The sequence below is a fragment of the Streptomyces sparsogenes subsp. cuspidosporus genome (assembly GCF_039532705.1).
Lineage (GTDB): Bacteria > Actinomycetota > Actinomycetes > Streptomycetales > Streptomycetaceae > Streptomyces > Streptomyces sparsogenes.
The window spans coordinates 1-57,671 of the sequence record NZ_BAAASD010000012.1; the positions used below are offsets into that span (position 1 = coordinate 1).

Annotated in this window: 49 protein-coding genes and 1 pseudogene; 31 read left to right on the forward strand and 19 right to left on the reverse strand. The window is 72.5% G+C overall.

All coding sequences use genetic code 11. The features are described 5' to 3' along the window. The coding region (locus ABFY07_RS16540) for a hypothetical protein (protein ID WP_346175244.1) at positions 1-932 on the forward strand (932 nt) is incomplete at its 5' end. Continuing rightward, positions 929-2,158, forward strand: coding sequence for a type VII secretion-associated serine protease mycosin (mycP, locus tag ABFY07_RS16545; protein ID WP_346175245.1), 1,230 nt, complete (start codon positions 929-931; stop codon positions 2,156-2,158). The genes ABFY07_RS16540 and mycP, both read left to right, overlap by 4 nt. A 98-nt stretch (positions 2,159-2,256) precedes the next feature. Here mycP and ABFY07_RS16550 read toward each other — a convergent pair whose 3' ends face one another. Further along, positions 2,257-3,084, reverse strand: a complete 828-nt coding sequence (locus ABFY07_RS16550; RefSeq protein WP_346175246.1) for a serine hydrolase — start codon at positions 3,082-3,084, stop codon at positions 2,257-2,259. Between the two features lie 63 nt (positions 3,085-3,147). Here ABFY07_RS16550 and ABFY07_RS16555 point away from each other — a divergent pair, with 63 nt between their 5' ends. Together ABFY07_RS16555 and ABFY07_RS16560 are read left to right on the forward strand one after the other, a co-directional pair. Continuing rightward, entirely contained in the window at positions 3,148-3,882 is a 735-nt protein-coding gene (locus ABFY07_RS16555; protein ID WP_065965955.1) for an SseB family protein, read from the forward strand. Between the two features lie 145 nt (positions 3,883-4,027). After that, positions 4,028-4,891 (forward strand): aquaporin, encoded by an 864-nt coding sequence (locus ABFY07_RS16560; RefSeq protein WP_346175247.1) that lies wholly within the window; start codon positions 4,028-4,030, stop codon positions 4,889-4,891. A 91-nt stretch (positions 4,892-4,982) separates the two neighbouring features. Here the strand turns inward: ABFY07_RS16560 and ABFY07_RS16565 are convergent, their stop codons facing one another. Further along, on the reverse strand, positions 4,983-5,351 hold the full coding sequence (locus ABFY07_RS16565; RefSeq protein ID WP_065965957.1) for a DUF1844 domain-containing protein: 369 nt from the start codon (positions 5,349-5,351) through the stop codon (positions 4,983-4,985). 334 nt (positions 5,352-5,685) lie between these two features. Here ABFY07_RS16565 and infC point away from each other — a divergent pair, with 334 nt between their 5' ends. The 10 genes from infC (at position 5,686) to ABFY07_RS16615 (ending at position 16,617) form a co-directional block, all read left to right on the forward strand. Next, the gene (gene infC, locus ABFY07_RS16570; protein WP_346175248.1) at positions 5,686-6,339 is read left to right on the forward strand and encodes a translation initiation factor IF-3; all 654 of its coding nucleotides are present in this window, start codon (positions 5,686-5,688) and stop codon (positions 6,337-6,339) included. Positions 6,340-6,457: 118 nt separating this feature from the next. Then, on the forward strand, positions 6,458-6,652 hold the full coding sequence (gene rpmI, locus ABFY07_RS16575) for a 50S ribosomal protein L35 (protein ID WP_014175142.1): 195 nt from the start codon (positions 6,458-6,460) through the stop codon (positions 6,650-6,652). Between the two features lie 101 nt (positions 6,653-6,753). Continuing rightward, positions 6,754-7,137, forward strand: a complete 384-nt coding sequence (gene rplT, locus ABFY07_RS16580) for a 50S ribosomal protein L20 (RefSeq protein ID WP_014175141.1) — start codon at positions 6,754-6,756, stop codon at positions 7,135-7,137. A 104-nt stretch (positions 7,138-7,241) separates the two neighbouring features. Beyond that, positions 7,242-8,075, forward strand: coding sequence for a TrmH family RNA methyltransferase (locus ABFY07_RS16585; RefSeq protein ID WP_065965959.1), 834 nt, complete (start codon positions 7,242-7,244; stop codon positions 8,073-8,075). 87 nt (positions 8,076-8,162) lie between these two features. Then, positions 8,163-9,338: a sensor histidine kinase gene (locus tag ABFY07_RS16590; RefSeq protein ID WP_346175249.1), complete on the forward strand. Its 1,176-nt coding sequence runs from the start codon at positions 8,163-8,165 to the stop codon at positions 9,336-9,338. A 148-nt stretch (positions 9,339-9,486) separates the two neighbouring features. After that, positions 9,487-10,614 (forward strand): phenylalanine--tRNA ligase subunit alpha, encoded by a 1,128-nt coding sequence (pheS, locus tag ABFY07_RS16595; RefSeq protein ID WP_346175250.1) that lies wholly within the window; start codon positions 9,487-9,489, stop codon positions 10,612-10,614. Further along, positions 10,614-13,139, forward strand: a complete 2,526-nt coding sequence (pheT, locus tag ABFY07_RS16600) for a phenylalanine--tRNA ligase subunit beta (protein ID WP_346175251.1) — start codon at positions 10,614-10,616, stop codon at positions 13,137-13,139. Before pheS ends, pheT begins: the two co-directional genes overlap by 1 nt. 278 nt (positions 13,140-13,417) lie before the next feature. Then, a complete protein-coding gene (locus ABFY07_RS16605) occupies positions 13,418-14,632 on the forward strand; it encodes a PP2C family protein-serine/threonine phosphatase (RefSeq protein ID WP_346175252.1) in 1,215 nt (404 codons plus the stop codon). Positions 14,633-14,690: 58 nt separating this feature from the next. Next, a complete protein-coding gene (locus ABFY07_RS16610) occupies positions 14,691-16,028 on the forward strand; it encodes an NsdA family TPR-like regulatory protein (RefSeq protein ID WP_346175253.1) in 1,338 nt (445 codons plus the stop codon). Between the two features lie 58 nt (positions 16,029-16,086). Beyond that, positions 16,087-16,617 (forward strand): NUDIX domain-containing protein, encoded by a 531-nt coding sequence (locus ABFY07_RS16615; RefSeq protein WP_346175254.1) that lies wholly within the window; start codon positions 16,087-16,089, stop codon positions 16,615-16,617. Between the two features lie 107 nt (positions 16,618-16,724). Here ABFY07_RS16615 and ABFY07_RS16620 read toward each other — a convergent pair whose 3' ends face one another. Next, positions 16,725-16,982, reverse strand: a complete 258-nt coding sequence (locus ABFY07_RS16620) for a hypothetical protein (RefSeq protein WP_346175255.1) — start codon at positions 16,980-16,982, stop codon at positions 16,725-16,727. A 184-nt stretch (positions 16,983-17,166) separates the two neighbouring features. On the opposite strand from ABFY07_RS16620, the gene ABFY07_RS16625 reads away from it, so the two are divergent. Further along, a complete protein-coding gene (locus ABFY07_RS16625; protein WP_428836940.1) occupies positions 17,167-18,261 on the forward strand; it encodes a glutathione S-transferase family protein in 1,095 nt (364 codons plus the stop codon). Positions 18,262-18,649: 388 nt separating this feature from the next. Here ABFY07_RS16625 and ABFY07_RS16630 read toward each other — a convergent pair whose 3' ends face one another. The 6 genes from ABFY07_RS16630 to fxlM form a co-directional block, all read right to left on the reverse strand. After that, a complete protein-coding gene (locus tag ABFY07_RS16630; RefSeq protein WP_346175256.1) occupies positions 18,650-19,783 on the reverse strand; it encodes a hypothetical protein in 1,134 nt (377 codons plus the stop codon). Beyond that, the gene (locus ABFY07_RS16635; protein ID WP_346175257.1) at positions 19,780-20,781 is read right to left on the reverse strand and encodes a thiopeptide-type bacteriocin biosynthesis protein; all 1,002 of its coding nucleotides are present in this window, start codon (positions 20,779-20,781) and stop codon (positions 19,780-19,782) included. Before ABFY07_RS16635 ends, ABFY07_RS16630 begins: the two co-directional genes overlap by 4 nt. Then, positions 20,763-21,989 (reverse strand): lanthionine synthetase C family protein, encoded by a 1,227-nt coding sequence (locus tag ABFY07_RS16640; protein WP_346175258.1) that lies wholly within the window; start codon positions 21,987-21,989, stop codon positions 20,763-20,765. The genes ABFY07_RS16635 and ABFY07_RS16640 overlap by 19 nt, the downstream gene beginning before the upstream one ends. After that, positions 21,986-25,051 (reverse strand): lantibiotic dehydratase, encoded by a 3,066-nt coding sequence (locus tag ABFY07_RS16645; RefSeq protein WP_346175259.1) that lies wholly within the window; start codon positions 25,049-25,051, stop codon positions 21,986-21,988. The genes ABFY07_RS16640 and ABFY07_RS16645 overlap by 4 nt, the downstream gene beginning before the upstream one ends. 89 nt (positions 25,052-25,140) lie before the next feature. Further along, positions 25,141-25,350, reverse strand: coding sequence for an FxLD family lanthipeptide (fxlA, locus tag ABFY07_RS16650; RefSeq protein ID WP_346175260.1), 210 nt, complete (start codon positions 25,348-25,350; stop codon positions 25,141-25,143). A gap of 59 nt (positions 25,351-25,409) precedes the next feature. Continuing rightward, entirely contained in the window at positions 25,410-26,624 is a 1,215-nt protein-coding gene (fxlM, locus tag ABFY07_RS16655) for a methyltransferase, FxLD system (RefSeq protein ID WP_346175261.1), read from the reverse strand. A 629-nt stretch (positions 26,625-27,253) separates the two neighbouring features. Between fxlM and ABFY07_RS16660 the strand changes: the two genes are divergently transcribed. The 3 genes from ABFY07_RS16660 (at position 27,254) to ABFY07_RS16670 (ending at position 30,051) form a co-directional block, all read left to right on the forward strand. Next, entirely contained in the window at positions 27,254-27,433 is a 180-nt protein-coding gene (locus ABFY07_RS16660) for a hypothetical protein (RefSeq protein WP_346175262.1), read from the forward strand. 718 nt (positions 27,434-28,151) lie between these two features. Continuing rightward, positions 28,152-29,543, forward strand: coding sequence for an NsdA family TPR-like regulatory protein (locus ABFY07_RS16665; RefSeq protein WP_346175263.1), 1,392 nt, complete (start codon positions 28,152-28,154; stop codon positions 29,541-29,543). Positions 29,544-29,577: 34 nt separating this feature from the next. After that, positions 29,578-30,051, forward strand: a complete 474-nt coding sequence (locus tag ABFY07_RS16670; RefSeq protein WP_346175264.1) for a TrmO family methyltransferase domain-containing protein — start codon at positions 29,578-29,580, stop codon at positions 30,049-30,051. A gap of 226 nt (positions 30,052-30,277) precedes the next feature. Here the strand turns inward: ABFY07_RS16670 and ABFY07_RS16675 are convergent, their stop codons facing one another. Together ABFY07_RS16675 and ABFY07_RS16680 are read right to left on the reverse strand one after the other, a co-directional pair. Next, positions 30,278-31,138: a 3-hydroxybutyryl-CoA dehydrogenase gene (locus tag ABFY07_RS16675; protein WP_346175265.1), complete on the reverse strand. Its 861-nt coding sequence runs from the start codon at positions 31,136-31,138 to the stop codon at positions 30,278-30,280. A 155-nt stretch (positions 31,139-31,293) separates the two neighbouring features. Next, positions 31,294-33,621: a xyloglucanase gene (locus ABFY07_RS16680; protein WP_346175266.1), complete on the reverse strand. Its 2,328-nt coding sequence runs from the start codon at positions 33,619-33,621 to the stop codon at positions 31,294-31,296. Positions 33,622-33,997: 376 nt separating this feature from the next. Between ABFY07_RS16680 and ABFY07_RS16685 the strand changes: the two genes are divergently transcribed. Then, positions 33,998-35,257, forward strand: coding sequence for a glycoside hydrolase family 10-like protein (locus ABFY07_RS16685; protein ID WP_346175267.1), 1,260 nt, complete (start codon positions 33,998-34,000; stop codon positions 35,255-35,257). Between the two features lie 16 nt (positions 35,258-35,273). Here the strand turns inward: ABFY07_RS16685 and ABFY07_RS16690 are convergent, their stop codons facing one another. Further along, positions 35,274-35,480, reverse strand: a complete 207-nt coding sequence (locus ABFY07_RS16690; RefSeq protein ID WP_065965979.1) for a DUF1918 domain-containing protein — start codon at positions 35,478-35,480, stop codon at positions 35,274-35,276. 54 nt (positions 35,481-35,534) lie between these two features. Further along, the gene (locus ABFY07_RS16695; RefSeq protein WP_428836941.1) at positions 35,535-36,548 is read right to left on the reverse strand and encodes a DMT family transporter; all 1,014 of its coding nucleotides are present in this window, start codon (positions 36,546-36,548) and stop codon (positions 35,535-35,537) included. Here ABFY07_RS16695 and ABFY07_RS16700 point away from each other — a divergent pair. Together ABFY07_RS16700 and ABFY07_RS16705 are read left to right on the forward strand one after the other, a co-directional pair. Further along, entirely contained in the window at positions 36,436-38,043 is a 1,608-nt protein-coding gene (locus ABFY07_RS16700) for an aminotransferase-like domain-containing protein (RefSeq protein ID WP_428836942.1), read from the forward strand. The genes ABFY07_RS16695 and ABFY07_RS16700 overlap by 113 nt on opposite strands. A 115-nt stretch (positions 38,044-38,158) precedes the next feature. Continuing rightward, entirely contained in the window at positions 38,159-38,623 is a 465-nt protein-coding gene (locus tag ABFY07_RS16705; protein WP_346175270.1) for a GNAT family N-acetyltransferase, read from the forward strand. A 31-nt stretch (positions 38,624-38,654) separates the two neighbouring features. Here ABFY07_RS16705 and ABFY07_RS16710 read toward each other — a convergent pair whose 3' ends face one another. Next, a complete protein-coding gene (locus tag ABFY07_RS16710) occupies positions 38,655-39,920 on the reverse strand; it encodes a cation:proton antiporter (protein ID WP_346175271.1) in 1,266 nt (421 codons plus the stop codon). A gap of 3 nt (positions 39,921-39,923) precedes the next feature. Beyond that, positions 39,924-40,394 (reverse strand): cation:proton antiporter regulatory subunit, encoded by a 471-nt coding sequence (locus ABFY07_RS16715; RefSeq protein WP_470068226.1) that lies wholly within the window; start codon positions 40,392-40,394, stop codon positions 39,924-39,926. Positions 40,395-40,796: 402 nt separating this feature from the next. Between ABFY07_RS16715 and ABFY07_RS16720 the strand changes: the two genes are divergently transcribed. From ABFY07_RS16720 to ABFY07_RS16740, 5 genes are all read left to right on the forward strand, one after another. Beyond that, on the forward strand, positions 40,797-41,849 hold the full coding sequence (locus ABFY07_RS16720) for an ABC transporter substrate-binding protein (protein ID WP_346175273.1): 1,053 nt from the start codon (positions 40,797-40,799) through the stop codon (positions 41,847-41,849). Further along, complete coding sequence (locus tag ABFY07_RS16725; RefSeq protein ID WP_470068013.1) at positions 41,846-42,877, forward strand: FecCD family ABC transporter permease; 1,032 nt, start codon at positions 41,846-41,848, stop codon at positions 42,875-42,877. Before ABFY07_RS16720 ends, ABFY07_RS16725 begins: the two co-directional genes overlap by 4 nt. A 3-nt stretch (positions 42,878-42,880) precedes the next feature. Next, complete coding sequence (locus tag ABFY07_RS16730; protein WP_346175274.1) at positions 42,881-43,660, forward strand: ABC transporter ATP-binding protein; 780 nt, start codon at positions 42,881-42,883, stop codon at positions 43,658-43,660. Between the two features lie 147 nt (positions 43,661-43,807). Beyond that, entirely contained in the window at positions 43,808-44,389 is a 582-nt protein-coding gene (locus ABFY07_RS16735; protein WP_065965986.1) for a histidine phosphatase family protein, read from the forward strand. A 157-nt stretch (positions 44,390-44,546) separates the two neighbouring features. Continuing rightward, the gene (locus ABFY07_RS16740) at positions 44,547-46,676 is read left to right on the forward strand and encodes an FUSC family protein (RefSeq protein WP_346175275.1); all 2,130 of its coding nucleotides are present in this window, start codon (positions 44,547-44,549) and stop codon (positions 46,674-46,676) included. A 50-nt stretch (positions 46,677-46,726) separates the two neighbouring features. On the opposite strand, the pseudogene ABFY07_RS16745 reads toward ABFY07_RS16740, so the two are convergent. Both ABFY07_RS16745 and ABFY07_RS16755 read right to left on the reverse strand, forming a co-directional pair. After that, positions 46,727-48,060: pseudogene (locus tag ABFY07_RS16745) on the reverse strand (pyridoxal-phosphate dependent enzyme). Between the two features lie 285 nt (positions 48,061-48,345). Then, a complete protein-coding gene (locus tag ABFY07_RS16755) occupies positions 48,346-50,565 on the reverse strand; it encodes an NADP-dependent isocitrate dehydrogenase (RefSeq protein WP_346175277.1) in 2,220 nt (739 codons plus the stop codon). Between the two features lie 262 nt (positions 50,566-50,827). On the opposite strand from ABFY07_RS16755, the gene argC reads away from it, so the two are divergent. From argC to ABFY07_RS16780, 5 genes are all read left to right on the forward strand, one after another. Continuing rightward, positions 50,828-51,856 (forward strand): N-acetyl-gamma-glutamyl-phosphate reductase, encoded by a 1,029-nt coding sequence (argC, locus tag ABFY07_RS16760; RefSeq protein ID WP_065966015.1) that lies wholly within the window; start codon positions 50,828-50,830, stop codon positions 51,854-51,856. Positions 51,857-51,917: 61 nt separating this feature from the next. Beyond that, on the forward strand, positions 51,918-53,072 hold the full coding sequence (gene argJ / locus ABFY07_RS16765) for a bifunctional glutamate N-acetyltransferase/amino-acid acetyltransferase ArgJ (protein WP_346175278.1): 1,155 nt from the start codon (positions 51,918-51,920) through the stop codon (positions 53,070-53,072). Then, positions 53,069-54,001: an acetylglutamate kinase gene (argB, locus tag ABFY07_RS16770; RefSeq protein WP_346175279.1), complete on the forward strand. Its 933-nt coding sequence runs from the start codon at positions 53,069-53,071 to the stop codon at positions 53,999-54,001. The genes argJ and argB overlap by 4 nt, the downstream gene beginning before the upstream one ends. Beyond that, positions 53,998-55,197, forward strand: coding sequence for an acetylornithine transaminase (locus ABFY07_RS16775; protein WP_346175280.1), 1,200 nt, complete (start codon positions 53,998-54,000; stop codon positions 55,195-55,197). Before argB ends, ABFY07_RS16775 begins: the two co-directional genes overlap by 4 nt. A gap of 23 nt (positions 55,198-55,220) precedes the next feature. Further along, entirely contained in the window at positions 55,221-55,781 is a 561-nt protein-coding gene (locus tag ABFY07_RS16780; protein WP_065966022.1) for an arginine repressor, read from the forward strand. 97 nt (positions 55,782-55,878) lie between these two features. Here ABFY07_RS16780 and ABFY07_RS16785 read toward each other — a convergent pair whose 3' ends face one another. Both ABFY07_RS16785 and ABFY07_RS16790 read right to left on the reverse strand, forming a co-directional pair. After that, positions 55,879-56,874, reverse strand: coding sequence for a bile acid:sodium symporter family protein (locus ABFY07_RS16785; RefSeq protein ID WP_346175281.1), 996 nt, complete (start codon positions 56,872-56,874; stop codon positions 55,879-55,881). Positions 56,875-56,966: 92 nt separating this feature from the next. Then, a complete protein-coding gene (locus ABFY07_RS16790) occupies positions 56,967-57,551 on the reverse strand; it encodes a pyridoxamine 5'-phosphate oxidase family protein (RefSeq protein ID WP_346175282.1) in 585 nt (194 codons plus the stop codon). Positions 57,552-57,671 lie beyond the last annotated feature (120 nt).

Consider the following 57,671-nt stretch of genomic DNA (forward strand, 5'->3'; position numbering starts at 1 on the left):
CCGCGCCGCCCGCCGCCCCCCGTTCCCGCACCCCGCCGCCCGCCGCCCCGGCGCCGCGCGGCCACCAGCCCGCCGGATTCGGCCCCTGGCGCCGCCCCGACCCGGCCCCGGCTTACGACCCGTACGACCCGTACGACAGCACGGGCCCGCGAGACAGCACCGGCTCCCGGGGGACGGCCGGCCGCCGCGGCCCCGGCCGGGTCGCGGCCGCCGCCGCGTGCCTGGTCCTCGGCCTCGGACTGCTCGGCGGCGCGGCGGCCGGATCCTGGCTGACCGGCGACTCCGGCTCCCGCCCGGCGGCCGGGGACGGCTACGCACGGGCCCGCGCCGCCTGGCACAGCGTTCCCGTCGACGACCTCTTCCCGCGCACCCTGCGCGGCCACGGCCCCGGCGGCGCCGACCGCACCTGGACCCGGATCGCGGTCGCCCCGGACAGCAGCTGCGGCGGCGCCTTCGACCCGCTGCTCGCCAAGGCCCTGTCCCCGGTGGGCTGCAAACGACTGCTGCGTGCCACCTACACGGACGCGACCAGCACCAGCGTGACCACCGTCGGCCTGCTGGTGGCCAAGGCGGGGCCCGGGACCATGCGCGGGCTCAGCGAGCGGTTCGACTCCGAGGGGCTCGGCGAACGCGCCGACCTGATGCCCCGCCCGTACGCGGCGAAGGGCACCGCCGCCGCCGACTTCGGCGACGCCCAGCGCGCCAGCTGGCGGATCAAGGTCCTGACCGACGCCCCGGCCGTCGTGTACACCGTGACCGGCTTCGCCGACGGCCGGAAGGTCACCGCCCCGCAGCCGGCCGGCGAGGCCACCCGCCGCGGCGCCACGACGGCCCCGGCCCAGGCGGGCCTCGGCCACGACGCGCGCGGCATCGCCGACGAGATCGAACGCGCCTTCCATCGCGCGCTGGCCAAGACGGAGGCCCCGCGATGACCCGGTGCCGGCGGCTGCGGCGCACCCTGGGGGCCGGGCTCGCCGCGGCGGGGCTGGCCCTGCTGCCCGCCGTACCCGCCCAGGCGGACGGCATACAGGCGCAGGAGTGGGCGCTGGACGCCATCCACGCCCCGACCGCCTGGCGGATGACCAAGGGCGCGGGCGTCACGGTCGCCGTGCTCGACACGGGGGTGGACGACCGCCACCCCGACCTCGCGGGCCAGGTGCTCCCGGGCAAGGACCTGATCGGCTTCGGCGCCGGGCGCGGCGACGCCGCCTGGGCCGGACACGGCACCGCGATGGCCGGGATCATCGCGGGCCACGGCCACGGCGCCGCCGGCGGCGACGGGGTGATGGGCGTGGCCCCCGAGGCCAGGATCCTGCCGGTGCGGGTGATCCTCGAAGAGGACGACCCGGCTCGCAGGAAGGCCCGCAAGGAACGCGGCGGCGCGCTGGCGAACGGGATCCGCTGGGCGGCCGACCACGGCGCCGACGTGATCAACATGTCGCTGGGCGACGACAGCGAGTCCGCGCACCCCGAGCCCGCCGAGGACGCCGCCGTGCAGTACGCGCTGCGCAAGGGCGTGGTCGTGGTGGCCTCGGCGGGCAACGGCGGCAAGGAAGGCGACCGGGCCTCCTACCCGGCCGCCTACCCCGGGGTGATCGCCGTGACCGCCGTGGACCGCTACGGCTCACGCGCCTCCTTCTCCACCCGCCGCTGGTACGCCACGGTCTGCGCGCCCGGCGTCGATGTCGTCATCGCCGACCCCGACCGGCGCTACTACGCGGGCTGGGGGACCAGCGCCGCCGCCGCGTTCGTCTCGGGGGCGGCCGCGCTCGTCCGCGCCGCCCACCCCGAGCTGAGCCCCCTCCAGATCCGGCAGCTGCTCACCGAGACCGCCCAGGACCGCCCGAAGGGCGGCCGCAGCGACGAGCTCGGCGCGGGCCTGGTGGACCCGGCGGCGGCGATCAAGGCGGGGGAGAAGCTGAAGCCCCGGGCGCAGCGGCCCGCCGTGGGCGCCTCCCCGCAGCGCTACTTCGGCCCGGGCCCGCAGCGCGCCTCCGCGGCCGGCGGCGACGACGGCGGCCCCAACCGCCTGGCCCTCACCGCCGCCTTCGCCGGCGCCGGCCTGCTGGCCGCCGCGGTGACGCTGTGGCGCGGCGCGGGGCCGCTCCGCGCGCCGGCGTTCCTCCGGCCCCGGCGCGGCCGCCCGTTCGGCGACTGACCCGATCCCCAAGAAGCGCCCGGGCCTCAGGAAGCACCTGGGCCTCAGGAAGCGCCCGGGCGTCAGGAGGTGCCCGGGCGTCAGGAACTGCCCGGGACTCAGGAAAGGGCAACCCCTAGGGCGGCGCGTGCGGCGCGCTCCACCACCGCGACGCCGCTGTCCTTGTCCGGGTGACCATCGGAGAGCACGGCCACGAGATACGTGCGACCCTTCGCCGTGACCTGGCCGATGCTGTTGACGTCCCACAGGCCGGTGGCGGTGCGCGGCAGCCAGCCGTTCTTGAGCCGGGTGAGCGCCGGGTCGTCGGCGGCGGCCGAGACGCCCCACGCCTGCTCCGGCACCACCTGCCCCATGAGCCGCCGTATGTAAGCCCGCGACCGTTCGCCGAGCGCCGCCTCGCCGCCCGCTTGTCCGTCGGTGAAGACATGTGGTCCCTCGGTGAAGATCTGACGCAGCAACGTGAGCTGATCGGCGGCGGTGGTCCGGGTGAGCCCCCATCTCCCCGAGGCGCCGCCGTACGTGTCCGTCAGCCCGAGCCGCTCGTTCGCGGCGTCGAGACCCTCCGCGCCGCCGATCTCCCGCCACAGCGCGGTCGCCGCGTCGTTGTCGCTCCGCTCGATCATCACCGCGGCGTGCGAGCGTTCCTGGGCAGTGAGCTCCCGCCCGGCGTCCTGCGCCCGCAGCAGCAGCGCGGCGAGGATGTCCACCTTGACGATGCTCGCGGTGTCGTACGCGTCGGCGCCGTACACCGCGCGCGCCGCGGAGCCGGTGTCGAGGACCGCGACCGAGAACCGGGCGTCGGTGCCGTCCGCGACGGCGCTCAGCGCGTCGGCCTGCGCCGCGTCCAGCGCCGCGTCCAGCGCGGCGGCCGACGGTGCCGGCCGCGCCTCCGCCGGCGCGCCGTCCCTCCTGCTCACCCGTTCCATGCCGCTCCCTCCCTCGGCCCCCCGCCGCAGTTGTCCTCTCCCCGCCACCGATACCCTCGTCGGGTGGCGCTCAAGAACATCCCCGACCCCGGCTTCTCCGGCGACGACGGCTCAGCCGACCCCCGCCTGACCGCGGCGCTCGCCGCCTGGGCCGACGACCCCGCGACCGAGCCCGAGGTGCTCGGCGCGCTCAGCGGAGCACGGCTGCTGGTGCCGGTGGTCGCGCTCCTCGGCGAGGTCGAGGAGGGCCCCGGGGGACTGCGCCGGGAGAAGACCAGCGACATGGCGGTGCCCACGCTGCAGGCCCCCGACGGCCGGCGCGCCCTGCCCGCCTTCACCTCCCTGGAGACCCTGGCCCGCTGGCGCCCGGACGCCCGGCCGGTGGCCGTACCGCTGCGCCAGGCGCTCGAGGCCGCCGCGCACGAGAAGGCGGACACCGTGGTGCTCGACCTGGCCGGGCCGGTGCCGTACCAGCTGACCGGGCCCGCCCTGCTCGCCCTCGCCGAGGGCCGGACCAGCGCCGACCCGCTCGCCGACCCGGCGGTCGCCACGGCGCTGCGCACCGTGCTGGCCGCCGAGCCCGGGGTGCTCCGCGCCCATCTGACGCCCGCCGCGGACGCGGACGGGATGCTGGCGCTCACCCTGGAGTCCGGCGCCCCCGCGCCCGAGACCGTGCGGCGGGTCGCCGAGGCCCTGGCCGCCGACGAGACGCTGCGGGCCCGGCTGGTGCGCGGCCTCGACCTGGCGCTGCTGCCGCCCGGGACGCCGGTGCCCGGGGAGCCGCTCTTCAGCCGCTGAGCGTACGGGGGACCCTGAGCCCGCGCGAGCCGCAGGGCCCGCGTTTCCCCGATCTTCTGCACGATCTCCGACAGGCGAAATCTCCCCATTCGTCCCACAATGCTAGGACGACAACTGGCGATCGATCCGATCGAGGAGAGCGCCAATGGATACGAGTACGACGGAGACGAGAGCCACGGAGACGAGGACGGTCGTAGCCGAATTCGTCGGAACCGCGATGCTGGTCTTCTTCGGGGTCGGTTCCCTGGTCCTCGCGGGCGACTACATCAACGCGGTCGGCATCTCGTTCGCCTTCGGCTTCACCCTGATCGTGGTCGCCTTCGCCTTCGGCCGGATCTCCGGCTGTCACATCAACCCGGCGGTCACCCTGGGGATGCTGCTGGCCAGGCGGATGGACATTCGTGCGGCCATCGAGTACTGGGTGGCCCAGCTGGTCGGCGGGATCGTCGGCGCGGCCCTGCTCTTCCTGCTGGCCAAGCAGGTCCCGAGGCTGGTGACGGACGACGCCTTCGGCAGCAACGGCTACGGGGGCCGGTCGCCGGTGGGCATCGGCGGCGGCGGGGCCTTCCTCGCCGAGGTGCTGCTCACCCTGCTGCTGGTCTTCATCTACCTCACGGTGACCGGCAAGGTCACGATGGTCGCCGCCGAGCCGGTGCCGGTGGGCCTCGCCCTCACGGCGGTCAACCTGGTCGGCATCCCGCTGACGTGGACCTCGGTGAACCCGGCGCGCAGCCTGGGCCCGGCGCTGTTCGCGGGCGGCGGCGCGCTCTCGCAGCTGTGGCTGTTCCTGGTCGCGCCGATGATCGGCGGGGTGCTGGCGGCGGGCCTGCACATGCTCACCCACCCGGGGCATCCGGTCGCCGAGGAGGAGCGGGAGCAGGTCACCGGCCCCCGGCCGCACATGCCCTGGGGCAGACGGCTGGGCGGCAGGCGCCCCGGGGCGGGCCGTCCGGAGGCCGGAGGACCCGAGCCGGGCGGACCGGAGACCAAGCCGCCGGAGGCCGCGTGAGCCGGGCCCCGCGGCCCCTCCGAAGCCCCGGCGGAAGCCCCCTGAGGCCTTCAGCCGAAGCCCCTTCAGTCCAAGCCTTCGGGCGAGGCGCTCAGCGTCCGAAGACCGGCCCGGTGAACTTCTCGCCCGGACCCTGGCCCGGCTCGTCCGGCACCACCGACGCCTCGCGGAAGGCGAGCTGCAGCGACTTGAGCCCGTCGCGCAGCGGCGCCGCGTGGAAGGAGCTGATCTCCGTGGCGCTGGCGGTGACCAGCCCGGCCAGGGCGTTGATCAGCTTCCGCGCCTCGTCCAGGTCCTTGTGCTGGGGGCCCTCCTCGGCCAGCCCCAGATTGACCGCCGCCGCGCTCATCAGGTGCACCGCGACCGTCGTGATCACCTCGACCGCGGGCACGTCCGCGATGTCGCGGGTCATCTGTTCGAAGTCGGGCGCCTGCTGCTGCCCGGCGTTGGCGTCACTCATGGTGCTGGAGGCTCACTTCCTGATGGGTGGTGCGACCCAGCCTAGGCGGGGTCGCGGCGGGCCTTCGCCAGGGGGCGCGTGGCGGGCCGGTGAGCGTACGCCGCGGGTCCTGGTATCGTAGAGAAACGACCGGCCGGTCACTCGCGTGTCCGGCCCGCAAGTGGAGGCTCCGAACTCCCACCTGACCGACCCCCGGGTCGGCAGGTCATCGGTCAGGCTGCGCCCCGCGGTGATATCGCGGCGGTGCTCCCGGTCAATGAGGAGCCCCGCCTGTGTACCGTCCGGGGCGTTTTCCACGTCACGGTGCGGTGGTCCCACAAAGAACAGACGTTACGTGGCTGCCCGCCAGGCGGTCGCGTGGTGCAACCGAGGAGGCCCCATCAGCGCCGAGCCCCGCATCAACGACCGGATTCGCGTCCCCGAGGTGCGACTCGTCGGTCCCAGTGGCGAGCAGGTCGGCATCGTGCCGCTTGCCAAGGCCCTGGAGCTTGCGCAGGAGTACGACCTCGACCTCGTCGAGGTGGCGGCGAACGCACGCCCGCCGGTCTGCAAGCTCATGGACTACGGAAAGTTCAAGTACGAGTCGGCCATGAAGGCCCGTGAGGCGCGCAAGAACCAGGCGCACACGGTCATCAAGGAGATGAAGCTCCGGCCGAAGATCGACCCGCACGACTATGACACCAAGAAGGGTCACGTCGTCCGGTTCCTCAAGCAGGGCGACAAGGTCAAGATCACGATCATGTTCCGCGGCCGTGAGCAGTCCCGGCCCGAGCTCGGCTACCGGCTGCTCCAGCGGCTGGCCGAGGACGTCCAGGAGCTCGGCTTCGTGGAGTCCAACCCGAAGCAGGACGGCCGAAACATGATCATGGTCCTCGGTCCGCACAAGAAGAAGACCGAGGCGATGGCCGAAGCCCGCGAGGCGCAGGCCGCCCGCAAGGCGGAGCGCCAGCAGGGCACCAGCCCCGCGGAGGAGCCCGCCGAGGCGTGATGTCGAGGCGCGAGCCTCGCCCCGGGGCCGCGCGCCCCGGACACAACCAGAAACATCCCGACGCTTGAGCCTGCCCTTGTGCGGCCGGACGGCGTCCCGACGAGGAGAGAACGGCGACATGCCGAAGAACAAGACGCACAGTGGTGCCAGCAAGCGCTTCAAGCTCACCGGCTCCGGCAAGGTGATGCGCCAGCGCGCCGGTCGCCGCCACCTTCTCGAGCACAAGCCGTCCACGTTGACGCGCCGCCTGGCCGGCAAGACCGAGATGGCCCCGGCCGACGCCAAGAAGATCAAGAAGCTTCTCGGCAAGTGACGCCCCGCCCCGCTGCGGCGGGGCGAGCGCCGAGCCGACCGGGACCTATTCGTTTCCGGGCCGCGTGAGTCAGCCGCGGCCCCGTACAAGGAGTTAAACAAGTGGCACGCGTCAAGCGGGCAGTCAACGCCCACAAGAAGCGCCGGGCGATCCTCGAGCAGGCCAGCGGCTACCGGGGCCAGCGCTCCCGCCTGTACCGCAAGGCCAAGGAGCAGGTCACCCACTCCCTGGTCTACAACTACAACGACCGCAAGAAGCGCAAGGGCGACTTCCGCCAGCTGTGGATCCAGCGGATCAACGCCGCTGCCCGCGCCAACGGCATCACGTACAACCGCTTCATCCAGGGTCTGAAGGCCGCCAACATCGAGGTGGACCGCAAGATCCTGGCCGACCTCGCGGTCAACGACGCGAACGCCTTCGCCGCGCTGGTCGAGGCGGCCCAGAAGGCGCTGCCGAGCGACGTCAACGCCCCGAAGGCTGCCTGACCGCGGCGCTGAGCCCGACCTGGCAACGGACCCGCAGGTGACCTGTCACCTGCGGGTCCGCGCGTGTCGGCGGGCACCGGACAACAGAAGCGAGAGCACACCCGATGGCGACCCCCGAGCTGACCTCCCTGAAATCGCCGCGCGTCACCGCGGCGAGACGGCTCGCCAAGCGCAGCTTCCGCGGCAGGGAGCGCCGATTCCTCGTCGAGGGCCCCCAGGCCGTCCGTGAGGCGGTGGCGCACCTGGTGGAGGTGTACGTGACCGTGGAGGCCGCCGCGCGCCACGCGGACATCGTCGCCGCCGCCCGCGCCGCGGGCGCCCCCGTGCTCACCGCGACCGACGAGGTCGTCGCCGCGATGTCGGACACCGTCACCCCGCAGGGCATCGTCGGGCTGTGCCGCTTCCTGGACGTGCCGTTCGAGGAGATACTCGCGGCCCGCCCCCGGCTGGTCGCGGTCCTGGCGCACGTCCGCGACCCGGGCAACGCCGGCACCGTGCTGCGCTGCGCGGACGCCGCCGGGGCGGACGCGGTCGTGCTCACCGACGCCTCCGTCGACCTGTACAACCCCAAGTCCGTGCGGGCCTCCGTCGGCTCCCTCTTCCATCTGCCCGTCGCCGTCGGCGTGCCCGTCGAACGGGCCGTGAGCGGGCTGCGGCAGGCCGGGGCGCGGGTGGTGGCCGCCGACGGGGCGGGGGAGCGGGACCTTGACACCGAGCTCGACGAGGGGGTTCTGGGCGCGCCCACGGCCTGGATCTTCGGCAATGAGGCGTGGGGGCTGCCGGAGGCGACCCGCGCACTCGCGGACGAGGTGGTGCGCGTTCCGATCCACGGCAGAGCCGAAAGCCTCAACCTCGCCACGGCCGCCGCCGTGTGCCTCTATGCCTCCGCTCGTGCGCAGCGCGCTCCCGGAGGGTGCCGCTCCGTCACATCGACCTAGTAGGGTTGCCCCCTCTGGGGGCCCAGGGTCTGTCGTCAAAGGGGGCGTCCGGCCGCGAGCCGACAGGCTTGAAGAGGGGGTGCGGGGATGGACGTCAGGACCTCCGGCGCCAGGTCGAGTGACGCCTGTGCGCCCGGGACGCGCCTGGGAGCGCCGGGCCAGGGATATGCGCGATGGGAGCCGGACGAGGCCGCGGGCCTCGGCGTGCACCCGGACGACCTGCCCGACGGCCTGGTCATCGCCGATGAGACCGGCCGCGTGACCTGCTTCAACGCCGCGGCGGCCCGGATCACCGCGACCCGCCAGGCCGACGCGCTCGGGCGCAAGCTGGAGCGCGCGCTCCCGTTAGAGGACCTGGAGGGGCGCCGCTGGTGGGCGCTGACCGACCCGTACGGGGGCCTGGCCACCCGCGTCGGCCAGCCCGAGCGGAACCTCCTGCTCCCCGGCGGCCGTGAGGTGCTGGTCTCCGCCCGCTATGTGCGCGAGCGGCCGACGGGCCCGGTGCGCCGGGTCGTGGTCTCGCTGCGCGGCACCGAGGCCCGCCGCCGCACCGAGCGCAGCCACGCCGAGCTGATCGCCACCGTCGCCCATGAGCTGCGCTCCCCGCTCACCTCCGTGAAGGGGTTCACGGCGACGCTGCTGGCGAAATGGGAGCGCTTCACCGACGACCAGAAGCGGCTGATGCTGGAGACCGTCGACGCCGACGCCAACCGGGTCACCCGCCTGATCGCCGAGCTGCTCGACATATCGCGGATCGACTCGGGCCGCCTGGAGGTGCGGCGCCAGCCGGTCGACATCGCGGCCGCGGTGCGGCGCCACGTCCAGGCGCTGACCGCCGCCGGTCACTCGTCCGAGCGCTTCCTGATCAAGGTCAGGGAACCGCTGCCTGGCCTGTGGGCCGACCCGGACAAGATCGACCAGGTGCTGGGGAACCTCCTGGAAAACGCGGTGCGCCACGGCGAGGGAACCGTCACCATTGAGGTGGCACCCGAGCAGGCCAGGCCTGCCGCGGAAGGCCCCGCCGTCGAAAGGACCGCCGTCACCGTGAGCGATGAGGGCCCCGGTATCCCCGAGGAGTCGATGAGCCGCGTCTTCACCCGCTTCTGGCGGGGCAGCAAGCGCGGCGGCACCGGCCTGGGCCTGTACATCGTCAAGGGCATCGTCGAGGCACACGGCGGGACGATCACCGTCGGCCGGGCCCACGGCGGCGGCGCGGAGTTCCGATTTACCCTGCCCGTGGGTACCCCGGCCTACCTGGCCTGAGGAGCCCGCGGGCCACACCAGCCACCCGGGGCCCGGGGCGTCCCCCGGAACAGCGCGGACCAGCGCCCTCTAGACTCGGCTTTTGGCACCTTTGGCGCGCCAGTGGTCGAGGCAGGCCGCGCACAGCCAATCGGAAGCACGGGAAGAGATGTCGGCACCGAATAAGTCGTACGACCCTGTCGAGGTCGAGGCACTGAAACCAGAAGAGGTCGCCCGGATGCGGGACGAGGCGCTCGCCGCCGTCGCCGCCGCCGGGGATCTCGAGGCGCTGCGCGAGGTGAAGGTCGCGCACACCGGCGACCGCTCGCCGCTGGCGCTGGCCAACCGCGAGATCGGCGCGCTGCCGCCGCACGCCAAGGCCGACGCGGGCAAGCGCGTCGGTCAGGCGCGCGGCGCGGTGAGCAAGGCGCTGGCGGCCCGGCAGGCGGAGCTGGAGGCGGAGCGGGACGCCCGGGTGCTGGTCGAGGAGGCGGTGGACGTCACGCTGCCGTACGACCGGGTCCCGGCCGGCGCCCGCCACCCCATCACCACGCTCTCCGAGCGCATCGAGGACGTCTTCGTGGCCATGGGCTACGAGGTCGCCGAGGGGCCGGAGGTCGAGGCGGAGTGGTTCAACTTCGACGCGCTCAACTTCCCGCCGGACCACCCGGCCCGCGAGATGCAGGACACCTTCTTCGTGCAGGGCGCGAAGGGGCGGGACGGCGCAGGGTCCGGGGTGGTGCTGCGCACCCACACCTCGCCCGTGCAGGTCCGCTCGATGCTCGAGCGGAAGCCGCCCATCTATGTGATCTGCCCCGGCCGGACGTACCGCACCGACGAGCTGGACGCCACCCACACCCCCGTCTTCAGCCAGGTCGAGCTGCTGGCCATCGACGAGGGCCTGACCATGGCCGACCTCAAGGGCACCCTGGACCACATGGTCACGGCGCTGTTCGGGGAGGGCATGTCCACCCGGCTGCGGCCGAACTTCTTCCCGTTCACCGAGCCGTCCGCCGAGATGGACATGCAGTGCTACGTGTGTCGCGGCGCCTCGGTCGGCAACCCCGACCGGCCCTGCCGCACCTGCTCCAGCGAGGGCTGGATCGAGCTGGGCGGCTGCGGAATGGTCAACCCCCGGGTGCTGATCGCCTGCGGCGTGGACCCGGAGAAGTACAGCGGGTTCGCCTTCGGCTTCGGCATCGAGCGGATGCTGATGTTCCGGCACAACGTGGAAGACATGCGAGACATGGTCGAGGGTGACGTGCGCTTCACCCGGCCCTTCGGGATGGAGATCTGATGCGGATCCCGCTTTCTTGGCTGCGGGAGTACGTCGACCTGCCGGCCGGTGAGACCGGCCGCGACGTGCAGGCCAAACTCGTCTCGGCCGGGCTGGAGGTCGAGACCGTCGAGCAGCTCGGCGCCGGCCTCAAGGGCCCCCTGGTGGTCGGCCGGGTGCTGGCCATCGAGACGCTGGAGGGCTTCAAGAAGCCCATCCGCTACTGCCAGGTCGACGTCGGGCAGGCGAACGGCAGCGGCGAGCCGCAGAACATCATCTGCGGCGCGACCAACTTCGCGGTCGGCGACAAGGTCGTCGTCTCCCTGCCCGGCGCGGTGCTGCCCGGCGGCTTCGCGATCTCGGCCCGCAAGACGTACGGCAAGGTCTCCGAGGGCATGATCTGCTCGGCCGCCGAGCTCGACATGGCCGACGACCACTCGGGCATCATCGTGCTGCCCCCCGAGTACGAGGTGGGCACCGACGCGATCGAGCTGCTGGAGCTCGTCGACGAGGTCCTGGACATCGCCGTCACCCCGGACCGCGGCTACTGCCTGTCGCTGCGCGGCGTGGCCCGCGAGGTCGCGACCGCCTACGGGCTGCCGCTGCGCGACCCGGCCCTGCTGGACGTGCCCACGCCCAACGCCCACGGCTACCCGGTCACGGTCTCCGACCGGATCGGCTGCGACCGCTTCACCGCGCGCACCGTCACCGGCCTCGACCCCGAGGCGCACTCCCCGATCTGGCTGCAGCGCAGGCTCCAGAAGGCCGGGATGCGGCCGGTCTCGCTCGCCGTCGACGTCACCAACTACGTGATGCTCGAGCTCGGGCAGCCGCTGCACGCCTACGACCGGTCCCGGCTCAGCGGGTCCATCGGGGTGCGCCGCGCCGAGCCGGGCGAGAAGCTCACCACCCTCGACGGCACCAAGCGGGTCCTGGACGCCGAGGACCTGGTGATCACCGACGACAACGGCCCGATCGGGCTCGCCGGGGTCATGGGCGGCGCCAACACCGAGATCGCCGACGCCCAGGCCGACCCGGAGACCGGCGCCGTCCGCGGCACCACCGACGTGGTCATCGAGGCCGCGCACTTCGACCCGGTCTCCATCGCCCGCACCGCGCGCCGCCACAAGCTGTCCTCGGAGGCGTCCCGGCGGTTCGAGCGCGGCGTCGACCCCGAGGCCGCCTCGGCGGCCGCCCAGCGCACCGTCGACCTGCTGGTGCTGCTGGCGGGCGGCACCGCGGAGGCGGGCGTCACCGAGATCGTGGCGCCCAGCGCGCCCCACACGATCACGCTCGCCGCCGACCACCCGGACCGGGTCGCGGGCCTCGCCTACGGCCGCGAGACGGTGGTGCGCCGGCTCCAGCAGGTCGGCTGCGACGTCTACGGCGCCGACACCCTCACCGTCACCGTCCCCAGCTGGCGGCCCGACCTCAGGGACCCCAACGACCTCGCCGAGGAGGTCATCCGGCTCGAGGGGTACGAGAACCTCCCCTCGACCCTGCCCCAGCCGCCCGCCGGCCGCGGGCTGACCGAGCGGCAGCGGCTGCACCGCCGGGTCGGCCGGGCGCTGGCCGGCGCCGGCTACACCGAGGTCCTGAACTACCCGTTCATCGGCGACGAGGTGCTCGACCAGCTGGGCCTGGCCGCGGACGACCCGCGGCGCGACGCGGTCCGCCTGGTCAACCCGCTCTCCGACGCCGAGCCGGCGCTGCGCACCACCCTGCTGCCGGGGCTGCTCGCCGCGCTGCGGCGCAACGACGGCCGCGGGGCGCACGACCTCGCGCTCTTCGAGACCGGTCTGGTCTTCCGCGCCACCGGCGACGAGCCGGCGGCGCTCAGCCTGCCCGTCGACCGCCGCCCCTCCGACGAGGAGATCGCCGCACTCGACGCCGCGCTGCCCAGCCAGCCGCGACGCGCCGCCGTCGTCCTGACGGGCGCCCGCGAGCAGGCCGGCTGGTGGGGCAAGGGCACCCCGGCGAGCTGGGCCGACGCCGTCGAGGCCGGCCGGACCGTGGCGCGGGCGGCCGGTGTGGAGCTGATCGTCCGCCAGGACCAGCAGGACCCCTGGCACCCGGGCCGCTGCGCCGCGCTGCTGGCCCTCGTCGACGGCCAGGAGATCCTCGTCGGCAACGCGGGCGAGCTGCACCCCCGGGTCACCAAGGCGCTCGGCCTGCCCGAGCGCACCTGCGCGATGGAGATCGAGCTGGACCGCCTGGAGCAGGCGGCCCCGGGCCCGGTCCAGGCCCCGCACGTGTCCGCCTTCCCGGTGGCCACCCAGGACGTCGCGCTCGTCGTCGACGCCTCGGTCGCGGCGGCCGACGTCGAGGCGGCACTGCGGTCCGGCGCGGGTGAACTCCTCGAGTCGCTGCGGCTGTTCGACGTCTTCACCGGCGAACAGCTCGGCGAGGGCAAGAAGTCCCTGGCCTACTCGCTCCGCTTCCGCGCCCCCGACCGCACGCTGACCGCCGAGGAGGCCTCGGCGGCCCGCGAGGCCGCGGTCGCGGCGGCGGTGACCCGCACCGGCGCCGTACTGCGCGGCGCCTGAGGACCGGTGGAGCCCTGAGGCGTGCTCTGAGAAAAGGTGGGGCGCATCCCGTCGCGCGGGATGCGCCCCACCGCGTTCGGGGGAACGCTTTCCGCCGCCTCGGCGCGTCGTTCGACAACGAGACCGAGCCACGCTCACCCGATCAGGTGAGAATCGGAGTCCGACTACTCATTTTGACAGGAGCTGTCGCCAGAATCGTCCCGGTCGCACGGCCCACGCAGCACCGACCGTCCAGGGGCCCGGCCGACCGCCTCATTGGCCGGCGTTGGGGGCGACACATGATCGGGACCTGGGTAGTCGGCGGCGCGTTCGTACAAGGAGCACGGGGCCTGAAGGCCGTCAACCGCGCGGTCCCCTGCCTGTGGGTGCTCGGCGTGATCTGCTGGGAGCTGCTGACCCCGCACGAGACCGAAGTGGTCCCGCTCCTCGCCGCCGCCCCCGCCATCGCCTGTGCCAGCAGCGGCCGCCGCAGATGCATCCTGCTGCTCGGCGGCGCGAGCCTGCTGTTCGCCCTCGCCCCGCCCACCGCCCTGGAACCCGACGGCGACGCGGAGGAACCGCACGCCGGCCTGGTCAGCTGCGGCGCCATCCTCGCGGTCGCCGTCGCCAGCTACCTCACAGGCGGCCGCAGGCTGCGCCTGGTGCGCGAACTGGAGCAGATGCGGGCGGTGGCGACCGCCGCGCAGGACGCGGTGCTGCGACCGCTGCCCGCCCGCCTGGAGGGCATCGAGGTGGCGGGCGGCTATCTGTCGGCCAGCCGCGGCGCCGTGGTCGGCGGCGACCTGTACGAGGCGCTGGCCACCCCCCACGGCGTGCGCGTGATCATCGGCGATGCGCGCGGCCACGGCCTCGCCGCCATCAGCACCGTCGCCGCCGTGCTCGGCAGCTTCCGCGAGGCCGCCCACGACGAACCCGAACTCGCCGGCGTACTGCGCCGCCTGGACCGCGCCCTCCAGCGGCATCTGCGCGAGCGTGCCCTGGGCGATCCCCCGGCCGGCGAGGAGGCCGGCACCCCGGTCGCGGAGGAGTTCGTGACCGTACTGCTCCTCGAGGTCGGGCCGGACGGCGAGACGACCGCGCTCAACTGCGGCCACCCCTGGCCGTATCTGCTGTCCGAGGAGGCCACCGGCGCGCCGCGGATCCGCCGACCCGCCGTCGGTGAGGTGCTGCCCCCGCTCGGCCCCTTCCCGCTCCCCGCCGACCTGCCCGCCGCCCGGTGCGCCCCGCTGCACCCCGGCGACACCCTGTTCCTCCACACCGACGGCGCCGAGGACGCACGCGACGCCCAGGGCAGGTTCTTCCCCCTCGGCACCGCCCTGGCCGAGGCCGCCGGCCCCGGCCCGATCGTCCCCGCGGCCCTCGTCACCCAGGTTCGCGAGGCGGTGCTGCGGCACACCGGCGGCAGGCTCGCCGACGACATCGCCCTGCTGGCGCTGAGCCAGGAATCCAAGCCCGGGCACCCGCCCGGTCACTTCACACCCCGTGCGAACTGACCTCCACTACGCTGGCCACACCGGGGGCACGCGGCTGGGGGCGCACCAGGAGGGGGCCATGGAGCCCAACACACTGCTCGACTCCGTACTCGACGAGGCCGGGATCTCCCACGCCGGGCTCGCCGCGCACATCAACGAGGCGGGCCGGGCCCGCGGCATGAAGCTGCGGTACGAACACACCGCCGTCGCCCGCTGGCTGAAGGGCCAGCGCCCCCGCGGCCAGGTGCCCGACCTCATCTGCGAGGTGCTCGGCGAGCGGCTGCACCGCGCGCTCACCCTCGACGACATCGGCCTCGGCACCCCCGGCAGCCCCCGCGCCCCCGCCACCCCGCTGTCCGGCTTCGTCGAGCGCGCCACCGCGCTGTGGCGCTCCGACGAACAGCAGCGGCCGCACGTCGTCGCCGCGCCCGCCGTCACCGGCACCCCCGCCGTCATCCCGGTGTGGGAGTGGGAGAACCCGCCCGAGGACTCCGATGTCTCCCGCCGCGGCCTCACCCGCGTCAGCATGGCCGACATCGACATGCTGCGCGCCGCCCGCGCCCACTACGAGCAGCTGTACCGCAAGGCCGGCGGCGTGGCCACCAGAGCCCGCGTCGTGGGCTTCCTGAACGCCGAGACCGCGCCGCTGCTGCGCGGCAGCTACCCCGACGCCACCGGCCGCCAGCTGCACCGGGCGACCGGCGGCCTGGTGGCCATCGCCGGCATCTGCGCGTACGACTCGGATGCCCACGGCCTGGCCCAGCGCTACTTCCACCAGGCGCTGCGGCTGGCCAAGGCGAGCGGGGACCGCGGACTGGGCGCGTACGTCATCGCGCTGCTGGTCAACCAGTCCCTCTTCATGAAGGAGTACCGGCAGGCGGTCGCGTTCGCCGAGTCGGCGCTGCGCGCGTCCGGCTCCCACATCACCCCCGCGCTCGCCGCCGACCTGTACGCCATGCAGGCCAAGGCGTACGCGCGGCTGGGCGACGGGGCCGGGGCGCTGTCCTGCATCCGGCGCGCCGAGACCGCGGCCGACCGCATCCGCCCCGGCCAGGAGCCCGACGAGACCGGCTACGTCCAGCCCGGGCTGGTCAACGTCCAGGTCGCGGAGGCGCTGCTGAGCCTCGGCGACCTCGGCGGCGCCCGGGAGCACGCCACCGCCGCGGTCGGCACCCCGGCGCACGACCGGGGCCGGGTGCACCGGCTGGCGATGCTCACCCACATCGCCCTGCGACAGGGCGACGCGGACCGGGCGGGGGCCACGGCGGTGGAAATGACCGAGCGGGCCCGCGGCATGGAGTCCCGGCGTTTACGCGACCGGCTCCGCGCCGTACGGGAACACCTCGCCGAGAGCGGGAGCGCGGCGACTGCCGAAGCCGCCGAACTCATCGACGGGGCGCTGCGCGTGCCCCTCTGAGTCCGGTCCGCGCCCTCGTCGACAGCCTTGCCAACTGTGCGGCGGAAGGTGGCTGACAGTGCGCTGGAAGAATCTCAAGGAGCGGACCGTGTACGAGAACCGGTGGTTCCGGGTGAACCTCGCCGACGTCAGACTCCCCGACGGCCGCCACCTCGACCACTATCTGATCCGGCTGCGCCCCGTGGCCGTGGCCACCGTGGTCAACGCGGCGAACGAGGTGCTGCTGCTGTGGCGGCACCGCTTCATCACCGACAACTGGGGCTGGGAGCTGGCGGCCGGCGTGGTGGAGGACGGCGAGGACATCGTGGCCGCGGCGGCCCGGGAGATGGAGGAGGAGACCGGCTGGCGCCCCGGCCCGCTGCGCCATCTGCTGTCCGTCGAGCCGTCCAACGGCCTCACCGACGCCCGGCACCACATCTACTGGGCCGAGGAGGCCGCGTACGTCGGACCCCCGGAGGACGAGTTCGAGTCCGACCGGCGCGCGTGGGTGCCGCTCAAGCTCGTCCCCGACATGGTGGCGCGGGGCGAGGTGCCCGCCGCGAACATGGCGGCCGCGCTGCTGCTGCTCCACCACATCCGCCTCGGCTGACCACCGGCACCGGCCCCTCCCCGGCGGTCGGCCGACCGTGCCCCGACCGTTTCCCCCCAGCCGTGCCCCCCGGCCGGGCAGGCCACACGGCCCTTCGACGGCGGGTCTCAGCGGCCCGCGGCCTGCCACAGCGCGAGCGCCAGCGCGCACACCCCGGTCAGCGCGGCGATGGACCTCAGCGGCCAGCGCCCGTGCTCCAGATGGCGTACGCGTGCCGTCAGCTGCGCCACGTCCTCCTCGGCCTGGTCCCCACGGTGGTCCAGCAGGGCGAGCTGGCCGTCGACGCGGGCGAGACCGACATCGACCCTGCGGCGGATTTCCGCGAGCTCCACGGCTAACGCGGCTTGCTCGGGCTCGGTGGTCACGGGCTGTTCCCCTTCCGGAATGTGCTTCCGTGCGCTTCTCACAACCCGAGTGAAGCGCGTGGCGAGGTGGGGCGGGAGAGTGTGCGCAGGACGGACGCGGGTCAGCACCGCACACCCCGTGTGAAAACGGGGTGAGTGAATTGTGTGGACGGGTACATCGAGAGCTGGAGAAGGCTCACGGTCCGTGAGCACCCACCGCCGCAAGCCCCACCGCCGCAAGGAGATGGTCACCTTGTCCCCCGCCGACACCCCCGGCCCCGGCCAGGACACCCCCGCCGACGAGAACAGCCCCTGGGAAGAGTTCAGCCGCTCCGCCCCGCACTTCGCGGACCGGATCACCGCCGACGGCCGGGACGGCTGGCCGGTGGAGGCCGGGCGCTACCGGCTCGTGGTCAGCCGGGCCTGCCCCTGGGCGAGCCGCTCGCTGATCTCCCGGCGGCTGCTCGGCCTGGAGCCCGCCCTCTCGCTGGCGGTCACCGACCCCATCCAGGACGAGCGCAGCTGGCGGTTCACCCTGGACCCGGGGGAGCGGGACCCGGTGCTGGGCATCGCCTTCCTCAGCGAGGCGTACGACGCCCGCGAGACCGGATACCCGGGCGGGGTGAGCGTGCCCGCGCTCGTGGACGTGCCCAGCGGCGCCCTGGTCACCAACGACTACCACCGGATCACCCTGGACCTGGCCACCGAGTGGACCGCCCTGCACCGCGAGGGCGCCCCGGACCTGTATCCCGAGGCGCACCGCGACGAGATCGACGAGGTGGCGGAGGCCGTCTACCGCGATGTGAACAACGGCGTGTACCGGGCGGGCTTCGCCGAACACCAGCGGACGTACGAGGACGCGTACCGCCGGCTCTTCGCCCGCCTGGACCAGCTCTCCGAGCGGCTGTCCACCCGGCGCTACCTGGTCGGCGACACCATCACCGAGGCCGACATCCGTCTGTTCACCACGCTGGTGCGGTTCGACGCCGTCTACCACGGCCACTTCAAGTGCAACCGCAACAAGCTCAGCGAGGACCCGGTGCTGTGGGCGTACGCCCGGGACCTCTTCCAGACCCCCGGCTTCGGCGACACGGTCGACTTCGACCACATCAAGCGCCACTACTACCAGGTCCACACCGACATCAACCCGCGGCGCATCGTCCCGCTCGGCCCCGACCTCTCCGGCTGGCTGACCCCGCACCACCGCGAGCAACTGGGCGGCCGCCCCTTCGGCGACGGCACCCCGCCGGGCCCGGTGCCCGACGCCGAGACGATCCCGGCGGCGGGCCGGGCCGGGTGAGCGCGTCCGGCCGTGAAGGACCATGCCATATGCCCGCGACTGACGCCGAGGCGGCGGTATTGATCGCCGGTGGTGGGCCGGGCGGCCTCACCGCCTGGGCGCTTCTGCCCCGCTCTACCCCGAAGGGGGTGGGTCTGGTTCGTTCCCACACTCGAGGAGCCGCGCGCGCCGACTGGCCCGAGCTCGTCTTGTGCCCCGGGCCCCGCGCCGACGCACGAGCCAGCTCATGCTTGACGTGCAGAACCGACGCCGCGACCAGCTCCGAACGGCCTCAACCCATGCGGGGTACTGCTCATCCGGTCGGATGGTCATATCGGCACCCGCTGGGACGATCGCCCACCCAGCGGCTCCACCTCCAACACGCCCTCAGCACCATCACCCGCTCGATTCAAGGGGAGACGGCGAGGCAGTGAACGAGGCTCGCTCCCGCCGTGATGACGGCCTGCGTGATCGTGGACAGCACCGACTCCGGCAAGGCTCCCTGACCGAGGCCGCCGTCGCGGACGATCGCTTCCAGCTCACGGCGTGACCGTTCACTAGCCGATAGGGCGGGGTGGCGCAGGATCTCGCGCGCAGCGTATGCGTCGTTTGCCTGTGTGGTGTCGCTGACGATCGCGTTGTGCAGGGGTTGTGTCTGGGCTTCGCAGTCTTCTGGTGCCAGGTCGGTCGCTGCCAGTACCAGCTTCACTCGGAACATTCGCAGGTGCGGCGGGGTGGGCTCCAGGGCATCCCGCACGGCGCGGGCCACAGTAGTGAACGCTTTTGCCGTGGCGTATCCCGCAAGGTGGTCGGCGTAGTGGCGCAGGATCTGTGCGACGGCTTTCTCCCACGGTTCGGTGATCGTAGCCTTGTCGATCAGGGAGTTAGCTGCCTCCAGGCCGGCCGTGTGCAGGCGTGCCACGACCTGCGCTTGCCTGCCGTCGTGCAGCCGCTCAGGGGCCTTGTCGTAGGCGGTCGCATGCTCTGCCGCTTGGGGCCATTGACCGGTGGCGACAAGGAGCCGGGTGCCATCTTCGAGCAGGAGGGTACGAAGCCAGGGCTGGATGTGGTCCCGGGTTGCGTCGGTGGTGAAGTCGGTGAGGTCGATGGGCTGGCCGTAGACGGTGACGGTGCCGCCATCGTGTACGGCGCGGTGCACGCTCATCAGCTGCTGGTAGGCGGAGCTCGGGTCTCCGGCTCGGGCGGCAAGTCGTACGAGGTTAACGATCGGCTGGAGGCTGTTGATGGCAGCGTCCCCGGTAATGGGCCATGCCGTCTGGAAGAGGCGGAGCTGGCGCAGGCACAGGTCAGTCGCCAGGTCGGTCAGGCCGCAGTCAGAGGCGATCAGCGCGGACAGGTTCCAGGTCGCGCACGCGAGGTCGATTCGATCGAGGAGGGGGCCATCCTGCGTCGACTTCTCCGCACAGGTGCGCACCTCTTCGATCCGGGTGGCGAAGTTGGGGTAGACGAGGTGGGACCGGCTGACCAGCGGGAACCGCTTGGCGAGCCGTCGGAACTTTGCCTGCGGGGGCGTCGCGGTCACGGCGTCGGCCTTTCCACGGAGTCAATGGGGTGCAGGATCGCGGTGCGGGCCGCGTGAGCGAGGATGCTCTGGGTGCGGGAAGGCAGGCCGATGCGGTTCCAGTGGAAGATCACGTGGTAGGAGATGACCTCACGCAGGCCGCGGTCGAGGGTTCCGGCCCGGGCGGCTGTGCCGAGAGCTGTTCCCGCGTGGCGGAATGCGTGGACCCAGTCGGCGGCGGGCCTGAGCGTGCGGTCGGACTGGAGCATGGGGCCGGTGGGGCTGGTGTCGGCGAGGAGCAGTTGCCGCACGCTTCCGGCCATGGCGTGGACTTTGGCCGCCGGTACGTCCGGGGGCAGGGGCCGTTCCCGGGTGACGCGGTGCCAGACGTCGCCTTGCTCGAACCACTCCAGTCCGGCGGCCCGCATCAAAGTGGCGCACAGTAGCAGCGACAACTCCCGGCGGCCCAGCTCGCCATGGGCTGGGGCGAGGATGGCGCGGCTGTCGGCGTGGAAGAGGGTGTGGGCGATGGTCATGCTGATATCACCGCCGAATGCCGCGGCTTCGGGCTCGTAGATGCCGGGCCACCAGCGGTGGACTCGCCCGTCGGCGGTGAGTTCGTCCAGCGTGTCGGCCAGGGTCGGGGGGAGCTGTGTTCCGGGGGCTGGGAGCAGGCGCATCCGCCAGCACGGGTGCTTCCGAATGAACCACCAGCCCGTGATCAGCTCGTCCTGTTGGGCCAGGTCCAGGACGGGGGCGATGTGGTCGGCGGCGGTCCGCTCGGCCTTGTCCCAGTCGGTGAACTGGACGTAGAGCTGACGCCACGCCGGGGGCCCTGCCTGCTGGGCGAGCGCGTGCTGCCCGGCCTGCTGGTAGACGGCGATGGCGGCGTCCAGGTCGGCGGGGTCGAGTCCGGCATGGGCTGCGGCGGTGTCGGTGCCGGCGCCGGCCAGGACCTCCAGCACGGCGTGCAGGGTCGCTTCCAGGTGGATGGGTTTGTTCAGTCGATCAGTAGACATGCGTCCCATCCCGAGGTCGGCGCTGTGTCGTGGGCTGCGGTGGTCAGGGCGAGGGCGGTGCCCGCGTCGCCTTGCAGGAAGCCGGGGTCGGGTCCGGGGCGGGCGTGCCGGACGAGGGCGGCTGTTAGGTGGGGCAGGGCGGCGCGCAGCGCCGGGGTGGCGGCGTCGTGGGCCGCGCGCCAGGCGGTCTGGTAGATGCCCGCCCAGCCGTGACACAGGCCCGCATCGGCGATCGTCAATAACTGGCCCGGGTCGGTCAGGCAGCGGGCCAAGGCGTCCTCATACATGTGCTGTCGGACGGTGTCGTGGCGGGCGATGGCAGCGAGTTGCCCCGCGCGGGCGATGCCGGGGGTTCCGTAACACCAGCTGGGCCGGGCCGGACCGGTCTGGCTGGGTGCTCCCGCGTGGAGGTCGCCGAGGTGGAGGTGTTCCGGCCACCAAGGTCCGCTGGGGCCGTCCTGCCGCCACTCGTCGAGCCAGCCGAGGACGGTGTCGATGGCGTCCTGGTGGCCGTCCACGGTCACGCCTTCACGCAGGGCGCGGGCGAGCAGCAGCAGCGGGCCCGTGATGCCGTGGGCCGCGCCCAGGTTGGCGTGCCCGCCGGTGAACTGCTCAGACTGGGTGAGGTGCGGGTCGTGGCCGACCCACCAGCCGGGCAACTCCACGTGATCGTTATCGCGCGTAGGCCGCGTCAGCGCCACGAGATAAGAGAGGACACGTTCCATCGCGTTTCCGGCCGGGGCGCGGCGCAAGAGATGGGCGCCGATGCCGGTCATCCCGTGGAAGACGTCGTACTCGTGGAAGGCAGGGCGGCGTCCGCTACGGACGCGGGTGCCGGCGGCATCGGCACGGCGGTGGACGAGATCGGTAACATGCCGGTCCATCGTGGCCAGGACGTCGTGGTAGCGGCCGGAGTCGGTGGTGGTGGCACAGCTGAGCATGAAGGCGACGGCGGGCACGCCCAGGTAGAGGCCGCTGGTGTCGGCGGCGCTGATGTCGTTGGCGACGGCGCTCTTGATCCAGGTGTGTGCCTGCTGCCAGGTGCCGTTGCCAGTGTGGGCTCGCTCGATGTGAAACAGGGCGGTGCCGGCTGCGCCGACGGCCAGGGACTGTGCTGTCCAGGGCTGGCCTTCGGCTGGGGATGTGGGGGTGGTCAGGTGCCGGGCGAAGGAGTCGGCGGCGGTGGCCGGGCTGGTTGTGGTGGTCACGGTCGGCTCTCCCGGTGGCGCAGGGCGCAGGCTCGGACGAGTCGGCCAGTGAGGCGTTCGCGGTCGGGGTCGACGGGCAACGCGCGGATGTAGTGCTGGTGGAGGAGGGACAACAGCACGGTGTGGGGGTCGCGCTGCGCGGCCAGTCGGTCGCGGTACATGTGCAGGGCGGCGGCGCGGTCCTGCCAGGCGGCGGCCACGTTGGGGCCGCCGGGGATGGACCGGAGTGCTGTCTCGTCGGGGTGGGTCAGGGCGAGGGCCTGACGCAGCAGCGCCCGGTCCAGCGGGCCTTGTTCGCGGGGCAGGTGGCGGGTCAGCCAGTCGGCTGCCTGGTCCGCGTCGCCGGTGAACTGTGTCGCCAGGTCGTACATGCTCGCGGCGGTGAGGGCGTGGCCGGTGTCGGTGTTGCCGGACGTGAGGTGTATTTGTGCCTGGCAGGCGGCCGAGTCTGCGGCAAATACGGCGTGGGCTGCATCAAGGGCGGGGCCACGACCGTAGCGGCCGGTCTGTGGCTGGTAGGTGGCCAGCTCCAGGCGGGAGGCCAAGCGCTGGTCGTGTAGGGCGTCGGCCCAGTTGTGAAGGATGGCGGAGACTGCGCCGTAGTCGTCCGGAGTCGGCAGGTGGAGGTATAGCGCCAGGTGCTGGTCGGAGTCGGGCCGTGTGGTGTCGCGGTGACGGCGGAACCACCACCGTGGCGGATCAGTGAACTGGGCGAGCAGGCCGGGCAGGTGTCCGGTCAGGATCTCGTCGGAGCGTTGTGGGTGGGCGTGGAGTTGGGCGTGCAGGATTGATGCACGTCCCGGCATCAGAGCCTTGGAGGTGACGGCTGGTGCCGTGAATACGGGTGCTGCAGGGCGGAGGCCGGCAGTGTTCGCCAGCTTCAGGGGGATCAGCAGTTCGTGCGGGCGGCCGATCCAGGCGCGGTCCCCCGGGCCGGGGGTTTCGCGCAGCTCGATCCGACGGGTGTTGTCCAGCCGGGCCCGCAGCACCGCCCGGTGCAACCGCTGAGACAGGTCGATGGGCAGCTGCTGGTCGTACTCGACCAGGGCCACACGGTCGGGCACGCGGAACTTGTCCCGCCATCGGTCCAGCGCGGTCTCCCAGTCGGGCATCGTGACCCTGCGGCCGGGAAGGTCCTCGGCGGCCAGCAGCCACCGTGCGGGCGCGAGGACGGTGCGCTTGTACCGCACGCGCGGCAAGTACGGCAGGCGCGCGGCGGCGCCGAAGTTGAACGCCTTGTACACCGCACATCTGCTGATGGTGATCTCCGCCAGGAACCGGGCGAGGGGCGGAGTGTGGACCGAGGCTTCCAGAGCATGCGGGACGCGGGGCTCGATGCGGCGGCCGGTGGACATCTCCACGAGGTAGAACTGCCGGGCGTCTGCGGTGACTGCCAGGTCGGTCAGCGGGATGACGCCGGGTCCCGGCGAAAGGTGCTCACCCAGCGGAATGACGTGCGGCAGCACCTGCATAGTGCGGGTGACGTTCTCATTGCGGCGGCGGCGCGGAGGAAATGACAGCTGTGCGGGGATCGCTCCGGGGCTGGCAGTCGCGTAGCTGGACGCCAGAGCGGACTGCGCCTCAGGTGGAAGCAGATGGGCGAAGCGCCCGAGCATGCTGCTGCCCGGACGCGGCGCCCCGGTGATCAGCAGCCGGTAGTCGGAACGCCGGATGGCGTCCAGCGACGCGGCGTGGATCTCCACCGCGACCTCCGCCCGCGGAACAGGGAGGAAGAGTTCGGTGTCGCCAGCCGCAAGTTCGGACACCGCCGCCTTGGTGAGGACGATCTCGGGGCTGTCGTCGAGCATGGCCTGCTGAAGTAGCGTGAGGATGGTCTCGTCCCGCTCGACCAGGTGGCGCGGGGCGCGGGTGCGATCCGCGCCGAGATAGTCGGCCGGGAGGCCGAGACCACTGTCAGCCACCAGGTCCAGGACAGGCACCATCGCTCCGGCCCCGTATCGGGCGCGGAACCGTTGGTGGTAGTCCCGCCACTGCGGATAGCCGTACGGGTGCGGCGTCAGCCGGTACATAACGGTGGCGGCTTCGGCAGCTTCACGCACCAGGTGCTCGGGGACCTGGACGTCGCAGTCCAGGACGGTGTCCACCAGCAGCGGCACGCGGGTGGCGCCACTCACCTGCTGCATGCTCTGCGTCAGCCGGGTGCCGGGAGTCCACGGGGCGGCGGTATCCGGGTGGTTCACGCCGTCCCGGATCGACGCGAGCTGCGATGCCAGGTCTGCGATGTCGGGAATGCTGGTGGCGTCCGCCTTCTCCAACTGCTCGCACACGTGGGTGAGTGTGTCTGTGCACGTCATCGGCGGCCACAGGCTGCTGATCAGGATGTGCTTGGACAGGAGGTCGGCGAGGAGGCTGGAGAGCTGGTCCGGGCGGGCGGCCGGAAACCGCTCGGCCAGGCTGCGCAGCAGGGAGCTGTACGGGACGGGCGTTACGGCTGCGGTGAGGGCGGCGGTCACGGGACGGGTACGGCGGATGGATAGCTCGACCGGGGCCAGGAGCTTGGCATGCGCATCGGACGCCAGACCGGGCACGACGTGCCGGTTACCGCGTTGTTGACCCGCGTTGTTGGCGACGACATCCAGTCGGGCAAGCAGCCCAGGAGACTGTTCGAGGCGGGTGATGACGTCGGTGAGCCAGTCGGCGTCTGCGCGTAGCACGGTCCGCTGCTTGCCACTCCATGCCATACGTGGGGCTTGGCCGACACGTGTGGAGACGACCCCGGCGAACACGCCGAACGGTGTGGGCCGGTGATTCCAGCGCAACAGGTATGAGGCCAGCGACAGGACGGCTCGGCGCACGTGCCGGGCGTCGGTGTGTTTGCCGTCCAGAATCGCAGCGACCTGCTGAAACAGGATGGGGCTGGCGGCAGCCAGCGCGTGGGGCACCTGGTCGCGCCACACCGTGGCCAGCCATGCCCGGCCCTGTGCGGCCGCGTCGTCGCCGTACAGGGACAGGTCGGGCAGGGGTATCGGTTCGGCAGCGGTGGAGGCGCGTAGCAGTGCGCCGTGCTGCCACTCGTAGCCGATGGGTGATGCGTGTGGCACAGGTTTCTCCTCCTCGTATGGGACGCGCATACGGGTGCCGCCGTGGTGACAGCCGAGTTCGGCTGTCACCACGGCGATGGAATGACCCGTCAGGAAGGATCTTCGATGAAGGAGTTGCAGGAGCTGGCGCCATTGGCGCAGGTGTTGCCGCAGCCGTCGCTGGTGGAGCACATGAGCTTGCGGCCCGGGTGCTCGGCGATGACGACGCGCACGTCCAGCTGGAAATCATCGTCGAGTAGATCCGCAACTGGCGGCTCGGCCAGCACGGTCGCTCCGTCGGCCAGCATGACAGTGGTCATGCGATCACTCTCCCTTTCTCGATGGGTTGGTGCATGACGTCCTGGCCCGGCACCGCGTGCTACGTGGCCGACCAGGAGACCGAGATCCGGCTGTGCTTCTTGTCGATGACCCGATCGCCGGGAATCTGGTCATCCGGGGTGCCGGCCGGGTAGATGGCCACGCGCGGGCCCGGACCCCCACGGTGCTTCTTGCCCCAGGCGCGGATGCAATCGGCGATCTCCTCGGCGAACGACGCGCCGTCGGGGCCGAAGGCGTGGACGCCGTACTCGACGTTCTTGTCGTCCGGGGTTCGGCGCACCAGTACGTAGGCGAAGTTCGGACCGCGGACCGCGGCCATGGAAAAGCCCTTGTTGCTGGGCTCGACCACGGCGGTCTTCGAGTCGAGGTCGACGGACATGATGCAGAACCCAGGCGCCATGGTCGCCAGGTACATCTGGAGCGTGCCGATGTTCTCAGTGCGGCCGACGGTCACGCCGGTCCACGTCTCAGCGCGTGGGGTGCTCAGCACGCCGTCCAGCAGGGAGGGGTCCACGGTAGGCCCGTCGTCGAATCGAAGACTGACCCCGTCACCCAACAGAAGCAATTGCTCGTCATGGGCGTCCTCGCCCTGCATCGGGACGAAGCCGCATACATGGGCGCTTGAGCTGACCAGGTGATCGCCCTGGCGGACGAAGCCGTACGTGCGCGTCAGAGTCCGGATGCGCAGTGGAACGACGAGCCGGCCGCCCTCGCTCAGCTGCTCGCGCCAAGCGGGCGGGATGTCCCAGGCACCGACGGTCACCACAATGGCGTCGTAGGGGGCGTGCTCGGGAACGCCGCCTGATGCGTCAGCCGTCAGTACGCGGACGCGGGAGTAGCCGGTCTCGGCGAGGAAGTGTGCGGCGCGGGCGGCAGCGCCGGCGTCGATATCGACCGTGGTGACCTGACCGGTGTCACCCACCAACTCGGCAATGTACGCGGCGTTGGGCCCATTCGTGCCGTACTCCACGACGTTGTCGCCGGGGCGGATGTCGGCTTGTTCCAGCTGCATCGCCTGGACCTGCGGAGCGGACACCGAGCTGGTGTGATTGCCGTGCTCGTCCTTCTGGGTGATCACGGCGTTGTAGGTGCTGTAGGCGTCTTCGAGAGACGCCTCCGGTACGGCCAGGTGGCGGGGCACCTTGCGCATGGCGGCCTCGATGGTGGGCGAGGTGATCCAGCCGCCTTCCTTCAGCTGGTCTACGACCGTGTTGCGTAGCTCGGTGGCGCGGTTCTCGTCGGGCAGTTCGGCCATGGGCCTGGTCTCCTCGTGGTGCGTGTACGTGAATCCGTGATGATGTCGATGTCCCGTTGGCCGCGCCATGTGGCCCTCCGGCCAAGGCCGAGATTCAGACTTCTCCTATCGGTCGGTTCGTCGTACGGTCGGGGATGTGTCCGTGGGGGAACGAAGGGGCGATCGCCCCGGTAGGGGTGGCGTCTATGAGGTGGCTGTGCCGCGTTGTCGCTGGGCGTGAAGCTGTGCGATTGCCCGAAGTTGCCGCCGCTCGTACTGCGTAGCGGGGCGCACTGAGGCACAGTGCGACCGCCATTCGAGGCCGGTAGGACGGGTGAGGCACACCATCGGTCCGTCGAAGTCGGCGATCATTGCGGGCATGTCGTAGTGCCGGTCGTAGACCACCATGCCAACCGCGAGACGGGGCAGGACATCGGTCCACTTCGCGCCGTTCACTGCTTCCCCCTGGCACGGCATCGGGTGCACGGGAACGGGCACAGCGGCGGGTCGGCCCCCGGCGGGACGAACGCGACGCCGGAGCGCACATCCAGCTGCTGCCTGCCCTGTCCGTGCTGTCCATCGTTCTGTCCCTGCCGCGGCGGCGTTGGGTTGCTCATCTGTGCCCCCACCCAACGACGTACGGCTGGCCCATGGCGGCCCCGCGGGTGTCCGGCGGACCGGAGGCCGGGCGGAACGAGGCGGTGGATCTGTTCGCGCACTCCGCCGCCATGGGTCGTGCGAGCATGTCGGGCAGGCGCGCCGGGCGCATCGTCGGCACGTCCTGGTGCTCCATGGCGGGGCGGCCGTCGGTCGAGTCGGCCGCACGGTGACGACCGTGGCCGGGAAGTAACAACCGCAACAGTGTTTCGAGGATCGTCGCGCTATGTTTGCGCACGTCGTCAACCTCCATGGGGTTGAGGGCCACGGCCCCCGGACGTTCGCCGCTCCAGCAACGTCGCGGGGGTTCTTCCGTGGCGGGTGGTCTGTGTGGCCGGACAGTGCGATCACGCACAGCGCGTGATCGCGCGTCATCGCGGTCTAGTGACCAGCTACGAGACGACGAGCACGATGTTCTCGGTCAGCGGTCCGGCGCTTGTGACGGTGGACCTGTCTGTTGAGGAGTTCATGTGGAGTGCCCCCGCTCGTCGAGTGGCTGGTCTACAAGAGGAAAACGCCTAACCGCGGTTACCGGAATGGGGTCAACGGCTCGGGGGTGGTCAAGGTGATCAAAGATCATCTGCAGTGAAGGGGGCACTCCGGAGTTGTCGACCGGCTCGTCGCTGTCTGGGACGGCAAGCCGGCACGGGGCTCTGGCGCGACTGCAATGTTGTTGTCTACGCGGAGTGCCGGGACTTCCGTCACGGTGCCGTGGCCTGGAGGAGGCTTTGCCGTGAGAGCAATGCCCGCATCCTATGGGTGACTTTCCAGCGCCTGTAGGACACGGGCAAGTAGTGGAGTACTACGTTGAATCTGCGGCCGGTCTGGCTCCTACCGAGCGCAGATTGGTCAACGTGGTCAAAGATCGGCTTCAGTGGTGGGGGCGCAACGATGGCACGCGAGCGGAACGAGAAGTTAGCCGCACTGTTGGAAGAAGCGCGCTGGTCACGGGCCCAGGTCGCCGCTGCGTACAACCGAGTCGCCGAGGAGACGCTGAACGGCGAGGTGCGGGAGAACTCCAAGATCGGGCGCTCCCACGTGAGCATGTGGGTCTCCGGAGTTCAGCCGCAGGGCGTTGCGCCCGCTATCTTGTGCCAAGCACTGTCCCGTCGTTTGAAGCGTGAAGTCACGCCAGAACAGGTCGGGTTCACAGTTTCCAACTCATCAGCGCAGGGGGCGCTGGACTGGCGCGTCGATCCGTTGATCGCGCTCAACGACTTGGGGAGTGGCGTGGACGCGGACCGGCGTCATCTGCTTACCGGCGGGGTTTATTCTGCGGCGGCCCTGTTACTGCCGGACGAGACATGGTGGACCGCTATGGCGCAGCCCCCGGCCGAGCAACCTGTAGCCGGGAAGCGCGTCGGTCGTGGAGATGTGGCGACCGTACGGGAACTCACCCAGGCGTTTTCTCGCATGGACCAACGGCGCGGGGGTGGTCATGGCCGACGCGCCGTGGACGAGTACCTGAAGTCCGAAGTGCTCGACTTCCTTCGGGGCCGATTCGCCAACGACGAGACCCGACGTGCGATGTTCGCTGCCTCAGCGGAACTCGCCTACCTGTCGGGGTGGATGGCGTTCGACAATAGCGAGCACGCGGTGGCGCTCAGGCGCTTCAACACAGGCGTGAAGCTAGCGGCTCGGTCCGGTGACGCGCCACTGAGCGGTCACATCCTCCGTGCGATGGCGCACCAGGCTCTCGATCTGGGCTTTCGCAGCGAAGCCCTCAAGATTGCTCAGGCGTCGGTGCACGGCGATCGGTACGTCGCCGCTACGCCCCGTGAGCGTGCGCTCCTCGGCGTTGTTCACGCTCGTACCCTTGCCGCGGACGGCCAGAAGCAGGCGGCGGCGCGAGCGCTGCTGCGCGCCGAGGACGACCTGTCGAACGCGCGGGACGGAATCAGGGAACCGGACCGAACCTTTTTCTTCGGTGAGGCGTCCTTGGCGCACGAGACCGCATGCACTCTGCGGGTTCTTGGTGACCATCAGCGCGCAGTAAAGGAGTTCCAGCGCTCCGTCCGTACGCGTGGGGCGGCGTTCCGACGTACCCACGCGGTGACCCTCGGGTACATGGGTGCGACGCAGATCGCACAGGGCGGAGTTGAAGAAGCCTGCGTGACCTGGACCAGCGTTCTGGACGCGATGGAGGATGGTATCTATTCGGGACGGGCGCGGCAAACAGTTGTTGACATGCGGAAACTGCTGTCGCCATTCCGGAAGCGTGGCATCCCAGCGGTGGGCGCGCTTGACGCCCGTGCGACCGTGTACCTTGCCCAAGTAGATTGATCACACAAGTCGTCGGATCGGAGAAGGGCTGGCCATGGCTTTGAAGATCGAACCGATCGGGGAAGTCGTCGAAGGTCGCGCCGAGGTCGCCGATGACTACTGGGGCGGCGTCGAGTCGGTGATCCAGCTCGACGATTCAGAGTTCCCCCTGGACTCCGTGCTGGGCCTGGAGGAATTCTCCCACCTGGTGGTCGTGTGGCACTTCGACCAGGCGTCCCCGAGCGACGTCGAGTACCACGCTCGCAGCCCGCGCGGGAACGCCCAGTGGCCGGCAACAGGAACGTTCGCCCATCGCAACCACCGACGTCCCAACCAGCTCGCACAGAGCTTCCCACGACTGATCAAGGTCGACGGGCTCAGGTTGCACGTGACCGATCTGGACGCCGTGGTCGGCACGAAGATCTACGACCTGTCGCCCTACTTCGAGGAGATGGGCCCGCGAGGAACGATCCGCGAGCCCGCATGGCCTGGCGAAATGCTGACAGACTACTGGGCTGAGAAGTCCTGACCTCGTCGGCTACGACGCCCCGGAGGCCGGGGGGACGCCCAGACCCTGGTAGATGATGCCGACCGGGCGCATCCCGAGCACTTCGTAGAAGGCCCAGCCGCCCTCGTTGCCAGGTGAGCAGTGGACGATGGGCGGGCTGAGGCTCTGAGCGCGCCCATCGCCGCTGCCGCATTGCTCGGGTCCGCCCGAGCAGCCAGACGGACCTCCCGACATGCATGTGGACTGGTCAGCCGTACTCGTAGAAGCCCGACCCCGTCTTGCGGCCCATCCGGCCCGCGTCGACCATGCGCAGGAGCAGCGGCGGCGGGGCGTACAGGGGCTCCTTGTACTCGGCGTACATGGAGTCGGCGATGGCCGCGATGGTGTCCAGGCCGATCAGGTCGGAGAGCTTGAGCGGGCCCATCGGGTGGGCGCAGCCCAGCTCCATGCCGTTGTCGATGTCCTCGCGGCTCGCGATGCCCGATTCGAACATGCGGATCGCGGAGAGCAGGTACGGGATCAGCAGGGCGTTGACGACGAAGCCGGAGCGGTCCTGGGCGCGGATCGCGTGCTTGCCGAGGATGTCGTGGACCAGGGCCTCGGCGCGCTTGATGGTCTGGTCGCCGGTGGTCAGCGCGGGGATCAGCTCGACCAGCTTCTGGACCGGGGCGGGGTTGAAGAAGTGGATGCCGATGACCTGGTCGGGGCGGGAGGTGGCGACGGCCAGTTTGACCAGCGGGATGGAGGAGGTGTTCGAGGCGAGGATCGCGTCGGGGCGGGTCACGACCTGGTCGAGGACCTGGAAGATCTCGGTCTTGACCTGCTCGTTCTCCACGACCGCCTCGATGACGAGATCGCGGTCGGCGAACTCGCCGAGGTCGGTGGTGAAGCTCAGCCGCTCCAGCGTCGCGTCGCGCTCCTCCTCGGTGATCTTGCCGCGCTCGGCGGCCTTGCCGAGGGAATTGGTCAGCCGGGTACGGCCCAGCTCCAGGGCCTCCCCGGTGGTCTCCGCGACCTTGACGTCCAGGCCGGAACGGGCGCACACCTCCGCGATGCCCGCGCCCATCTGGCCGCAGCCCACCACTCCGACGCGTTCGATGTCGGTCACCTCGTGCCTTTCGCTGATCTGCTGGTCGTCCCCGACGTTACCTCCCGGTCCGGCCGGCGGGGTGGGCCGGGGGCCGGAACCATACGGTCCGGACCCCGGCCCGGGCGGGCAATGGGGCTGAGGGCCTGTCGGGTTGGGACGAACCGGTCCTGCGGTCAGGCCGAGTCGCCGCGCAGGATGCCGCGCCCGTTCGTGCCCACGTACACCCGCCCGTAGACCCTCGGGTCCCCGGTGATCGCGCCGCCGGTCCAGCCCCACTGGTGGGTGTTGTCGTTGATCCGCACCCAGCTCGCCCCGGCGTCCGTGGAGCGGAAGATCCCGCGCACTCCGCCGATCCTGGCGCTGGTGTAGAGGGTCTGGTACGAGGCGCCGGGGGCGGCCTTGCCGAAGCCGATGGTGTCGGCCTGCTGGACACCGGCCAGCTTGGTGAAGGTCGCGCCCGAGTCGGTGGAGTGCCACAGCCCGTACGCCCCGCTCGCCGAGCCGCCCGCGAGCCAGATGTCGCCCTCCGTACCCGGCAGGGCCTTGAAGCGCACCGGCCCGTCGGTGGGCAGTCCGGTCGCGGCCTTGGCGGTGAAGGTGGCGCCGCCGTCGGTGCTGACGTAGAACCGGCCGGCCTTGAATCCGTAGAACTTCTTGGGGTTCTTGCGGTCCGACTCGACGACCGCCCCGGCCGGGATGCCGCTGGAGGCGGTCCAGGAGTTGCCGAAGCCGGCGGTGTAATAGACGGAGGAGGTGCCGTCGGGGCTCCATACGAAGCCGCTGCCGTCGGCCGCCGCGGCCACCGTGCCGCCGCCCGTGACCCCGGGCGGCTCGCTGCCCTGCCACCAGTTGGCGCCGTTGTCGGTGGAGAAGGCGATCCGGGGCGCGGCGTCGTTGTTGCCGACCCGCACGACCGTGTTCGGGTTGGTCTCGGCGTAGTCCAGGCTGGTGCTGGTGGTGAAGGTGGGCGAGGTGAAGATCTTCCCCGGCACCGCGTCCAGATCGGTGTGGCGGAAGCCGCCGAGGTCACCGAGGGCGCTGAGCAGCGGAGCGCCGGAGGGCGGGCTGGCCAGGTCGTTGACCGCGGTCTCCTCCAGGCCCCTGACCATCGGCGTGATCTTGATCTGGCCGCCGGAGTCCCAGGCCGAGAGGTTCTCGGTGCCGTAGACGGTGGCGCCGGTGCCGTACATCATCCGGTTGGAGTCGAAGGGGTCGATCTCCAGCGCCTCGGTCATCCAGCCGAGCTTGGGGGTGACCTCGGGCGGGGAGGGGTTGGTGCCGAAGGTCAGCCAGGGGACGGACGAGACGTCCTGGGTGTAGCGGAAGGAACGGCTGGGGTAGTTGGTGAAGTCCCAGGCGCGGGTCCAGGTGGCTCCGGAGTCGGTGGAGCGGAAGATCTGGGTGTCCGGCCACCAGGAGCTGTAGCCGGTCACCATCAGCGTGCCCGGCTTCTGGCGGTCGACGGTCAGCCCGGCGTAGCCGAAGTAGGTGTCGGCGTCCGCCATCGGGCTGATGTTCTTCCACTCCCCGGTGGCCGTGGCATACCGCCACACCTGGCCCTTCGCCCCGTCGTACGGGCCGCCCTTGTCGCTCGTGGCGATGTAGAGGTAGCCGTTCCTGGAGTCCAGGACGCCCTTGTGGGCCAGGTAGCCGGTCGGCTGTCCGGCCACGCGCGACCAGGTGGCCCCCGCGTCGGTCGAGCGGTAGACCGTGTTCTCCTTGTCGGCCACGCCCACGTAGATGGTCTTGGTCGCGGTGCCCGACGAGCCCGTGCGCTCGTCGAAGGTCACCCAGACCACGCCCTGGTTGTCGCTCAGATAGCCGCTGGTGTCGCCGGCGTCCTGGACGTAGTTGCCCGGGTTGGGGAAGGCCGTCACCTTCGACCAGGTGACCCCGGAGTCGGTGGAGCGCCACAGGCCGTTGCCGCTCGGTGCGCCGAAGTACAGCACGCTGTTCTTGTTCGGGTCGATCGCCAGGCGCTCGCCCATGCCCCGGCCGGGCATGTTGCCGCCGACCTTGAAGGGGAGGGTGGTGGCCTGCCAGGTGGCGCCGCGGTCGGAGGAGCGCAGGATCGCGCCGTTGGTCGGGTCCCAGCTGTTGGTGTACGTGCCGACGGCCGCGTACACCTTGTTCGGCTCGACCGGGTCGCTGGCCAGGCTCGCCACGCCGGTCCAGCCCCAGCGGTCCCAGTCCACCCAGTCCAGCAGCGGCACCCACTGTTTGGCCGACTGGTCCCAGCGGTAGGCCCCGCCGATGTCGGTGCGGGCGTAGGCGAGGTTCTTCTCCTTGCGGTTGAAGACGATGCCGGGGACGAAGCCGCCGCCGTCCACCCGGACGTTCTTCCAGGTGGTGGCGGCCAGGCCGACGGCGGGCCCGGCGGGGCTGTTCGCGGTGTCGTCGGGACGGGCGGCGGCGGGGGCGGCCGCGGTCAGTAATCCGCCGACGAGTGCCAGCGCGGCCATGAGAGCGCTGAGGGGTCCTCTCCTGCCTGTGAAGCGCACGGGAACTTCCTCTCCGGGCCTCCGCCGCGGGGCGCGGCGGTACGGGGACGGGTCTGTGCGGGTCTGTCCGGGTCCGGGATCGGATCGGGGTCGGGACCGGCTTGGGAGCGCTCCCATATGTGCGTAAGCCGATGCTAGCGGCCGGATGGCCGGGCGAGAAGGGTGAAGTCAAGGAGGCGTGGGGGCAGTTGCGGAGGCCCGTGGGAACGGTCGGAGGGATTGCCGCGTGCCCGTGGGACCGCAATCATCGGCGGGAGCCGGCCACGATCAAGGCCCGGATCAAGACCCCGATCAAGGCCACGATCACGGGCCGGGAGCGAGGGCCGGGTGCAGGGGCCGGGTTCAGGAGCCGAGCCAGGAGCAGTGAGGAGCGAGGATGGGGCAGATCACGCGAAGGGGCCTGACGGCCGCGGCCGCCGGGGCGCTGGCCTCGGCCGTCACGGTAGGGCGGGCGGCGGCGTACGGGCGCGAGGAGCGGGGGAGCGGGGGACCGCGCGAGCCGCAGTTCCGCGGGATGTGGCTGGCCACCGTCGCCAACCGGGACTGGCCGTCCAAGCCCGGCCTCACCGCCGCCGAGCAGCGCGCCGAGCTGCTCGCCTTCCTCGACACCGCGGTCGCCCGGCGGCTGAACGCGGTGGTCTTCCAGGTCCGGCCGACCGCGGACGCGCTGTGGCCCTCGCGGTACGAGCCGTGGGCCGAGTACCTCACCGGTGTACAGGGCCGCGATCCGGGCTGGGACCCGCTGGGCACCGCCGTGCGCGAGGCGCACCGGCGCGGCCTCGAACTCCACGCCTGGTTCAACCCGTACCGCGTGGCCAACCACACCGACCCCACCCGGCTGACCCCCACTCATCCCGCGCGGCTGCACCCGGAGTGGGTGGTGCCCTACGGCGGCAAGCTCTATTACAACCCCGGCCTGCCCGAGGTCCGCCGCTTCGTCCAGGACGCGATGCTGGACGCGGTGGCGCGCTACGACATCGACGCCGTCCACTGGGACGACTACTTCTACCCCTATCCGGTCGCGGGCCAGGTCTTCGACGACGACGCCGCCTACGAGCGCCACGGCGCGGGCTTCCCGGACCGGGCCGCCTGGCGGCGGGACAACATCGACCGCCTGGTGCTCGAGACGGCCGCGCGGATCGAGCGGCTGAACCGGCGGCAGGGCCGGCGGGTGCGCTTCGGCATCAGCCCCTTCGCCGTCTGGCGCAACCAGGCCACCGACCCGCTCGGCTCCGAGACCCGGGCCGGGGTGCAGACGTACGACGACCTGTACGCGGACACGCGCAAATGGGTCCGCGAGGGGTGGATCGACTACATCGTCCCGCAGGTGTACTGGAACATCGGCTTCGCCGCCGCCGACTACGCCAAGCTGGTGCCCTGGTGGGCGGACGTGGTGCGCGGCACCGGCGTCAACCTCTACATCGGCGAGGCGCTGTACAAGGCGGGGGACCCGGCGCAGCCCGCGCCCTGGCAGGACCCGGCGGAGCTGTCGCGCCACCTCACCTTCGACCGGGACTACCCGCAGGTGCGGGGCAACGTCTACTTCTCGGCGAAGGAGGTGGCCGCCGACCGCAACGGCGCCATGGCGCGCGTGGTCGCCGACCACTACCCGTCTCGCGTGCGTCCACCCCGCTGAGCGGCACGGGCCCGGCTTATCGCCGGCCGGGCCCCGGGGGCAGATGACGCACGACCGAATCCGGGCCGGGGGAGACCAGGCACTCGTGTCCGTCGTCCTCGTAGCGGACGCGGTAGGGCGGGGAGCCGTGGTCCCCGAGTACTTCGATGATCTCCGCGGTCCGGTCGTGCATTCCGACAACCCTGCCGTGTACCAGCAGCTTGTCGCCTACGGTCGCCTCCATACGCGTGACCTCCTGTCCGGTGCCCCGGAGGGTGTTGCGGTCCCTGTGGCCAGTTTATGGCCGCTCCTCCGGGTTTGCGCCCGCCGGATCGGCGGCCGCCGGGGCCCGCTTGGCGGCCGCCGAGGCCCGCTGGGTCACGCCGATGCAGACCAGCACGGCCGCGGCGGCCGCGGGCGCGGCCCAGGTGAGGTGTTCGCCCAACAGGAGCACCGACCACACCAGGGTGAGCAGCGGCTGGGCCAGTTGGAGCTGGCTGGCCCTGGCCACGCCGATGGCGGCCATCCCCCGGTACCAGACCACCAGCCCCAGGAACTGCGAGCCCAGGGCCAGCCACAGCAGTCCGGCGACGGCGTGCGCCCCGAGGTGTACGGGCTCGGCGGTCAGCGCGAGCGCGGCGCCCGGCACCGACAGCGGCAGACAGGCCACCAGCGCCCAGCCGATCACCTGCCAGCCCGGCATGTGCCCCGCCAGCTTGCCGCCCTCGGCGTATCCGGCGGCGCAGATCAGCAGCGCGCCGAACAGATACAGATCGCCCCCGGTCAGCGCGCCCCCGCTCTGCTGCACGGCGAAGGCGACGATCACCGCGGCCCCGGCGAGCGCCGCGACCCAGAACCTTCGGGTGTGCCGGGCCCCGGTCCTCATGGCCGCGTACGCCGCCGTGGTCAGCGGAAGCAGGCCGACCACCACGGCGGCGTGCGAGGTCGTGGACGTCTGGAGCGCGAGCGTGGTCAGCAGCGGGAAGCCCACCACGACCCCGGCGGCGACCACCAGCAGGCCGGGCCAGTGGCGGCGGGCGGGCGGCCGGACCCGGAGGACGGCCAGCGTGCCGCCGGCGACCGCCCCGGCCAGCACGAGCCGGCCGGTGACCACCGACCAGGGGCCCAGGCCCTCCAGGCCCCAGGCGGTGGCGGGGAAGGTCAGGGAGAACGCGGCCACGCCCAGCGCGGCCAGAACGGTGCCGACGAGGCCGCCGCGGTGGCCTGCGGGTGGCAGCGGGCCGGACCGCGCGGGGCCGGAGGCCCTGGGGGCGGGGCGTGCGGCGGTGCGTGGCTCCGTGCCACCGCTCACCGCTATCGTCTCGCTCGCGATAGCGCTATCTTGTGGACTCATGCAAGAGCGTAGCAGCGTCGCGGAACTGGCCAAAAGCCTCCGCCTGGAACTGAACCGCTACTCTCCCGGAGAGAAGCTGCCGTCCAGCCGGGCCCTGGTGGACCGCTACCGGGTGAGCCCGGTGACCGTCTCCCGCGCGCTCGCCCAGCTCCGCGCCGAGGGTCTCGTGGTCACCCGGCCCGGCGCCGGAGCCTTCCGGGCCGCGCGGCCGCGGGCGGCCGAGGAGGCGCCGCGCCCCGGCGACACCTCCTGGCAGGAGGTGGCCCTCAGCGTCGAGACGTCCGGGGAGTCGGTCCCGCGCTCCGTCGATGCCTCGGGGGTGCTGGCCACCCTGGCCGGCCCGCCGCCCGGCGCCCTCGAACTGCACGGCGGCTATCTCCATCCCTCGCTCCAGCCGGAGCGGGCGATGGCCGCCGCCCTCGCCCGAGCCGGGCGGCGGCCCGGTGCGTGGGACCGTCCGCCGATCGAGGGGCTGACCGAGCTGCGCGCGTGGTTCGCTGCCGAGATCGGCGGCCGTACCGGATCCCTCGCCCCCTCCGAGGTGCTGATCACCGCGGGCGGCCAGAGCGCGCTGACCACCGCGCTGCGCGCCCTCGCGCCGCCCGGCTCGCCCGTGCTCGTCGAGTCGCCCACCTACCCGGGGGCGCTCGCCGCCGCCCGCGCCTTCGGGCTGCGCCCGGTCCCGGTCCCCGTGGACGGCGACGGGGTCCGCACCGAACTGCTCGAGCAGGCGCTCCGCGCGACCGGGGCGCGCGTGTTCCTCTGCCAGCCCCTGTTCCAGAACCCGACCGGTGCGGTGCTCTCGGCCGAGCGGCGCCGCGAGGTGCTGCGGGTGGCCCGGGCCGCGGGCGCGTTCGTGATCGAGGACGACTTCGCCCGCCGCCTCGCCCACGAGGACGCGGGGCCGCTGCCCGCGCCCCTCGCCGCCGACGACCCCGACGGTGTGGTCGTCCACGTCTGCTCGCTCACCAAGATCACCTCAGCCAGCCTGCGGGTGGGCGCGCTCGCCGCCCGCGGCCCCGCGCTGGAGCGGCTGCGCGCCGTCCAGGTCGTCGACAGCTTCTTCGTGCCGCGCCCGCTGCAGGAGGCCGCGCTCGAACTGGTCGGCTCGCCCGCCTGGACCCGGCATCTGCGCACCGTCGCCGCCGAGCTGCGTGTCCGCCGCGAGGCCCTGGCCACGGGCGTGCGGCGGGACCTCCCCGAACTCGCCCTGCGCCAGGTCCCGGCCGGCGGCTACCACCTGTGGCCGCGGCTGCCCGACGGCACCGACGAGGCCGCGCTGACCTCCGCCGCCCTGCGCGCCGGGGTCGCGGTCACGCCGGGCCGCCCGTACTTCTGCGCCGAACCACCCGCCCCGCACCTGCGGCTCTCCTTCGCCTCGGCGGCGGGCCCCGCCGAGCTGGCGGAGGGGCTGCGCCGGCTGCGCACCGCCTGCGACGAGGTGCTCGGCTGAGGGCGGGCCGGATTCCCGCGCGCCGGATTCCCGCGCGCCGGATTCCCCGGGCGCCGGATTCCCCGGGCGGCGAAATTCCCTCGACGCCGCCCCCTTGACCTGCGAGTCTCCCGCCATGAGTGACACGAACGGCCGACCGGCCGCCGACGGTTACGAGATATCCACCGACCCCTCCCGCATCGACGCGGCCCGGGTCCACCACTGGCTGTCCACCGACGCCTACTGGGCGCTGGGCCGCAGCCGGGAGACGCAGGACCGGGCCATCGCCGGCTCGCTCAACTTCGGCGCGTACGAGACCGCCTCGGGCGCCCAGGTCGCGTACGCCCGGGTGATCACCGACCACGCCACCTTCGCCTGGCTGTGCGATGTCTACGTCGACCGGTCCGCGCGCGGGAAGGGGCTCGGCACCGCGCTCGTCACGGCCGTCCGCGACCACCTGGCGCCCCTGGGGGTGCGGCGCATCCTGCTGGCGACGCACGACGCCCACGGCGTGTACGAGAAGATCGGCTTCACGTCCCTGGACAAGCCGGAGCAGTGGATGGCCCTGCACTTTCCCGGCGAGGACACGCGCGGAGGTTGAGGCGACCGGGACGGACCGGGCCGCGGGCCGGTCAGCGGCGGTGCTGATCCACCGCTTCCCGCGCGGCCTCGGCGGTCCGCGCGGCCACAGCGGCATCGGCCGCGTCGGCCGCCTCGGCGCGGGCCGCCGCGGCGGGCCTGCGGCGCGCGGTCAGCCGCATGGCGAGCGGCTGGGTGTAGCGGGCGGTGAGCGGGCCGAGGATCACCAGGATCAGCACATACGCCGTGGCCAGCGGCCCCAGGGACGGTTCGATCCCGGCCGTGACGGCGAGCCCGGCGATGACGATGGAGAACTCGCCCCGGGCGACCAGGGTGCCGCCGGCCCGCCAGCGGCCCTTGACGGAGATGCCCGCCCGCTTCGCCGCCCAGTAGCCGGTGGCGATCTTCGTGCAGGCGGTGACGACCGCCAGCGCCAGGGCGGGCAGCAGGACCGGCGGAATGCTCGCCGGGTCGGTGTGCAGGCCGAAGAAGACGAAGAACACGGCCGCGAACAGGTCCCGCAGCGGGCTGAGCAGGTTGTGCGCGCCCTCCGCAACCTCCCCGGACAGCGCGATGCCCACCAGGAACGCCCCCACCGCCGCCGACACCTGAAGCTGCTGGGCGAGCCCGGCCACCAGCAGGGTCAGGCCCAGCACTACAAGCAGCAGCTTCTCCGGGTCGTCGCTGGAGACGAAGCGCGAGATGACCCGGCCGTAGCGCACGGCGAGGAAGAGCACCAGACCGGCCACGCCCAGCGCGATGGCCAGGGTGACGCTGCCCGCCGCCACGCTCACCCCCGCCAGCAGGGCGGTGATGATGGGCAGATAGACCGCCATCGCCAGGTCCTCGAGGACCAGGATGCTGAGGATCACCGGGGTCTCGCGGTTGCCGAGGCGGCCCAGGTCGCCCAGGACCTTGGCGATGACCCCGGAGGAGGAGATCCAGGTGACCCCGGCCAGCACCACGGCCGCCACCGGGCCCCAGCCCAGCAGCAGCGCCATGACCGCGCCGGGCAGGGCGTTGAGCGCGGCGTCGACGAGACCGGCCGGGTACTGGGTCCTCAGATTGCTGACCAGGTCGCTCGCGGTGTACTCGAGGCCGAGCATGAGCAGCAGCAGGATCACGCCGATCTCGGCGCCGATCGCCACGAACTCCTCGCTCGCCCCCAGCGGCAGCAGCCCGCCCTCGCCGAAGGCGAGGCCGGCCAGCAGATACAGCGGGATGGGGGAGAACTGGAGGCGTCCGGCCAGCCGGCCCAGCAGCCCCAGGCCGAGGAGCACCGCACCGAACTCGATCAGGAAAAGAGCGGAGGAGTGCATGGTTCACTCCCGCCCGAGTATCGCCGCGGCCGCCTCCACACCCTCGCGGGTGCCGATCACGATCAGGGTGTCCCCGCCGGCCAGCCGGAAGTCCGGCGCGGGGGAGGGGATGGCGTCCGCGCGGCGCAGCACCGCGACGATCGAGGCGCCGGTCTCGGTCCGCATCCGCGTCTCGCCCAGCACCCGCCCGTTCCAGTAGGAGACCGAGGACAGCTCGACCCGCTCGGCCACCAGGCCCAGCTCGGTCGTGGACAGCAGGGCCGGGCTGTGGTGCGAGGGCATCAGGGCGCCGATGAGCGCCTCCGCCTCCTTCGCGGTGAGCCGCACCGACAGTGCGCACTCGTCCGGGTCGTCCTGGCGATATGTGCTCAGTGTCCGTCCGCCCTCGCGATGCGCGACCACCGACAGATGCCTGTTCTCGCGCGTGGTCAGGTCGTAACGGACACCGATTCCGGGCAACGGCGTACTGCTGATCCGCGGAGTTCCCACGGCCGTCCTTCCGTCGTGCGTGCCACTTACCGGTGGACGTACGGCGGCGGTGTTCGGCCGACCGCGTCCCCGTACCACCCTAACGAACGGCAAAGAATTGGTAATGAGGGGGGCGGGATGGGGTCGGTGGTGCTGGGGGGGTGGTGCTCGGACGGGGCCGGCCGGGGACCGGCGGTCGCCGGGTGAGAAGACGATCACCCCTCGGAAGGACGCGCCCGGAGCGCTCCGGACGCGGATCGCGAAGGCTGACGGGCCGGCCCCGCACGCCCTTCATGTTCCTGCATCAGGGTAGTTGTTGCAAGTCATTCGCAATAAGAGGGGAGGGAACTCCGGCCGGTTCCGCCGCGACTACTGGGACGCCACCCGTCCCCCTCCCGAAGGAACCGCATGCCCCGGACACGACCCGCCACCACCCGGCCCGCGGCCCTCGCCCTCGCCGGAGTCATCGGCCTGACCACCGTGGCCTGCGGCGCCCCGGCCGAGGGCGCACACGCCCCGGCGGCGGGCGGCGCCCGGGCCGGCTACCCGGTGACCCTGGAGAACTGCGGCCGGACCACCACCTACCGCGAGGCGCCCCGCCGGGTGGTCGTCATGAACGGAGCCTCGGTGGCCGAGGTGTCCTCCCTGCTCGCCCTCGGCCTCGGCGACCGCGTGGTGGCCAACGCCCAGTCGTACGGCAGATCCGAGGTCAAGGGCCGGGCGAAGGCCGTCGCGGCCCTGCCGGCCCGGGGCATCCAGCAGGGCGGCGCCGCCGACATCCCCCGCGAGACCATGCTGGGCCTGCGCCCCGACACCGTCCTGTCCACCACCAGTTACGGCTTCGCGGCGGACAACGGCTTCGCCACCCGCGACGACCTGGCCTCGATCGGCGCCAACACCTACATCTCGCCCGCGGGCTGCGACGACAACCCCTCCCGGATGCGGATCGAGGACAGCTACCGGCTGCTGACCGACCTGGGCCGGATCTTCCACGTGGGCGACCGGGCGCAGCGGCTGATCGCCGCCTCCCGGAAGAAGATCGACGCGGTCGCGGCCCGGGTGAAGGGCCGCGACCGGCCCCGGGTCATGGTGGTGTTCTCCAACATGTCGATGGGCAGCAACGACTTCAGCGCGATCGCGGCCAACGGCATCTGGAACGACATCCTGCGACGGGCCGGCGGCAGCAACGCCTTCTCCTCCGCCACCCGCAACACCTTCGCGGACCTCAGCAAGGAGAAGGTCGCGGCCGAATCCGTCGACGCCCTGGTGGTCATCAGTTACCAGGACCGCGACCCGGACGGGTACGCGCGCAAGCTGCTCAAGGAGTTCCCGCAGTGGCCGGCCGCCAGGAAACACCGGTACCTCGTCCTGTCCGACTCCATGTACCTGGGGCCCAGCAACGACATCGCCGTCGAGCGGATCGCCCGGATGCTCCACCCCGACGCCTTCCCGGCCCGATGACCCGCCACCCCCGCAAGGCCCCCGCCACCCTGGCCCTGCTCGCCCTGACGGCCCTGCTCGCCCTGGCCATGGTGGCCGCGATCAGCATCGGCGCGGTCAACGTACCCCTGGGCGACGTCTGGCGGATCGTCCTGCACCGGATGAGCGGCCGGGCGGCGGCCGGCGACCTCGCCCTCGACCAGATCGTCTGGAACTTCCGCACCCCCCGCGTCGTCCTGGCCGCCCTGGCGGGCACCGGCCTGGCCGTCTCCGGAGTGGTCCTCCAGGCCGTGGTCGCCAACCCGCTCGCCGACCCCTACGTCCTGGGCGTGTCCTCCGGCGCCTCGCTCGGCGCCGTCCTCGCCTTCACCCTCGCCGGGGGCGCCCTCGGCGGGCTCGGCGTGTCCTCGGCGGCCTTCCTCGGCGCCACCGCGGCGATGGGCCTGGTCTTCCTGCTCGGTCGGCGCGGCGGGCGGCTCGCCCCCACCCGGCTGGTGCTGGCCGGCGTCGCCGTCGGCTACCTCCTGCTCGCGGCCACCAGCTATCTGCAACTGCGGGCCACCCCCAGCGAACTGCGCGCCGTGATGTTCTGGACCCTGGGCAGCGTGGCCGGCGCCCGCTGGGACCAACTGCCCGTCGTCGCCACCGTCGTCCTCGCCACCACCGCCGCCCTGGCCCTGTTCGCCAGACGGCTCAACGCCCTGCTCGCCGGGGACGAGTCCGCCACCGCGCTCGGCGTCGACGTGCACCGGCTGCGGGCCGTCCTGCTGGTCCTCGCCTCCCTGCTGACCGGCACGGTCATCGCCGTCGCCGGAGGCATCGGCTTCGTCGGCCTGATGATCCCCCACCTCGTACGGCTCGCCTTCGGCGCCGACCACCGCAGACTGCTGCCGCTGGCCGCGGTGACCGGCGCCCTGTACCTGGTCCTGGTCGACCTCCTCTCCCGCACCCTCGCCCGCCCCAACGAGCTGCCGCTCGGCATCCTCACCGCGCTCTTCGGCGCGCCCTTCTTCCTGTGGCTGCTGCGCCGCAACACGAGCCTGGACTGATACATGAGACTCACCGTGGACCGGGTGCACCTCACCCTGGACCGGCACCCGATCCTGCGCGATGTGACCCTCGAGGCCCGCCCGGGCGACATCGTCGGCCTCGTGGGCCCCAACGGCAGCGGCAAGTCCACCCTGCTGCGCGCGGTCTACCGCTCGCTGCGCCCCGACCAGGGCGCGGTGTACGTCGGCGGGGACGACGTGTGGACCCTGCCCTCCCGCACCGCCGCCCGCCGCACCGGCGCCGTGCTCCAGGACACCGCCGGCGGCCCGGCCGGGCTGTCCGTCCGGGAGGTCGTGGCGCTGGGCCGCACCCCCCACCACGGCCTGCTCGGCCGCGACGGCCCCGAGGACCACCGGGCCGTGGACGAGGCACTCGACCGGTGCGGGGCACGGCCGCTGGCCGACCGCGACATCACCTCCCTGTCCGGCGGCGAACGCCAGCGCGTGCTGCTCGCCCGCGCCCTCGCCCAGCGCCCGGGGCTGCTGGTCCTCGACGAACTCACCAACCACCTGGACATCCGGGCCCGCTTCGAGCTCCTGGAGCTGATCCGCGCCACCGGCACGACCACGCTCGCCGTCCTCCACGACCTGGACCTCGCCGTACGCCTCTGCGACCACCTGGTGGTGCTCCACCGGGGCACGGTGGTCGCCACGGGCCCCGTACCGGACCCGCTCACCCCCGACCTCCTCCGCGAGGTCTTCGGCGTGGCCGCCACCGCCGACCGCCACGCCGACGGCGTCGTACGCATCACCTACGCCGCCCGGCCGCTCGCCACCCCCTGACTCCCCGCCGGCCCACGGCCGGCTCGCCCGCCGTCCGTCCCGGACGGCGGCAACGACACACACCCCACACATCGCGCCACAGTTCCCACACCGCCGAGCGGGCGCCCACGGCCGCCGGCCTCCGCCCGGGCGCCCTACCATGCCCGGATGAACTTCCGGCTCACGCTGATCGCCTCCGCCCGCAGTTCCTCCCGGCTCGCCGAACGCTTCGACGACGACCGGCCGCTCGACCCGGCGGGCTGGCGCGAGGTCGAGCGCGTGGCGCCCACCCTGCTTCCGCTGGCCGCCGCCGGGCTGCGCTACTGCTCGCCATCGGCCCGCAGCCGGGAGACCGGCGACATCCTCGGCTTCATGCCGCTCGCCCAAACCGCCCTGCGCGACTGCGACATGGGCCGCTGGCGCGGCCGTACCCGGGAAGAAGTCGAGACCCGCGAACCCGGAGCGGTCGACAGCTGGCTCGCCGACCCGGGCAGCGCGCCCCACGGCGGCGAGTCCCTGTCCGCGTTCATCAACCGCGTGGGCGACTGGCTGGACACCCGGCCCGCGGCGTCCGACACCCGGATGCTCGCCGTGGCCGACCCGGGCGTGATACGCGCGGCCGTCACCCACGCGATGAAGGCGCCCCCGCACTGCTACTGGAACGTCGACGTACTCCCGCTGTCCACCGTCACCCTGACCGGCGGGGCAGGGAAGTGGCGGCTGTGCGTGGACCGCGAGACGCAACTCTGACACCGCCGCGCCGCGGTCCGCCCCCGAGACCTCCCCGGCCCGGGCCACACACTGGAAACGTCGCGGTTACGGCATGTCGGCATTGGCCGCGTACGTTCGAGGTACACGTCCTCGACGAAGAGGGAACCCACCTGCCCGACCCGCCCGGAGGACCCCCTTGCGCGCACCGCACACCCGGCCCGCCCCACCCCGCTGGCTCACCCACCCGCTGCACGGAGCGCGCGGGCTGCGCGGGCCCGTGCCCTGGGCGGCGGTGGCCCGCGGGGCGCTCGGCGTCGGGCCGGTGCTGGCCGCCGGAGTGGCCGCGGGCCACACCTCCGCCGGGGTCACCGCGGGTCTCGGCGCGATGTTCGCGCACATCAACGACCGGCCCGCCACCCGCGCCACCCGCCTCGTACGCATCGGCCTCCCGGCCCTGGCCGGGGCCACGGGCCTGCTCACCGGCGCCTGGCTGGGCACCCTCGGACTCGGCACCTGGATCGCGCTCGCGCTCGCGGCGGTCGGCCTGGTGTCCGGCGCGATCAGCGCGATCGGGCCGGTGTGCTCCTCCGCCGGCGTCCAGCTGATGGTGGCGTGCGTGGTCGGCGCGGGCATGCCCGCCCCCGAACCCCCACCGGCCCGGGCCGGTCTGCTGCTCGCCGGCGCCACCTGGGTACTGGCCATGGCCTGGCTGCCGCCGCTTTTCAAGGGCTCGGTTCGCCTCCGGGGCGCCTCAGCACCTGCCGACGGTCGACCACGCGGCGGTAGCCGCATATCGATCACAGCCTCGGCCCTTCGTTCCTCAGGGCCTCCGCGCGCTCTCCCTTTCGACAGGCGCGCGCCCCTTCGGCTCACTCGCCGGGGCAGCCGGGAAGGCGCTCAGGCGGGCCCGCCCGACGAGCGGGAGGCCGTGGCCGCCGTCTATGACGCGCTCGCCGAGCTGATGGCGGCGGTCGGCACCGAGCGCGGCCAGGCGGCCCGGCGCCGGCTCACCGCCGCGTACGACGCCGCCTACGAAGCGCTCTACGCCCACCGGATCCCGCTGTACCGCCCCGACGCCGGGCAGCGCCGGCTGCGCGACCTGCTGGCGGTGGCCGGGGCGCTGAGCGAGACGGCGGTGACCCTGCTGTGGGAGGGCGAGCCCCTGCCCACCCGGGTCACCCGGACCCCCGCCCTGCTGGCCCGCGCGGTGCGCACCGGCCGCCCGCCCGGCCCCCTCCCCGCGCCCGCGCCGCACACCGCCGGCGGCCTCGCCGCACACCGCGCCGTGCTGCTCGCCGCCCGCGTCTTCGACGGCGAACCCGCCCCGGCGGTCGGCGCGGTGGGACCCGGACCCCGGCAGCGCCTGCGCCGGGTGCTCGGCCCGGCGGGCCGGGAGTACGCGGCGCGGGTCGCGCTGTGCGTGGGCGTCGCCACCGTGCTGGCCCGGTCGCTGCCGGGCGACCACTGGTACTGGCTGCCCGCCACCGCCGCCTTCCTGGTCAAGCCCGACATGGGCCCCCTGGTGTCGCGGGCCGTCTCCCGGGCCTTCGGCACCGCCGTGGGCGTGGCCGTCTTCGGCGCGTCGGCCGCGCTGCTCGGCGCGCTCCCGGGCGCGGACGAGGTGTGGCCGGTGGCCGTGGCCGCCGTGTGCTCCGCGCTGATCCCGGTGTCCGTACGCCACTTCGCGCTCCAGACGGCGGTCCTCACACCCCTGCTGCTGTCCCTGGTGTACCTCGGCGGCGACCGCGGCGCGGAGTTGGCGCGGCTGGTGGACACCCTGCTGGCCTGCGTGGTGGTGCTGGCGGCCGGCGCGCTGCCGGGCCTCGGCGGCCCGCGCGCCCAGGTGTCCGTCCGGCTGTCGCTCGCGGTCCGCGCCACCCGCGACCACCTGGGCCGGGTGCTGGCCGCCGACGCGCCCTACGCGGTACGGCTGCGGCTGCGCCGCGAGGCGTACCGCGCGCTGGCCGACGCCCGCCGCGCCGTGGAGGTGGCGAGCGCCGAACACCCGCCGTTCGGCCGCGACCTGGCGGCATGGGCCCCGGTGGTCGCGGCGCTCGAGGAGATCGTGGACGCCGCCACGGCGTGCGGCGTCCGGCTGGACCACGGCGCCCCGCCCCCCGACGCGGCCCTCGCGGACCGCCTCCGGGCCGGCCTGTCGGACCTGGCCGACGCCGTCGCCACCCGCCGCCCGCCCGCCGACCTGCCGCTCCCCACCGTGGCGCCGGCCGCCCTCGCCAAGCCACACCTGGGCGGGGCCCCCTGCGCGACCCTCGCCGACGTCACCGCCGGACTGCACCGCGCCCGGCACCTCGCCGGGTCGCGCTAGCACGGCGCACGGCGGCCCGCCCACCGCCTCCCTCTGCCTTACGACCCGCTCTACGCCCCGCTCCACGACCCGCCCGTGGCCGGCCCGGAACCGGCCGCCGGCCATTCCCCCGTGTCGGCGAACCGCTCGACGGCGCCCGCGTACGGCGCGGGGCCCAGCCCCCGCGCGCGGACCCACTCCGGGTCGAGATGGGTGTTCCGGTGGGGCTCGGCGTGATCGCCGACGAGGGTGACCACGCTGCCCCGCGCCCCCGCTTCGCGCATCCGGGCCACGAGGTGGCACACGCCCCGCAGGCCGGTGCCGGCCGCCGGGCCGGCGGGGACGCGGGCGGTGTCGTGGAGCCGGCGCAGGGCCGCGATGGACGCGGCGTCCGGCACCGGGGTGACCAGGTCGATCACGGTCGGCAGGAAGCCGGGCTCGGTGCGGGGGCGGCCGATGCCGGGGATCCTGGAGGGCATGCCGGTGGCGTAGTCGGGGCAGCCGCTCGCCCAGGCGGGGAAGTAGGCGGAGTTCTCCGGGTCCACCACGGCAAGCCGGGTCGGATGGCCGTGGTGGCGCAGATGGCGCCCGATCGAGGCGGAGGTGGCGCCGGTCCCGGCGCCGGTGACGATCCACGCCGGCACCGGGTGCGGCTCCTCGCGCAACTGCTCGAAGATCTCGTCGGCGACCGTCGGCTCGCCGCATCCGGCCAGGGCCCGCTCGGCGTCGGTGAAGTGGTCCAGGAAGTGTCCGCCGAGCCGCTCGGCCAGGGCCCGGGCCTCCTGCTGCACCCCGGCCGGCGGCCCTTCGGCCGGCTGCCACCGACCGCCCTCCCGCTCGACGCGCGCCAGAGTGTCGGCGGGGGTCCTGGCCGGTACGACGGCGATGAACGACAGGCCCAGCAGGCGCGCGAATCGAGCCCCCGCGACGGCGACCACCGTGGTGTCGGCCGTGATCCGGCCGGTCGCGACCGCCTGGCAGAACATGGCCCGCACCAGGCGGTGTTTCAGGCTGCCGGTGGGGGCGCGGACTCGTCCTTCAGATAGACCTCGATGCCCTCGAGCGCGGGCAGGGGAAGCGGACGAAGGGGCGTCGGCCCGACGGCCAGCCGTTCCGGATCGACGTCGGGGGCGCCCGCGTCGGCCCATGCCTCACGGGCGGTGACGAGCGCGATCTGCTGGCAGCGGTCCATGCGCCGGGCCCGCACCCGGTCCAGGACCTCGGTCGGCTCGACGGCCAGCGTGCCCGCGATCCGCACCGGCGACCCGGCCGCCCACTCCTCCTCGATCCTGCCGATCCCGGACCGCCCGGCCAGCAGCCCGGCCCAGGTCGAGGCCATGTCCCCGCCGAGTGGCGTGGTGGCCCCGAGACCGGTCACCACCACCTGATCGGTGTCAGCGCTCATCGACAACAACCCCCGTGTAGTTGACACACAGCTCCCGCGTGGTACGCCGCGGGAGGAGATCGACTTGTCGGCCACTCTGTCAGGGGGATTCGGCCCGAACGGATGTTGTGATCCCAGCAGCCCCGCGCCGTGGTTCTGTGGGGACCGGCTATTGGCGCGGTGGCGCGCCGATCGGGGGATTCGTCAGGAGTGCGAAAAGAAACCGCCCCGGCCGGACGGGTGTCCAGCCGGGGCGGAAGGAGCCGCGGGGCTGCGTGGGGGCGGCGCGGGCGGGCGCCGCCCGGGTCAGCCGAGGGTGGCGAGGGCCTCGTTGAAGGTCGCCGAGGGACGCATCACGGCGGCGGCCTTGGCCGGGTCGGGCTGGTAGTAGCCGCCGATGTCGGCCGGCTCGCCCTGGACCGCGATCAGCTCGTCGACGATCGTCTGCTCCTGCGCGGTGAGCTTCTCCGCGAGCGGGCCGAAGGCCTTGGCCAGGTCCGCGTCGTCGGTCTGCTTGGCCAGCTCCTGCGCCCAGTACAGCGCCAGGTAGAAGTGGCTGCCGCGGTTGTCGATGCCACCGAGCCGGCGGCTGGGCGACTTGTCCTCGTTGAGGAAGGTGGCGGTGGCCCGGTCGAGGGTGTCGGCGAGCACCTGGGCCCGCGCGTTGCCGGTGGTCGCGGCGTACTGCTCGAAGGCCGGCACCAGCGCGAAGAACTCGCCGAGCGAGTCCCAGCGCAGGTAGTTCTCCTTGACCAGCTGCTGGACGTGCTTCGGCGCGGAGCCGCCGGCGCCGGTCTCGAAGAGGCCGCCGCCCGCCATCAGCGGGACGACCGAGAGCATCTTGGCGCTGGTGCCCAGCTCCAGGATCGGGAACAGGTCGGTCAGGTAGTCGCGCAGCACGTTGCCGGTGACCGAGATGGTGTTCTCGCCGCGGCGGATCCGCTCCAGGGAGAACTTGATCGCGTCGACCGGGGCCATGATCTCGATCCGCAGGCCCTCGGTGTCGTGCTCGGGCAGGTACGCCTTGACCTTCTCGATCAGCTGGGCGTCGTGGGCGCGGTTCTCGTCGAGCCAGAAGACGGCCGGGTCGCCGGTGGCGCGGGCGCGGGTGACGGCGAGCTTGACCCAGTCGCGGATCGGCAGGTCCTTGGTCTGGCACATGCGGAAGATGTCACCGGCGCCGACGACCTGCTCCAGGACCACGTTGCCGGCCTCGTCGAGGACGCGGACGGTGCCCGTGGTGGGGATCTCGAAGGTCTTGTCGTGGCTGCCGTACTCCTCGGCCTTCTGCGCCATCAGGCCGACGTTCGGGACCGAGCCCATGGTGGCGGGGTCGAAGGCGCCGTTGGCCCGGCAGTCGTCGATGACGGCCTGGTAGATGCCGGCGTAGCTGCTGTCGGGCAGGACGGCGAGGGTGTCGTGCTCCTGGCCGTCGGGGCCCCACATGTGGCCGGAGGTGCGGATCATGGCCGGCATGGAGGCGTCGACGATGACGTCGGAGGGGACGTGCAGGTTGGTGATGCCGCGGTCGGAGTCGACCATGGCCAGGCGGGGGCCCTCGGCCAGCTCGGCCTCGAAGGACTCCTTGATCTTCGCGCCCTCCGGCAGCGACTCGACACCCTTGAGGATGCCGCCGAGCCCGTCGTTGGGGGTCAGGCCGGCCGCGGCGAACACCTCGCCGTACTCGGCGAAGGTCTTCGGGAAGAAGGCCCGCACAGCGTGGCCGAAGACGATCGGGTCGGAGACCTTCATCATCGTGGCCTTCAGGTGCAGCGAGAACAGCACGTCCTCGGCCTTGGCGCGGGCCACCTGAGCGGTGAGGAACTCGCGCAGCGCGGCCACCCGCATCACCGACGCGTCCACGACCTCGCCGGCCTGCACGGGCACGGACTCACGCAGCACGGTGGTGGAGCCGTCGTCGCCCGCCAGCTCGATGCGCAGCGAGCCGGCCTCGGCGATGACCGCGGACTTCTCGGTGGAGCGGAAGTCGTCGACGCCCATGGTGGCGACGTTCGTCTTGGACTCGGGGGTCCAGGCGCCCATGCGGTGCGGGTGGGTCTTGGCGTAGTTCTTGACCGAGGCGGGGGCGCGGCGGTCGGAGTTGCCCTCGCGCAGCACCGGGTTGACCGCGGAGCCCTTGATCTTGTCGTAGCGGGCGCGGATCTCGCGCTCCTCGTCGGTCTTGGGGTCGTCCGGGTAGTCCGGCAGCGTGTAGCCCTGCTCCTTCAGCTCGGCGATCGCGGCCTTGAGCTGCGGGATCGAGGCCGAGATGTTCGGCAGCTTGATGATGTTGGCCTCGGGGGTCTTGGCCAGCTCACCGAGCTCGGCGAGGGCGTCGGGGATCCGCAGGCCCTCCTCCAGGTACTCGGGGAAGACGGCGATGATGCGCCCGGCCAGCGAGATGTCACGGGTCTCCACGCTGACACCGGCCGTCGACGCGTACGCCTGGACCACCGGCAAGAACGAATACGTCGCCAGGGCCGGGGCCTCGTCGGTGTGCGTGTAGATGATGGTCGAGTCAGTCACCGGGTGCTCCGCTCCACGTCTGCAACATTGCTCGACATCAAGATATCTCGTCCTCGACCCCCTCACGAAAGGGCCTGCCGCCCTCTGTGGGCGTAAGACGCGTCACTGCGCGATGGCTCCCGCGTATGTCCCCTGATGTGGCTTCGGTGTGACTTTGGCGGTGTTGCTTTCGGCGGTGTTGCTTTCAAGTCCACCCCCCGTCCCGGCATTGCATAAAGCTTCCAGCGACCGTATAGTCATGCCATCGAGAGGGAGGCAGTCGATGGCGGTACGTGTGGCGGTGGCCGGAGCGAGCGGATACGCGGGCGGCGAGGTGCTGCGCCTGCTGCTCGCCCACCCGCGGGCGGAGATCGGCGCCCTGACCGGCAACTCCAACGCGGGCGGGCGCCTCGGCGCCCTGCAGCCCCACCTCCTGCCGCTGGCCGACCGGGTGCTCGAGCCCACCGGCCCCGAGGCTCTGGCCGGGCACGACGTGGTGTTCCTCGCGCTGCCCCACGGCCAGTCCGCCGCCGTCGCCGAGCAGCTCGGGGACGAGGTCCTGATCATCGACTGCGGCGCCGACTTCCGGCTCGAGGACGCGGGCGAGTGGGAGCGGTTCTACGGCTCCCCGCACGCCGGCACCTGGCCCTACGGCCTCCCCGAGCTGCCCGGGGCCCGCGCCGCGCTGGAGGGGTCCAAGCGCGTCGCGGTCCCCGGCTGCTACCCGACCGCCGTCTCGCTCGCGCTGTTCCCGGCGTACGCGGCGGGGCTCGTCGAACCCGAGGCCGTGATCGTCGCCGCCTCCGGCACCTCCGGCGCGGGCAAGGCGCCCAAGCCGCATCTGCTGGGCAGCGAGGTGATGGGCGCCATGAGCCCGTACGGCGTCGGCGGCGGCCACCGGCACACCCCCGAGATGATCCAGAACCTGTCTGCGGTGGCGGGGGAGCCGGTCTCGGTCTCCTTCACCCCCACCCTCGCCCCCATGCCCCGCGGCATCCTCGCCACCTGCAGCGCCAAGGCCCGTCCCGGAGTGACCGCCGAGGCCGTCCGCGCCGCGTACGAGAAGGCACTCCAGGACGAGCCGTTCGTCCACCTGCTCCCCGAGGGGCAGTGGCCGTCCACCGCCGCCGTGTACGGATCGAACGCGGCGCTGATCCAGGTCGCCCACGACCCGGCGGCGGGCCGCGTCATCGCCATCAGCGCCATCGACAACCTCACCAAGGGCACCGCCGGCGGCGCGGTCCAGAGCATGAACGTCGCGCTCGGCCTCCCGGAGGGGCTGGGGCTGCCCACCACCGGGATCGCGCCGTGAGCGCCGTACGCGCGGCACACCAGATGAAGTTTCCCCATGGCGGGGCTACCAAGGAGACACAGTGAGCGTTACGGCAGCCAAGGGCTTCACCGCCTCCGGCGTCGCGGCGGGCATCAAGGAGAACGGCAACCCCGACCTCGCCCTCGTCGTCAACAACGGACCGCGGCTGGCCGCGGCCGGGGTCTTCACCTCCAACCGCGTCAAGGCCGCCCCCGTCCTGTGGTCCGAGCAGGTCCTCAAGGGCGGCACGGTGAGCGCGGTCGTCCTCAACTCCGGCGGCGCCAACGCCTGCACCGGCCCGCTCGGCTTCCAGGACACCCACGCCACGGCCGAGAAGGTCGCGGAGGTCCTCGGGCACAGCGCCGGCGAGGTCGCCGTCGCCTCCACCGGGCTCATCGGCGTCCGGCTGCCGATGGACAAGCTGCTCCCGGGGGTGGAGAAGGCGGCGGCCGAGCTGACCCCGCACGGCGGCGACAAGGCCGCCATCGCCATCAAGACCACCGACACCGTGCACAAGACCGCCGTGGCCCAGGGCGCGGGCGGCTGGGTGGTCGGCGGCATGGCCAAGGGCGCGGGCATGCTGGCCCCCGGCCTCGCCACCATGCTCGTCGTGCTCACCACCGACGCCGACGTCGAGGCCCAGGACCTCGACACCGCGCTGCGCGCCGCCACCCGAACCACCTTCGACCGGGTCGACTCCGACGGCTGCATGTCGACCAATGACACCGTGCTGCTGCTGGCCTCCGGCGCGTCCGGCGTGACACCGCCCGCCGAGGAGTTCGCCGAGGCGGTCCGCGAGGTCTGCGCCGATCTGGCCCGCCAGCTGATCGGCGACGCGGAGGGCGCCTCGAAGGACATCCGCATCGAGGTGGTGGGCGCGGCCACCGAGGACGACGCCGTCGAGGTGGGCCGCTCGATCGCCCGCAACAACCTCCTCAAGTGCGCCATCCACGGCGAGGACCCCAACTGGGGCCGGGTGCTCTCCGCGATCGGCACCACCTCCGCCGCCTTCCAGCCCGAGCAGCTCAACGTCGCCATCAACGGCGTGTGGGTCTGCAAGAACGGTTCCGTCGGCGAGGACCGGGAGCTGGTCGACATGCGCTACCGGGAGGTCCGCATCACCGCCGACCTGGCCGCCGGCGGCGAATCCGCCGTCATCTGGACCAATGACCTGACCGCCGACTACGTCCACGAGAACAGCGCCTACTCGTCATGAGCCAGCCGACCGCCCGTAAACACACCGCCCTGCCCAAGGCGCGCATCCTCATCGAGGCGCTGCCCTGGCTGACCCGCCACCACGGCAAGACCGTCGTGATCAAGTTCGGCGGCAACGCCATGGTGGACGAGGAGCTGAAGGCCGCCTTCGCCCAGGACGTCGTCTTCCTGCGCCACGCGGGCCTGCGCCCCGTCGTGGTGCACGGCGGCGGCCCGCAGATCAGCGCGCAGCTCGACCGGCACGGCCTGGTCAGCGAGTTCAAGGCGGGGCTGAGGGTCACCACCGACGAGGCCATGGACGTCGTACGGATGGTGCTGGCCGGACAGGTCCAGCGCGAGCTGGTGGGGCTGCTCAACCGCCACGGGCCGCTGGCCGTCGGCATGACCGGCGAGGACGCCCACCTGATGTCCGCCACCAAGCACTTCGCCGAGATCGACGGCGAGCAGGTGGACATCGGCCGGGTCGGGCAGATCACCGAGATCGACACCGGCGCGGTCCAGGCCCTGCTGGACGACGGCCGCATCCCGGTCGTGTCCTCCATCGCCCGCAGCGCCGACGACGGACACGTCTACAACGTGAATGCCGACACCGCCGCCGCGGCGCTCGCCGCCGCGCTCGGCGCCGAGACGCTGATGGTGCTCACCGACGTGGAGGGCCTGTACGCGGACTGGCCCAACAGCGACGAGGTGATCAGCAAGCTCACCGCGAGCGAGCTGGAGAAGCTGCTGCCGGAGCTGGCCAGCGGCATGGTGCCCAAGATGGAGGGGTGCCTGTACGCCGTGCGCAACGGCGTCAACACCGCGCGCGTCATCGACGGGCGGGTCCAGCACTCCATCCTGCTGGAGATCTTCACCGACGAGGGCATCGGCACGATGGTCCTGCCGGACGCGGTCAACGAGAACGACGAGGACGAGGGGGCGGACCGGTGAGCAACGAGGAGCTGACCCGGCGCTGGCAGGGCGCGCTCATGGACAACTACGGCACCCCCCGCGTGCCGCTCACCCATGGAGAGGGCGCCACGGTCTGGGACGCGGACGGCAAGGAGTACCTGGACTTCGTCGGCGGCATCGCCGTCAACGCCCTCGGCCACGCCCACCCCGCCGTCGTCCGGGCCGTGTCCGACCAGATCGCCACCCTCGGCCACGTCTCGAACCTGTTCATCGCCGAGCCCCCGGTGGCGCTGGCCGAGCGGCTGCTGCGGCTCTTCGACCGCCCCGGGCGGGTGTACTTCTCCAACTCCGGCGCCGAGGCCGTCGAGGCCGCCTTCAAGATCGGGCGGCGCACCGGCCGCACCCACATGGTGGCCACCACCGGCGGCTTCCACGGGCGCACCATGGGCGCCCTGGCGCTGACCGGCCAGCCCGCCAAGCAGGAGCCGTTCCTGCCGCTGCCCGGCGAGGTCACCCATGTCCCGTACGGGGACGTGGAGGCGCTGCGCGCGGCCGTCACCACGGACACCGCGCTGTTCATCGTGGAGCCGATCCAGGGCGAGAACGGCGTCGTGGTGCCCCCGGCGGGCTATCTGGCGGCGGCCCGCGAGATCACCCGGGCCACCGGCGCCCTGCTGGTCGTCGACGAGATCCAGACGGGAATCGGCCGCACCGGCCACTGGTCCGAGTGCCAGGCGCAGGGCGTCGAGCCCGATGTGATCACCCTCGCCAAGGGGCTCGGCGGCGGCCTGCCCATCGGCGCCACCGTGGCCTTCGGCCCCGCCGCCGAGCTGCTGACCCCAGGTCAGCACGGTTCGACCTTCGGCGGAAACCCGGTGGCGTGCGCCGCCGCGGTGGCGGTGCTCGACACCCTCGCCGCCGACGGTGTCCTCGACCGGGTCAAGGCGACCGGGGAGCGGCTGCGTGACGGGATCGAATCGCTCGGCCACGCGTTGATCGGCCATGTCCGCGGCTCCGGCCTGCTGCTGGGTATCGTGCTGACCGAGCCCCTCGCGCCCCAGGTGCAGCAGGCGGCTCAGGACGCGGGACTCCTGGTCAACGCGGTCGCGCCGGACGTGGTCCGGCTCGCCCCGCCGCTCGTCCTCGGCGACGAGGGGGTGGACGCGTTCCTCGGGGCGTTCCCCGCCGCCCTGGACGCCGCCCTGGACGCCGCCCAGGGGGGACACGGACACTGACGGATCCGGAGACTGACGAGACGATGACCGAGGCGCAGCACACCGAGGCACAGGGCAACGGCACCCCCCACAGCGGTGGCCCGGCCGTGCCGCAGACCCGCACCGCCCGGCACCGCCGGATCGTGGACATCCTGAACCGGCAGCCGGTCCGCTCCCAGAGCCAGCTCGCGAAGCTCCTCGCCGACGACGGCCTGTCCGTCACCCAGGCGACGCTCTCCCGCGACCTGGACGAACTCGGCGCGGTGAAGATCCGCAACACCGGGGGAGAGCTGATCTACGCGGTGCCCGCGGAGGGCGGCGACCGCACCCCCCGCGCCCCGCTCGGCGAGTCGGCCAGCGAGGCCCGGATGGCGCGGCTGGCGGGTGAGCTGCTGATCTCGGCGGAGGCATCCGCCAACCTCGTGGTGCTGCGCACTCCGCCCGGCGCCGCCCAGTTCCTGGCCTCGGCCATCGACTCGGCGGAGCTCCACGCGATCCTCGGCAGCATCGCGGGCGACGACACGGTGCTGCTGATCAGCCGCGAGTCGACCGGTGGCCAGGCGCTCGCCGACCACCTGCTGCGACTGGCGCAGAAGGAGGGTTAGGCCCGCGGGACCCTCGCGGACATGCGGGAGCCGACGGCGGGACGCCGTCGGCTCTCACACGTCCGCGTCTCTCTGTTACCGCGTGCGGCTTCCCCGCTCAGCCCCGCTTCCGGCGCGAGCGGTGGGACATCCAGGCGGCGACCAGCGCGCCCGAGATGTTGTGCCAGACGGAGAACACGGCGGCAGGGAGCGCCGCCAGTGGGCTGAAGTGCGCGGACGCCAGGGACGCCGCGAGACCCGAGTTCTGCATGCCGACCTCGAAGGCCATGGCCCGCCCGGCGGGCTCGCCGAGGCGGGCGGCCCGGCCCGCCGCGTAACCGAGCGCGAGCCCGAGTCCGTTGTGCAGCACGACGGCCAGCAGCACCAGTGCGGCCGCCGACTTGATGGCGTCCGCGCTCGCCGCCACCACCACGGCCACGATCACGGCGATCGTGGCGGCCGACAGCCAGGGGAGCGCCCCCAGCACCCGCTTGATGTGACGCCCCGCCAGCAGCCGTACGGCCAGGCCCCCGACGACCGGCAGCAGCACCGTCTTGAGAATGTCGGTGACCATCGACTCGGCGTCCACCGGCAGGTACTCACCGGCCAGCAGCAGCGTCAGCGGCGGGGTGACCACCGGGGCGAGCACCGTGGAGACGGTCGCCACCGAGACGGACAGCGCCACGTCGCCGCGCGCCAGATAGGTCACCACATTGGAGGCCGTACCGCTCGGGGCGCAGCCGACGAGGATCACACCGGCCGCCAACTGCGGGGACAGGCCGAGGGCATGGGCGATGAGCCAGCCGAGCCCCGGCATGATGACGTAGTGCGCCACCAGGCCGAGCGCGACCGCCCACGGCCGCTTGAGGACGCCGGAGAAGTCCTGCGGGGTCATGGTCAACCCCATGCAGAACATGATCACGCCAAGCAGGTAGGGCACGTTGGGCGCCCATCCGCTGAAGGTGCCGGGTACGGCGAGGCCCGCCGCGCCCGCGGCCAGGACCAGGACGGGGAAGACGGTGACGGCCCGTCTGGCCGCCCGGTCGGCGGTGGCGGACTCCGGTGTCGGCGGCGCCGCGGCGTCCGCCCTGGGGCTCGAATGTTCGGATCGCACCGCGTGATGGAACGCCGTCGGCGGGGCGCCGCGCAACACCGTCTCGTTATCTGGTCGCTACACCGATACTCGCTCAGGCACGGGTACGTCGCTCAGGCACGGGGCGGCAGCGGGAGCGGCAGGCCCGGCAGCCCGTCGATGCTCGTCGCCACGTGCTCCTTCTTCTCGAAGTACGCGCTCAGCGTGTCATCGTCCTCGCGCCGGAAGCGGTCGCCGTGCAGCGTGCGGTCCTCCCGGTAGTCCATGAAGGGGACCGCGAAGCCGCAGGTGTCCCGGATCAGGTCGGCCGTCACCACGATGATCGCCCGCAGCCCGTGGGCGTCCACGTCGATGTCCGGGAAGTGCTCCAGCAGGCCCGCGAAGCGCGGGTCGTCACGGAAGACCGGCTCGCCGCGGCCGTGGACGCGCACGATGTTCGGCGGGCCGGTGAAGGCGCACCACATCAAGGTGATGCGGCCGTTCTCCCGCAGGTGCGCGATGGTCTCCGCGTTGCTCCCCGCGAAGTCCAGATAGGCCACCGTCAGCTCGTCGAGGACGGCGAAGGAGCCGGTCAGCCCCTTCGGCGAGAGGTTCACCGTGCCGTCCCCGGCGAGCGGGGCGGTGGCGGTGAAAAAGATCTTCTGCTGTTCGATGAAGGCGCGCAGCCTGCCGTCTATGCGTTCGTAGACCTTTCCCATGAGGCGCATTATCCGGGCGGCGAGCCGGCGCGGCCGGTCTTTTCATGGAGGCATGCCGAAGCACGGAGGCAGCCTGCGCGACCTGGCGGCCGCCGGGCCGCTGACCCTGCTCACGGCTCA

Bases quoted from the DNA above. Each gene is read 5' to 3' on its own strand.
- ABFY07_RS16725 (WP_470068013.1), top strand. From the start codon at position 41,846: ATGACCCGCCACCCCCGCAAGGCCCCCGCCACCCTGGCCCTGCTCGCC.
- ABFY07_RS16560 (WP_346175247.1), top strand. From the start codon at position 4,028: ATGGATACGAGTACGACGGAGACGAGAGCCACGGAGACGAGGACGGTC.
- ABFY07_RS16790 (WP_346175282.1), bottom strand. From the start codon at position 57,551: ATGGGAAAGGTCTACGAACGCATAGACGGCAGGCTGCGCGCCTTCATC.
- ABFY07_RS16585 (WP_065965959.1), top strand. From the start codon at position 7,242: ATGGCGACCCCCGAGCTGACCTCCCTGAAATCGCCGCGCGTCACCGCG.
- ABFY07_RS16780 (WP_065966022.1), top strand. From the start codon at position 55,221: ATGACCGAGGCGCAGCACACCGAGGCACAGGGCAACGGCACCCCCCAC.
- ABFY07_RS16730 (WP_346175274.1), top strand. From the start codon at position 42,881: ATGAGACTCACCGTGGACCGGGTGCACCTCACCCTGGACCGGCACCCG.
- ABFY07_RS16635 (WP_346175257.1), bottom strand. From the start codon at position 20,781: ATGTCTACTGATCGACTGAACAAACCCATCCACCTGGAAGCGACCCTG.
- ABFY07_RS16720 (WP_346175273.1), top strand. From the start codon at position 40,797: ATGCCCCGGACACGACCCGCCACCACCCGGCCCGCGGCCCTCGCCCTC.
- argC (WP_065966015.1), top strand. From the start codon at position 50,828: ATGGCGGTACGTGTGGCGGTGGCCGGAGCGAGCGGATACGCGGGCGGC.
- ABFY07_RS16660 (WP_346175262.1), top strand. From the start codon at position 27,254: ATGGCGGCCCCGCGGGTGTCCGGCGGACCGGAGGCCGGGCGGAACGAG.
- ABFY07_RS16665 (WP_346175263.1), top strand. From the start codon at position 28,152: ATGGCACGCGAGCGGAACGAGAAGTTAGCCGCACTGTTGGAAGAAGCG.
- fxlM (WP_346175261.1), bottom strand. From the start codon at position 26,624: ATGGCCGAACTGCCCGACGAGAACCGCGCCACCGAGCTACGCAACACG.
- ABFY07_RS16670 (WP_346175264.1), top strand. From the start codon at position 29,578: ATGGCTTTGAAGATCGAACCGATCGGGGAAGTCGTCGAAGGTCGCGCC.
- ABFY07_RS16565 (WP_065965957.1), bottom strand. From the start codon at position 5,351: ATGAGTGACGCCAACGCCGGGCAGCAGCAGGCGCCCGACTTCGAACAG.
- ABFY07_RS16610 (WP_346175253.1), top strand. From the start codon at position 14,691: ATGGAGCCCAACACACTGCTCGACTCCGTACTCGACGAGGCCGGGATC.
- ABFY07_RS16550 (WP_346175246.1), bottom strand. From the start codon at position 3,084: ATGGAACGGGTGAGCAGGAGGGACGGCGCGCCGGCGGAGGCGCGGCCG.
- ABFY07_RS16605 (WP_346175252.1), top strand. From the start codon at position 13,418: ATGATCGGGACCTGGGTAGTCGGCGGCGCGTTCGTACAAGGAGCACGG.
- rpmI (WP_014175142.1), top strand. From the start codon at position 6,458: ATGCCGAAGAACAAGACGCACAGTGGTGCCAGCAAGCGCTTCAAGCTC.
- ABFY07_RS16685 (WP_346175267.1), top strand. From the start codon at position 33,998: ATGGGGCAGATCACGCGAAGGGGCCTGACGGCCGCGGCCGCCGGGGCG.
- pheS (WP_346175250.1), top strand. From the start codon at position 9,487: ATGTCGGCACCGAATAAGTCGTACGACCCTGTCGAGGTCGAGGCACTG.
- argB (WP_346175279.1), top strand. From the start codon at position 53,069: ATGAGCCAGCCGACCGCCCGTAAACACACCGCCCTGCCCAAGGCGCGC.
- pheT (WP_346175251.1), top strand. From the start codon at position 10,614: ATGCGGATCCCGCTTTCTTGGCTGCGGGAGTACGTCGACCTGCCGGCC.
- mycP (WP_346175245.1), top strand. From the start codon at position 929: ATGACCCGGTGCCGGCGGCTGCGGCGCACCCTGGGGGCCGGGCTCGCC.
- ABFY07_RS16705 (WP_346175270.1), top strand. From the start codon at position 38,159: ATGAGTGACACGAACGGCCGACCGGCCGCCGACGGTTACGAGATATCC.
- fxlA (WP_346175260.1), bottom strand. From the start codon at position 25,350: ATGACCACTGTCATGCTGGCCGACGGAGCGACCGTGCTGGCCGAGCCG.
- ABFY07_RS16690 (WP_065965979.1), bottom strand. From the start codon at position 35,480: ATGGAGGCGACCGTAGGCGACAAGCTGCTGGTACACGGCAGGGTTGTC.
- ABFY07_RS16710 (WP_346175271.1), bottom strand. From the start codon at position 39,920: ATGCACTCCTCCGCTCTTTTCCTGATCGAGTTCGGTGCGGTGCTCCTC.
- ABFY07_RS16590 (WP_346175249.1), top strand. From the start codon at position 8,163: ATGGACGTCAGGACCTCCGGCGCCAGGTCGAGTGACGCCTGTGCGCCC.
- ABFY07_RS16735 (WP_065965986.1), top strand. From the start codon at position 43,808: ATGAACTTCCGGCTCACGCTGATCGCCTCCGCCCGCAGTTCCTCCCGG.